Genomic DNA, 54,110 nt, shown 5'->3' with positions numbered 1-54,110 from the left:
TCTGGGCGACGGACAGGCGCAGCCCGTGGCCGTCGCTGCTGCCCGCCCAGCTGGCGTGGAAGTCGGCAATGCCGTGGGAACCCAGGTTGGTCTGGGCCGAGGCGCCCTGATCCTGATGGCTGTGGCGGGTGATGATGTTGATCACGCCCAGGAAGGCGTTGGCGCCATAGGCGTTGGAGTTGGTGCCCCGCACGACCTCGATGCGCTCGATCTCCTGGATCGTCAGGGGCAGGGCCGACCAGTCGACACCGCCGAAGGCGCTGGGCGCATACACCGAGCGGCCGTCGATCAGTACCTGGATTTCGGTGGGGTAGTCGCTGCCCAGGCCGTGGTAGGTGACCCACTGGGCGTGGCCGCGTTCCTGGCCGATCTGCATGCCGGGCACCAGGCGCAGCAGGCGGGCGACGTCGCGGTAGCCGGTGGCGCGGATGAAATCCCGATCGAGGATGGTCACCGCCCCCGGGGCCTCGTTGAGGGCCTGGGGGAGGCGCGAGGCCGACAGGACGGTCGGCAGTTCCTCGAAGAACGGGGATTCCCCGCCTTCACGGTCGGCCGACTGGCTGGCGAAGACGCTCAGCGCAGGCAGGGCCGCCACGATCGCGGCGAGCAGAATCCGACGTGACGGCGGCAAGGACATCGGGTGTTGTTGTTATTGATCCGGACGGGACGATGACCCGATTCCGGAAATTCCACGGTGCCCGGATTATAAACAGCCCTCCCGGGGCGGGCTGCTGAATCTTGTCACGTGGCGGAGGCGGTGCCGTCCGCCCGCCGCCCGCCCCGCGACGTCGCTCAGTCCATCCGCAGCGGCACGAAGATCCGGCTGTTGCCCCGCTGGACGAGCAGGGCAAAACGGCTGCCGGCGGATTCGATGAGTCTCCGGAACTGATCGATGCTGGTGATCGCCTGGTTGTTCACCCCGACGATGGCGTCGCCGGGCTGCAGGCCGGCCTTGGCCGACGGGCCGCTCACCGATTCGACCACCACCCCGCCGGGCACGCCGAGGCGCGCGGCTTCCTGCGCGGTCAGGGCGCGGCCGGTGACGCCCAGCTTGCCGCTGGCGGAAGGGTTCTTCTTGTCCGGCGAGCCCATCGCGGCAACCTTCTCGCCGGCCTGTTCGCCGAGGGTCACGTTCACCTCGCGGGCCTTGCGGTCGCGCCACACCGACAGGCGGACGACGGTGCCCGGCTTCTGCTCGCCGATGATGCGCGGCAGGTCGGCCGAGTTATCCACCTTCTGGCCATTCACCCCGAGCACCACGTCGCCGGGCTGCAGGCCGGCCTTCTCGGCCGGCGAGCTCGGCTCCACACTGGAGACCAGCGCGCCGCCTGGCTTGTCGAGGCCGAAGTTCTGGGCGAGATCGGCGTCGAGGCCCTGGATCGCCACGCCCAGCCGGCCGCGGGATACCTTGCCGTATTTCTGGAGCTGATCCTTCACCTTCATGGCCACGTCGATGGGGATCGCGAAGGAGATGCCCATGAAGCCGCCGGAGCGCGAGTAGATCTGCGAGTTGATGCCGATCACCTCGCCCGCCAGGTTGAACAGCGGGCCGCCGGAGTTGCCCGGGTTGATCGCCACGTCGGTCTGCAGGAAGGGCACGTAGTTCTCGTCGGGCAGGCGGCGCGCCTTGGCGCTGATGATGCCGGCCGTCACGGTGTTCTCGAAGCCGAAGGGCGAGCCCATCGCCACCACCCATTCGCCCACCTTGGCACGCTCGGCGTCGCCGGTGCGCACTGCCGGCAGGCCGGTGGCGTCGATCTTGAGGAGCGCCACGTCGGTGCGCTTGTCCACGCCCACCACCTTGGCCTTGAACTCGCGCTTGTCGGTGAGGCGCACCGTGACCTCGGTGGCGCCATCGACCACGTGGGCGTTGGTCAGCACGAAGCCGTCGGAGCTCACGATGAAGCCCGAGCCCACACCCTGCTGGATCTGCTCCGGCGCCCGGCCGCCGCCACCACCCGGCATGCCCGGCACGGGCACGCCGAAGCGGCGCAGGAAGTCATAGAACGGATCGCCGGCGAAGGGGTCTTCGCCGCTGGCGCCACCGTTGCCGCGGGTCAGGCGCTGGGTGGTGCTGATGTTCACCACCGCCGGCCCGACCTGCTCGACCAGCGCCGAGAAATCCGGCAGGCCATAGCGCCCTGCCGGCACCTGGGCCGGCTGGACGGCCGGCGCGGTGGCCGGGGCGGCACCGTTGGCGGCGTGGGAGGGGGAGATCGCGCCGCCCTCCTGCAGGCAGCCGGCGAGCGCCAGCGCGATGGCGGAGGTGACGAGGGCGGATCGGACGACGGCAGGTTTCATGCAGGGCTCCTGTTTTTTCACGGGACGGTGGACGTTGGCCGTGGTGTGCTGTTCCCGATACAAACAAACGCTTACAAACCGGGGGCGACGCTGGGCGTCGGGATGCTCGAAGGTGGGGGCGGAGTGGGGTGATTGCAATCCCTTCCAACCCATTTTCCATTACCCGCTTCCCATGGCCGACTTCCGATGTATAGTTAATCACTATCGTGATTGCCGGGAGTGCTTCATGACGCTGACTGATCTTCGCTACCTCGTCGCGCTCGCCCGCGAGCGGCATTTCGGCCACGCGGCCGAACGCTGCAACGTCAGCCAGCCCACGCTCTCGGTGGCCATCAAGAAGCTCGAGGACGAGCTGGCCGTCACGCTCTTCGAGCGCAGCGCCGCCGACGTGAAGATCACCGACATCGGCGCCCGGATCGTCGCCCAGGCCGAAAAGGTGCTCCTCGAAGCCGGCCAGATCAAGGAGCTCGCCACCGCCGGCCGCGATCCGCTCTCCGGCCCGCTCAAGCTCGGCGTGATCTACACCATCGGGCCCTACCTGCTGCCGCACCTCATCCCGCGCGTGCATCAGGCCGCGCCGTCGATGCCGCTGCTGATCCAGGAAAACTACACCGCCCGGCTGGCCGAATCCCTCAAGCGGGGCGACCTCGATGTGATCGTCATCGCGCTGCCCTTCGAAGAGCCCGGCATCGTCACCCAGGCGGTGTACGACGAGCCCTTCCGGGTGCTGATGCCCACCGGCCACCCGTGGGAGAACGACACCGCGATCCCCGCCAAGCGCCTCGCCGAAGAGCAACTGCTGCTGCTCGGCGCCGGCAACTGCTTCCGCGATCAGGTGCTCGAAGTCTGCCCCCTGTGCCGCCCCGGCGAGGGCCTGCAGCGCACGCTGGAGGGCAGCTCGCTGGAGACCATCCGTCACATGGTGGCCACCGGCGCCGGCGTGACCGTGCTGCCCAGCGCCGCCGCGGCGCCGATCCCCGGCGGCAACCCGCTCCTCACCGTGCGGCCCTTCGAGGCGCCGGAGCCCTTCCGCCGCATCGCGCTGGCGTGGCGCGTCACCTACCCGCGCAGCGGCGCCATCGACGTGATCCGCCAGGCGATCCTCGCCAGCCCCCTCGACGGCGTACGTCCGATCAATCCCCGCTAGGTTTCGCCCGGACATCCCACCAGCCGGCCTCGGTGACCAGCCAGTCCATCGGCTGGTCGTGGGGCTGGGGCCAGCAGGTGTCGGCCCGGGCCAGCTCGAAGGCGATCCCGGCAGTGGCCGGCGCCGGGTCGAGGGCCGCCAGGGTGCGGTCGAAATAACCGCCGCCATAGCCCAGCCGGAACCCCGCTCCGTCGAACACATTGAGCGGCACCAGGATCAGGTCCGGCTCGATCCGCTCGTCCCACGCCGGCACCGGAATCCCGTGGTGGTCGGTGGCCATCGGCGCCTCGGGGTGCCAGCGCAGGAAGATCATCGGCTGGCCCGCCGCGCGCACCACCGGCAGGGCCGCCTGACGGGCCGGATCGGCGGCCAGCCAGCGGGTCATCCACGGCACCAGATCCACCTCGCCCCGCCACGGCCAGCAGAAGGCCAGGCAGCGGGGACGCAGGCGGTCGACGAGGGCGTCCAGATGGGATTCGACGTGCGCCGTGCGCGCGACCCGCTCTGCGTCGGGCAGGGTTTCTCGGGCGGCGATCCGGGCATTCCGGAGGTTTTTACGCAGCGCGGAAATTTCGGCTTCGGAAAGGCCCCCGGAAGGGGGGAGGGGCGGGGTCACTGTGCTATTCTCCGACGGCATTTTGGCGAGACGTAGAGCAATGAAGAATAGCGCGTGGGCCGTCCTGGCGGCAGTTTTGTGGATGGCCATGCCGGCCGGCGGTGATCCGGGGGACGAGCGCATCCTGCTGGCCCGGGACGCAGCCCGCAACGGCGACCGCAGCCGGCTCAACCTCTACGCCCCGCCCACCGGCCACGTGCTCGATCCCTATCCCGAGTTCTGGGCCCTGTCCAACATGCTGGCCCGTCCCAACGACGTGGATTTCAGCCGCATCCGCGATTTCCTGCAGCGCTACCCGGGCAGCTGGCCCGCCGAAAAATTGCGCGCCGACTGGCTGCGCTACCTCGGCAAGCGGGGCGATTTCGGCCCCCTGCTGGCCGAGTTCGGCAACCTCGAACAGCCCGACCAGGACATCAAGTGCTACCACCATCAGGCCCGCCTGAGCAGCGGCGACCCCGCCCTGCTCGAAGAAGTGCGCCCGATGTGGTTCACGCTGGTGGATACCCCCGAAAGCTGCGTGCCCATCCTCCAGGCCCTGGCCCGGGAGGCGCTCGTCAGCCCGGACGAGATCTGGGGCCGCGTGCGCCGCCTGATGGAAGCCAAACGCACCACCGGCGCCAAGGCCGCGGCCAGCTGGCTGCCCTTCGACCAGCAGCCCGGCTCCATCGACCTGGAGCGGGCCGGCGCCAACCCGTCCACCTGGCTCGACCGTCTGCCGGTCAATTTTGCCGCCAGCCGTCCCGGGCGCGAGCTCGCCCTGATCGCCCTGGCCCGCCTCGCCCGCGACGATCCCCAGGGCGCCTACGCGCGCTACGTTGGCCTCAACGAGCGCTTCTCGGCCGCGGAGCGCAGCTACGCCCTCGGCCAGATTGCCTGGCAGGCCGCCGCCAAACTGATGCCCGACGCCAACGCCTGGTTCAAGGCTGCGGGTGACACCCCGATGTCGGAAGAGCAGGCCGCCTGGCGGGTGCGTGCAGCCCTGCGCGCCGGTGACTGGAAGGCCGTCCGCACCGCCGTCGAGGCCATGTCGGCCGACCAGCGCGCCCAGCCCGACTGGACCTACTGGCTCGGCCGCGCCCACCAGGCCCAGGGCAACCGCGAGGCCGCCCGCAAGGAGTTCGAGCGCATCGCCGGCCACCCCACCTTCTACAGCATCCTCGCCGACGAGGAGCTTGGCCGCACCTTCACCCTGCCCAAGAAGGCCCGCGCCCCCAGCGGCGACGAATTCGAGCAGACCCGCCAAACCCCGGGCATCCAGCGCGCCATCGCCCTGTTCCGCCTGGATCTGCGCACCGAAGGCACGCGCGAATGGAACTGGACCCTGCGCAACCGGGACGACCGCTTCCTTCTCTCCGCCGCCCAGCTCGCCCAGCAGCTCGGCATCTACGACCGGGCCATCAACGCCGCCGACAAGACCCGCAACGAGCACGACTACAGCCTGCGCTACCTCGCTCCCTACCGCGAGCGGGTCGAGCCCAACGCGCGCAGCCGCGATCTCGACCCGGGCTGGGTGTATGGCCTGATGCGCCAGGAAAGCCGCTTCGTCACCGCCGCCCGCTCCGGCGTCGGCGCCCAGGGGCTGATGCAGATCATGCCCGCCACCGGCAAGTGGGTCGCCGGCAAGCTCGGCATGAGCGGCTACAATGTGGGCTGGCTGCAGGACCCGGACACCAACGTGATGCTCGGCACCACCTACATGCGGATGGTCCTCGAAGGGCTCGACAACCATCCGGTGCTCGCCTCGGCGGCCTACAACGCCGGCCCCGGCCGCGCCAAGCGATGGAAGGACGTGAAGCCCCTCGAAGGCGCGATCTACGCCGAATGCATCCCCTTCAACGAAACCCGCGACTACGTGAAGAAGGTGATGGCCAACGCCGTCATCTATGCCGCCCTGTTTGAAGGCCGTGCGCCCTCCCTCAAGGCCAAGCTCGGCACCATCGCGGCGAGCGACGGCAGCACCCGCGGGCTGGGCAGCGCGGCCCCGGGCGCCGGCCTCGACGAGCCTACGCCGGGCGCCGGCAGCAACGAATAAGGGCGGGAAGGGAATTAGCTGCCCGCTAAGCACTCCAACAGGCTGATTCCCCACCCTTTCTTACCCCGGAGACCGGCCATGCCCCTTCCCCGCAAGATCCTCCTCGTTGGCGGCAGTGGTTTTGTCGGTACCGCGATCGCAGAGCGCCTCACCCGTGACGGCGTCAGCCTGATCGTGCCAACCCGCCGGCTCGCCAATGCCAGCCACCTGCGGGTCCTGCCCAGCACCGAGGTGGTCGAGGCCGACGTCTTCGATCCCGCCGCGCTGGCCAGCCTGATGGAGGGCGTCGATGGGGTGGTGAGTCTCGTCGGGGTGCTCCACTCAAGCCCCGGCACGCCGTGGGGGCCGGCCTTCGCCCGGGCCCACGTGGAGCTGCCGACCAAGCTGGTCGCCGCAGCGCGGGCGGCTGGCGTCGGGCGCATCGTGCATGTGAGCGCCCTCGGTGCCGATCCGGCCGGGCCGTCGGAATACCAGCGCTCCAAGGCCGCCGGAGAAGCGGCGATCCGCGCCGGCAGCCCCGATGTGGCGTGGACCATCCTGCGTCCGTCGGTGATCTTCGGGCCCGGCGACAGCTTCCTCAATCTCTTCGCCAGCCTCGTGCGGCGCTTTCCGCTGATGCCCCTGGGCGGCGCCAGCGCCCGCTTCCAGCCGGTTTATGTGGGCGACGTGGCCAACGTGGTCGCCGAATGCCTCGAGCGCCAGGATGCCGTCGGCCAGACTTTCGAGCTCGCCGGCCCGCAGGTCTACACCCTGCGCCAGCTGGTCGAGTACGTGGGGCTGCTCACCGGCTTCCGCCGTCCGGTGATCCCCCTGCCCGAAGGGCTGGCGATGCTCCAGGCGGCCGTCCTCGAATGCCTGCCCGGCACGTTGATGAGCCGCGACAATGTGCGCTCGATGCGCGCCGACAACGTGGCCAGCGGCGCACCCCAGCCCTGGGGGCGGAGGCCCACGTCGCTGGAAGCCATCGCGCCGTGCTACCTGGGCACCGTCAACAAGCGCGGCCGCCTCGATGCGGCGCAGTTGCGGCGCGATTAAGCCCGCCCCGATCCTGCAACCCCCCGTCTGATCCATGGAAATCTACTGCGTCGGTGGCGCCATCCGCGACGAACTGCTCGGTCTGCCGGTCAAGGACCGGGACTGGGTGGTCGTCGGCGCCACCCCTGAAACCCTCGTCGCCGAGGGCTACAAGCCGGTCGGCAAGGATTTTCCGGTCTTCCTCCATCCGCGCACCCACGAGGAATACGCGCTGGCCCGCACCGAGCGCAAGACCGCGCCGGGCTACGCCGGCTTCGTCTTCCACACCGACCCGTCGGTGACGCTCGAAGAAGACCTCGCCCGCCGCGACCTCACCATCAACGCCATCGCCCGCGGCGCCGACGGCCTGCTGGTGGACCCCTTCCACGGCCGTCGCGATCTGGCCGACGGCATCTTTCGCCACGTGAGCCCGGCCTTTGCCGAAGACCCGGTGCGCATCCTGCGCCTTGCGCGCTTCGCGGCCCGCTTTGCGGAGTTCCGCGTGGCGCCCGAAACCCTTGATCTGATGCGCGGCATGGTCGCCAATGGTGAGGTGGATGCGCTGGTGCCCGAGCGCGTGTGGCAGGAGATCGCCCGTGGCCTGATGGAAGCCCGCCCGTCTCGGATGATCCAGGTGCTGCGTGATTGCGGCGCCCTGGCCCGGCTGCTGCCCGAGGTGGACCGGATGTTCGGTGTGCCCCAGCCGGCCCAGCATCACCCCGAGGTGGACTGCGGTGCGCACCTGCTCCTGGTGCTCGACGAAGCCGCCGCCACCGGCCAGCCCCTGGCGGTGCGCTTCGCCTGCCTGCTCCACGACCTGGGCAAGGGCCTCACCCGGCCCGATCTGCTGCCCCACCACTACGGCCACGAGGCGATCAGCGAGCGGCTCGCCAAGGACGTCTGCGAGCGCCTCAAGTGCCCCGCCGACTGCCGCGACCTGGCGCTGATGACCGCCCGGGAGCACGGCATCGTCCATCAGGCGATGGTGCTGCGCGCCGCCACCGCGGTGAAGCTCGTCGAACGCTGCGACGGCCTGCGCCGGCCGGAGCGCTTCACCGCGCTGCTCGACGCCTGCGCCTGCGACCACCGCGGGCGCGCCGGGCTCGCCAGCCGGCCCTATCCGCAGCGGGATCGTCTGCTGGCGGTGCTGGCGGCAGTCCGCGGGGTGGATGCCGGTGCCATCGCCCGCAGCCTTGCCGACAAGTTGCAGATCCCGGCCGAGGTCCATGCGGCCCGGGTGGCGGCGGTGCGCAAGCTCGGTCTGGATGACGAAACGAATGTTGACAGATTGTCGCCGGAGGCCCGGCAGTAATCCCGCGGCAACCCTGGCGACGGGGGGCATACAATGCCGCCCAGACATGTCCTCGAACCTGGTTTTTTCCGTGCTTCCGGCCCCATTCCGGCGATTTGCGCTGATCCTGCTGATTGCCGGTTCGGCGACCGCCGCCCGGGCGACCCAGCCGATCCCGGCCTTTGCCGAAGTGAAGGCCGGCGCCACGCCGTCGGTGGGGGTGCTGCTCGCCCGCGACGGCACGCCGCTGGCCGAGCGACGGCTCGACCCACGGGTGCGGCGGCTGGAGTGGATCGGCCTGGCCAACCTGTCGCCAGCCCTCAAGGAAGCCCTGCTGGCCGCCGAGGACAAGCGCTTCTTCGAGCATTCGGGTGTCGACTGGCGGGCCTTTGCCGGCTCGCTCTGGCACAACCTGTGGTACGACCGCAAACGCGGGGCGTCCACCTTGTCGATGCAGCTCGCCGGCCTCCTCGACCCGGAGCTGGCCCTCGGCCGTGACGGCGCGCCGCGCCGCTCCATCGGCCAGAAGTGGGATCAGGCCCTCGCCGCCCAGGCCCTGGAGAACCGCTGGACCAAGGAGCAGATCCTCGAAGCCTACCTCAACCTGGCGCCCTTCCGGGGCGACCTGCAGGGTGTGCATGCGGCGTCCCGCGCGCTGTTCGGCAAGACCCCGGGCGAGCTCGGCCGGCCCGAGGCGCTTGTGCTGGCGGTGCTGCTGCGCGGCCCCAACGCCAAGGCGGATGTGGTTGCACGCCGGGCCTGCGTGCTGGCCGAGCGCATCGGCAACCCGTCGGCCTGCGGTCCCGCTCAGCGCATCGCCGATACCACCCTCGACCGCCAGCATATCGGCCCGCGCTGGGAGCTGGCGCCACACCTTGCCCGCCAGCTCCTTCAGCAGCCCGGCGAGCGCCTCGTCACCACCCTCGACGCCGACGCCCAGCGCCTGACCCTGGCGGCCCTGCGCCGGCTCGGCCCGACCGACGCCGCCGCGGTGGTCATCGACAACGCCACCGCCGACGTGCTCGCCTACGTGGGGGCGCCGGATGCGGCCCAGGCGGATCAAGCGGCGATCCTGCGCAGCAGCGGCAACCTGCTGCTGCCCTTCGTTTACGGCATCGCGATCGAGCGCCGTCAGCTCACCGCCGCAACCCTGCTGGACGATTCCCTCTCCAACCACGCGCCCACCAACCCCGACGAACGGCTGTGGGTGAGCGCCCGCCGGGCCCTCGGCGAAAGCCTGTCCGAACCCTCCCAGACGGTGCTGCGGATGGTGGGCGAACAACTGCCCGAGCGCTTCCGGGTGGCCGATCTGGATGTGGGGCGTAGCGGCCAGGCCGATCTCGGCCTGCTGGCCATCGCCGGGCTCTACCGCAGCCTGGGCAATGGCGGGCTATGGCTGGCGCCGCGCAGCACGCCTGGTGGCGAGCGGGTCGCCCGGCGCATGCTGCGGCCCGAGGCGGGCTTCATCGTGGGCGACATCCTCACCGAGGTGGACCCGGAGGGCATGCCCCAGCCCTTCGTGATCCGCCAGTACGTGCCCGACGGGCGCGAGACGCTGGTGGCGGGTTTTTCAGACCGCTACACCGTGGCCCTGTGGTCGGCGGGTGCCCGTGGCACGCCGGCGCAGGCCAATGCCGCCTGGCACGAGATCCTGCGCGGCCTGCACCGCAATCAGCCGGCCATCCGGCCGGTGCCGCCGGCGGGTGTGGTGTCGACGCTGGTGGTGTTCGAGCCGCCGGTGGAAAGCCCGCGCCGGGAGTGGTTCATCCGCGGCACGGAAGTGGAACGGGTGGCGCTGCCCCGCAGCCTGCCGCGGATCGCCTGGCCCGCCAACGGCATGCTGGTGGATGCGATGGCGCTGGTGGGCGATCCGGGTTTTCGCATCCATTTCGAGGGCAGCCGCCTGCCGCCTGGCGCCTGGTGGCGTCTGAACGGCGAGCGGGTGGGCAACGGAAACGGCAGCACGAACGGCAATGGCGGGCGGGCCAGCTGGCGGCCGGTGGCAGGCCGTCATGTGCTGGATCTGATGGCTGCCGACGGGCAGATCCTCGACAGCGTCACCTTTGCGGTGCGCGCGCCTCTCGACGACGAGCCGTCAAAGCCAGCGGACCAGCAGCCAGACCGCCAGTGACATCAGCAGCGTGCTGGTGAACGGGATGTGGATGTGACGTCCGAAGACGTCGAAATGCAGATCACCGGGCAGATGCCCGATGCGCCAGCGCCGCCGCGGCAGGCCGGAGCCGAGCCCCGACACCACCGCCAGCACCACGATTGCCAGCAACCACTTGAGCATCGGCCCTCTACCTGCCGTCGAAAATGAAGCGTCGGGCAGGCGCAACGGGCACCGGCCGACAACGCGGGAGCCCGGACCTTACCGCGTTTCCGGCCGCCCGTGTTGCCAGCGCAGGCGGCGACGGCGGTTGAGCAGCGCGCCGCCGATGGCCATCCCGGCCAGCCCGACGACCGCCGGTTCGTCGATCGCCGACGGTGCGGGCGCAGAGGCCGGGGACGACACCGAGCCGGTGCTCACCGCCGCCCAGCGCAGGGTGCCGCCGGCGTAAAGCGCCTCGCCCAGCCCGTCGCCATAGAAGGTGACGGTGGAGAAGGTGCGGCTGTCGTCGATGGCCGCCACGAAGTTGGTGAACGCGTAATCGGTGGCGCCGTCGCCGTCGTAATCCTTGTTGCCGGGGTTGGAATCGGCGTTGATGGCGTTGGCGACGATGCGGGTGGCGCCGCCGTCGAAGGAAATGAACAGGTTGGAGCCCACCGGCGCACCGGTGTCCGGGTGGAGCACGCTGGTGCAGCAGGTGGCCCAGTCGGCTATCTCCAGGCCGAAGGCGTTGACCGGCGTGGCAAAGGTGAAGGTCAGCCCGGAGCCCGACGCCGGCACTGCCGGGGCGATCGCGATGGTCGCGCCGCCGACCGCGTACGACCGGCCCGCCGCGCGATAGCCGTTGTAGTCGCCATAGACGAAGCGGTCGGTGTTGTCGGTGGCGCGGATCGTCAATCCGGGCAGCGTCCAGCTCGATGCGTTGGACGTCAGGCCGGAGAGCGCCAGCGTCTGCACCGTGCCGCCGACGCCGGTGATCGTGCTGTCGAAGGCCGCCCGGCCACTGACCACGTCATTGTTGTAGATGACCGGCGCCGCGATGGCGCCCAGGGACAATAAACTGCCAACGGCACTGCATGCCAGCTTCCTGCGCATTTTCGCCTCCGTGAATAATTTCACGAATTTCAAGCAAAATTTACGCCCAAAATGGTTTGTTTATGTAAAACAATGGCTTGGATTTGGTGCTGAAATAATTCGCCACAAAGTGTAAAGGCGCCCGACAGTGCCGTTGCGGTGTTCGGGCGTGTCTTTTGCTTTTCTCTACTCCCCGGCTGGGGTAAGTTCTCCGCCTGAACACTTCCAACGCCCGAGCCGATGACCTTTTCCCCCGTCCGCAGTCCCCTCCGCCTGACCGCAGGATTCCGTCCATGAACCGTTCCCGCTTCGGCGATCTGGAAGTGCTGTGTCACACCCCCTCCGGCCCGGTCCGCGAGACGCCTCTCCTGTTCGTGCACGGCGCCTACACCGCCGCGTGGTGCTGGGAAGAGCAGTTCCTGCCGTGGTTCGCCGCCCAGGGGTATGCGTCGTATGCGGTGTCCCTGTCGGGCCACGGGCGCAGTCGTGGCCGGACCTACCTCGACAGCTTCTCGATCTCGGATTACGTGGATGACGTGGCGGAGGTGGCCGGCAAGCTGCCCGCGACGCCGGTGCTCATCGGCCACTCGATGGGCGGGATGGTGGTCCAGAAGTACCTGGAGCGTCACACGGCGCCGGCGGTGGTGCTGATGTCGTCGGTGCCGCCCCAGGGCCTGCTGGGCTCGGCTTTCGGGCTGGCGTTCTCCAAGCCGCACCTGCTGGGCGACCTCAACCGCATCATGGGCGGCGGGCAGCCGCAGATGGAAACCCTGCGCGACGCGATGTTCCACGAGGCCATCGAGCTCGAGCGCCTGCAGCGCTACTACCACCTCTGCCAGCCCGAATCCCACCGGGCGATCTGGGACATGTCGCTGTTCGACCTGCCGTCCCTAGCGCGCATCGAGTTGCCGCCGATGCTGGTGCTGGGCGCCGAGCATGACGTGCTGATCCCACCCGATCAGACGCGTCTCACCGCCCGTCGCTACGACGTCGAACCGCAGATCCTGCCGGGCCTCGGCCACGGCATGATGCTGGAGAGCGACTGGCGGGTGGCGGCCGATCCGATCCTGGCGTGGTTGAAGTCGCTCGATCTGTAGCGGGGCGTTCCAATCGCGCCGGGCCGTGAACTTCGTCATTGCGGACGCCCATTTTGTGTTCCATCCTGAAATCGTGCGACTGGCGGTGATTTCGGAGCGTTGAAGCGGGCTTCCGGTGTCGTCTGCCGGATTTCCTTCAACCTTTGGAAGCCACAGCCGTTAAGAAAAACAGGGGGACACGTCTCTCACCCCGGAACGGAGGCCGAAATGGTGATCTTCATGGATATGGAAAGCGGTGAACGGAGCTACCTCGAGCCCGAGATGTCCGACGGGCCGGCCTATGATGACGAAGTGCTGAACGCCAACCTGCTGCCGCCCGAGCTCGCGCTTGGCCTGCAGGAGATCCCGGCCGCCAGCCACGAGCGTCACGCGGTGCCGACCGACGTGGATGCCTTCCTGAGCGCGGTGTATCGCTTCCAGGAATAATCAGCCCCAGCGTCTCGATCAAAAAAACAGCCCGCCGGCGTGATGCGCCGGCGGGCTGTTTGCATGTGGACCGGCCAACTTACAGGCTGTGCAGGCGGTCGCCGCGCAGGAAGCCGATCAGCGGCTGGCCGATGTTGCGCGACAGGGCGATCACCTTGAACAGCTCGCCCATCTCGTGGGGGCCGGTGAGGCGCTGCACGGCCTTCGAGGCGCGGATGTAGTCGGCGCTGTCTTCGGGCGCCCGGCGCGCCAGGCAGGCCAGCACGCCGCAGTTGAACAGGAAGTTCGCCTGGTCGGCGTAGCCCATCACATCCAGCCCGGCCTCGAAGCCGGCCTCGGCGATGGCGGTGAAATCCACGAAGGCGGTGATGTCGTTGAGCCCCGGCCACAGGAAGGGATCACCGTGGGCATGGTGGCGGTAGTAGCACAGCAGCGTGCCGGTGCTGCGGCTGGGCAGGTAGTACTCGGCGCGGGGGTAGCCGTAGTCGATCAGGATCATCGCGCCCTGTTCGAGGCGTGCGGCCCATTCGGCCACCCAGGCGCGGCCAGCGAGGTTGATCTCGCTGACGTATTCGCCTTCGGACGGCAGGGGCAGCGCGAGGGCCTCGGCCGCCTCGGCAACCCGGCCGGCGACAGGGCGGTCGGCCCACACGAAGCGGCCTTCGTCGTCGACGCTGACGCCCCGCTCGAAGATGCCTTCCGGGCGCCACGCCACCAGATGCACCGGCATCACGTCGAGCACCTCGTTGGCCACCAGGGCGCCGGAGAAACGCTCCGGCAGGGTGTCGAGCCAATGCACGCGGCCGGCCAGGTGCGGCACCTTGGCCGCAAGGGTGTCGAACTGGCGTTCGCGCAGCTCGCCCGAGACCTCGAGGATGCCGTAGCTTTCGGGCAGCGCGCCCTGGAGCTCGAGTTCGAGGAGCAGATCCGCGGCGAGCAGCCCGGTGCCGGCGCCAGCTTCGATGATGTGGGGCGCCGACAGGCGCATCACCTGCTGGAGCTGGCTGGCCAGCGCCTGGCCGAAGAGGGGCGTGAGCTCCGGCGCGGTGATGAAGTCCCCGCCCGGCCCGAACTTGCGCGAGCCGCCGCTGTAATAGCCCAGCCCGGGCGCGTAGAGGGTTTCGGCCATGTAGCTGGAGAACGGGATCCAGCCCCCTTCGGCAGCGATCAGGGCCTGCAGGCGGGCGACGAGGGCGGCGCTTTGTTCGAGGGCTTCGGCTGACGGCTGGGGCAGGTTCATGGCGGCGCGGAGGTGTAAAATCGCGCATTTTACCCTGCCGCGCTACCGTGCCGCGGCGCGGGGATGCCGCGCGTCGCAAGACAGCGCCATTTCGGCCGTTGCCGCCGTATGATAACGCTCCCCGAAGATCCCCTTTTCAGGTCGTCATGAATCAACCGGCAGCTGCGCCTGTCGCCCTCGTGACCGGCGCAGCCCGGCGCGTCGGCGCTGAAATCGCCCGCCACCTGCATGCCGCAGGCGCGCGGGTCGTGCTCCATTGCCGCCAGTCGCGGGATGAGGCCGATGCCCTCGCCGCGGCCTTCAATGCGTCCAGGCCCGATTCGGCCTTGGTCGTGCAGGCCGATCTGCTGGATACCGGGGCGCTGACGGATCTGGTGGATGCCGTCATTGCCCATTATGGGCGCCTGGATGCGCTGGTCAATAACGCGTCGAGCTTCTTTCCCACCGCGATGGGCGAGATCGACGAGGCGGCCTGGTTCGATCTGATCGGTTCCAACCTCAAGGCGCCGCTGTTCCTGGCCCAGGCGGCCAACCCCTGGCTGCAGGCCACCGGGGGCGCGATCGTGAACATCGTCGATATCCACGCCGAGCGCCCGCTGAAAGGCTACCCGCTTTACTGCGCCGCGAAGGCCGGTCTGCTGGGTCTGACCCGCGCGCTGGCCCTTGAACTGGCGCCGCGGGTCCGGGTCAATGGTGTTGCTCCTGGCGCGATCGAGTGGCCCGAGGACGGTCAGTTTCCGCCCGCCGAGCGCGACGCCGTGGTAGCCCACACGCTGCTGCAGCGGGTCGGCGCGCCGTCGGATATCGCCCGGACAGTCCGTTTTTTGCTCTTCGATGCGCCCTACGTCACAGGTCAGATCATTCCGGTCGATGGTGGGCGCAGTGCGCATTTATAACGTATTTAACATTTATCACCGTCGGATCGTCTTTTCGCCCGACTTATAATCATCGAACATCTGGAAAACAATGGAACACGCAGTGGCAGTCCCCGCGCCGGTGGCAGACGACTCTTCCGAAACGGAATCCCGTTTCTCCAATTCCTTCCTGCGCCTCAAGAAATTCCTGATGCGCAAGACGGGGGAGGCCATCGTCGACTACGGCATGATCGAGGAAGGCGACGTGGTGATGGTCTGCGTGTCCGGTGGGAAGGATTCCTTCACGCTGCTCTCGCTGCTGCTTGAACTGCGCGAGCGGGCGCCGATCAACTTCCGCGTCGTGGCCATGAACCTCGACCAGAAGCAGCCCGGCTTCCCCGACCACGTGCTGCCGGCCTACTTCGAATCCATCGGCGTCGAATACAAGATCGTCACCGAGAACACCTACAAGATCGTCAAGGACAAGATCCCCGAGGGCAAGACCACCTGCTCCCTGTGCTCCCGTCTGCGTCGCGGCATCATCTACCGTACCGCCAAGGAAGTCGGCGCCACCAAGATCGCCCTGGGTCACCACCGGGACGACATGATCGAGACCATGTTCCTCAACATGTTCTTCGGCGGCAAGATGAAGTCCATGCCGCCCAAGCTGGTGAGCGACGACCGTCAGAACGTGGTGATCCGCCCGCTGGCCTACTGCTCGGAAAAGGACATCGAGCGGTTTGCCCGGGGCATGGAATATCCGATCATCCCGTGCAACCTGTGCGGCAGCCAGGAGAATGCCCAGCGCAAGCAGATCAAGGCTATGCTGCGCGACTGGGACAGCCGTTTTCCCGGCCGTATCGTGTCCATCGCCACCGCGATGAAGAACGTCGTTCCGTCCCATCTGGCGGACGGCAAGCTGTTCGATTTCCTGAACGTCACGCGCGGCACGGAAGTGGAGCAGGGCGACATCGTGTTCGATACTCCCGAACTTCCGCCAGTCGCGCAAGAAGATGCCTCAGCGATCCCCATCGGGATCTGGAGAAGTTAGAGCTTATGGATCGCCCACCCAGCCTCCCGTGCACGTCTGAGGGATTCACCGTGACTGTTTCCCCCTGTCGGACGGGGATCACCGGAGCATGCCGCGATGAATGAGCGTGCCGCCACCCGGTGCCTGCTGTATGCAGACGTGGCAGGTCGTGTCCGTCTGTCCGTCAAGCTGGGTGAGGCGGAGGCTGGCTATGCCGTCGAGCGTTGCCTTAACCGCATGTCCCGCTGCGCGGAGGCCTATTCGGCCGAAGGGCTGGAGCTGCGTCCGGAAGTGATTGTTGCCCGTTTCGGCGATGCAGATTCTGCCCTGCTGGCGGCCCGCGAGATGCGCGAACGAGTACGGGCGCTGCCGCCGATGAGCGGCATCAAGCTGGTGCTGCGGGCCGGGGTGGTGCTGGAGTCCGAAGGGGGTGACGAAGAAGGCGCTGCCGAGAAGATGGCCGCCCGCCTGGTGGATGGCTGCAATCCTGACACCATCACCGTCTCCGAGAGCCTTTCCGAGCTGCTGTCGCCGTCGATGCGGCGCCTGCTCGGCAAGCTCGATGACGCGGCCAGCAACGCACCCTTTCCGGCCCTTGAACTGGGCAACGCGCCGCCGCCCACGCCGGCCGAGCTCCGCCAGGAGGCCCTGCAGTCGGTCAGACAGATGCGGGTCAGCTTTCGTGGCCAGAAGTGGGTCATCGACGCGGCGCACCCGACGCTGCTGTTCGGTCGCGAAACCGGCAACGACATCGTCGTGTCCGATCCGCGGGTTTCCCGCCAGCACGCCCGCATCGAGCTGCGCAACGGCCTGTTCTATCTGGCCGATTCCAGCACCAACGGCACTTACCTGCTGGAGGAGGGGGCGGCGGAGCACTGCATCAAGCGCGGGGAGTTCGCGCTGTCCGAGAAAGGCCACATCGGGTGTGGCTTCTCGGTGGGTGACAACATGTCCGACGCGGTGGCATTCGCCCTCGACTGATCCACGGCGGCAGGCGCAACCCAATGAAAAGGGCCCTCAGCGGGCCCTTTTCCGTCATGGCGCCGGGGCGTTTCAGCCCTTCAGACAGGTGCTCATGAACTTCTTGCGTTCGTCGCCCTTGAGGGCCTTTTCGCCGGCTTCCTTGTTGCAGGCCTTCATCTTTTCCTGCTGCGGGGTGCCTTTGGCTTCGGCGGCGGCGGGTTTCGCGGAGAGGCATTCCTTCATGAAGGCCTTGCGCTCGTCGCCCTTCTTGTCGGCGGCGGATGCGTTGCATTCCTTCATCTTGTTCTGCTGGGTGGAGGCCGCGAAGGCGGCGGGTGCCAGACCGGCGGCAAACATCGAAACAGCGACACTCAGGATCAATTTTTTCATCTGGCCACTCCTCGTATGGGCGGGTTGTCGGAACTGCAACATCATCATAAACGGTGCTTGGGTGAATCCGTTGACGGCCAGGCCCGCCCAGGCTGCCGGATGTCGTGTCTTTTGGTTAAAAGCCGCTGTCTTCCATCGCCCGGCGCTGGCGATCGACGAACTCCTGGGTTGAATCGATGCCGCGCAGCAGGAGGATCGTCGATCGCACCGCGGCCTCGAGGAGTACGGCCAGGTTGCGGCCGGCTGCAACCGGAAGCACGACGCGGCGCAGCGGTACGCCGAGGATCAGCTGCTGCTCGCCCTCAAGGGACAGGCGCAGCGGATCCTGGTCGCCGGGCTGGCGGCGCTGCAGATGAACCACCAGCTTGAGCTTCATCTTCCGCCGGCAGGCGGTCTCGCCGAAGATCGTGCGGATGTTGAGGATGCCGAGGCCGCGCACCTCGATCACGTCCTGCAGAAGGGCCGGGCAGCGGCCTTCGAGGACGGTCGGGGCGATGCGCGAGAACTCGACGATGTCGTCGGCCACCAGGCCGTGGCCGCGGGAGATGAGTTCGAGGGCGAGCTCGGACTTGCCGGCGCCCGAATCCCCGGTGATGAACACGCCGAGGCCCAGCACGTCCATCATCACCCCGTGCAGGGCGACGCGTTCGGCCAGCTTGCGCGACAGGTAGCTGCGCAGCAGGTCGATGACGTTGGCCGCCGGCAGCGGGCTGGCGAACAGGGCTACGTCTTCGTTGGCGCAGACGGTGCGGATCAGGCTGGGGATGTCTTCGTCGTCGGCGACGATGATCGCCGGCGGGCCGTAGGAGAGGATCTCGCGGACATGGTGGATCACCTTGTCGCGGGTCTGGCGGCGGGCCCAGGCGAGCTCGGACGAGCCGAGGATCTGCAGGCGGTCGGGGTGGATCAGGTTGAGGTGGCCGACCATGTCGGCGGGCCAGATGCGGTCTTCGGAGACCGAGATGCGGGTGTCGAGGCTGCCGCAGATGTGGCGCAGCCTCAGGCGGTCGAGGTTGTCGTCAAACAGCCGCGCTACTGTTGTCTGGCGCATCGCTGCCCCACTGGGCGAAGAGGGAGTGCGCCGCGAGGGCGTCCGGGGCGGCCAGGAGCTGATCGCGGAAGCTGCGATCGCTGAACATCTGGGCGAGTTCGGAGAGGAGCTGCAGGTGGTGTTCGTTGGCCTGTTCGGGCACCAGCAGCACGAACAGCATCGACACCGGACGACCGTCGGGGGCGTCGAAGGGGACCGGCTCGGCGAGGCGCATGAACGCACCCAGTGCGTCCTTCAGGCCCTTGATGCGTCCGTGGGGGATCGCGATGCCCTGCCCGAGACCGGTCGAACCGAGCTTCTCGCGGGCAAACAGGCTGTCGAAGACGGTGCTCCGGGCGATGCCGTGATTGTTCTCGAACAGCAGGCCGGCTTGCTCGAAAGCGCGCTTCTTGCTGCTCGCCTCGAGGCCGACGACCACATTGGCCGGAGGCAGAAGTTTGGCGATGAGGTTCATGGGCGGGATGTTCCTGTACGCGGCTGGACCGGGACAGGTTTCCGGGAACGAATCTGGAAAATCCGGGGGCGGAGGCCGCCGGGGCCGTTGTGTCAGTTGGGGCGCATTATAGCCACAACGGTCCCGGGGAGAAGGGGATTACTTGGGGCCGAAGATCAGGATTCGGCGAGGTGCTGCTTCAGGGAGTCATGGCCGTGGTCGGAGGCCTTGTCCTTGTACTTCAGAACCTGGCGGTCGAGCTTGTCGGTCAGGGCGTCGATGGCGGCATACATGTCGGCATCCTCGCTCTCGACGTGGATGTCCTTGCCACGCACGTGAACGGTGACTTCGGCCTTCTGACGCAGCTTTTCCACCGAGAGGATCACGCCGACGCTGGTGACGTTGTCGAAATGACGGATCACGCGATCGAGCTTGGAGGAAACGTATTCGCGGATGGCCGGCGTAACTTCGACGTGATGCCCCGTGATGTTGAGGTTCATGGTTCTTACCTTTCTGTCAGATGGTTTTGCGCAGACTGACCGGCGGGATATCGAGGGACTCGCGGTACTTTGCGATGGTCCTGCGTGCCACGACGATACCCTGCTGGCCCAACAACTCGGCAATCTTGGCGTCGGACAAGGGTTTCTTCTTGTCTTCCGCGGCTACCAGCTGGCGAATCAGCGCCCGAATCGCCGTCGAGGAAGCCGCCCCACCGGTGTCGGTGGCGACGTGACTGCCGAAAAAATGTTTGAACTCGAAAATGCCTCTTGGTGTGGCCATGTACTTCTGGGTGGTCACCCGCGAGACGGTGGACTCGTGCAATTCCAACTGTTCGGCGATTTCACGCAGTGTCAGAGGGCGCATCGCCACATCGCCATAATCGAAGAACTGACGCTGCCGGTCAACGATCGCTTGCGACACACGCTGGATGGTGTCGAAGCGCTGTTGAACGTTCTTGATGAGCCAGCGGGCTTCCTGCAGGTGATTGGACAGGGAGCCACTGGCGCCGCGGTTGTCCCGCAGGATCTGGGCATAAAGCTGGTTGATGCGCAGCTTGGGCATCGCGTCCGGGTTGAGGTTCACAACCCAGGTGTTGCGCACCTTGCGGACGATGACATCCGGCACCACGTAGCGGATGTCGGACTGGGCGAAGCGGGCGCCGGGCCGGGGGTTGAGGTCGAGGATCAGGGCGTGGGCTTCGCGCAGCTCGTCGTCGGTGCAGCGCAGCGCGCGCTTGAGCTTGAGGTAGTCGCGGGCGGCGAGGAGCTCGAGGTGTTCGGCGACGATGGCCAGCGCCAGCTCGCGTTCGCGGCTGGGCGGCAGGGCGCGCAGCTGCAGGCCGAGGCATTCGCCGATGTCGGCGGCGCCGATCCCGCAGGGGTCGAGGCTCTGGATGTGGCGCAGGGCGATCGTGAGGTCGTCCAGATCCACTTCGAGTTCGGGCGGCAGCAGCGGCAGGAGGTCTTCCAGGGCCTGGCTGAGGTAGCCGTCGTCGTCGAGGGCCTCGATCATGAAGCGGGTGAGGGCCCGGTCGCGGTCGGACAGCTGGGTGAGGGCGATCTGGGCGTCCAGGTGGTCGCGCAGGGTGGTGACCGTGGCCTGGAGATCCTGGAAATCGTTGTCGTCGTCATCGTCCCGCGAGCCGCTGCCGGAGCCCTGCCAGTCGCCGCCTTCGGCGAAGTCGAACTCCCGGTCGGTGTCGCGTTCGCGCTGGTCGGATTCGCGGGCCTGCTCCTGCTCGCGCTCCTGGGCGGCCTCGCTGCCGGCGGGGGCGGCCGGGCCAGGGGCTTCGAGACGGCTGGAGCCGAGGTTCGACTCCGGCTCGTCCCGCTCGATCATCGGGTTCTCGAGGAGGATCTTCTCGATCTCCTGGTTGAGCTCGAGGGTCGATAGCTGTAGCAGCTTGATGGACTGCTGCAGCTGCGGGGTGAGCGCGAGATGCTGGGAGAGTTTGAGCTGGAGGCTGGGCTTCATGACAACAATGATGCCTTAAAGCCGGAAGTGCTCGCCGAGGTAAACCTGACGGACCTGTTCATTCCGGACGATCTCTTCAGGGCGGCCGCTGGCCAGCACTTCGCCGGCATTGATGATGAAGGCGCGGTCGCAGATGCCAAGGGTTTCGCGGACGTTGTGGTCGGTGATGAGCACGCCGATCCCTTTTTCCTTGAGGAAGCGGATGATCTTCTGGATGTCGATCACGGCGATCGGGTCGACGCCGGCGAAGGGCTCGTCGAGGAGGATCAGCCGCGGGTCGGAGGCGAGGGCGCGGGCGATCTCGCAGCGCCGGCGTTCGCCGCCGGAGAGGGAGATCGCGGTGTTGTCGCGCAGGTGTTCGATGCCCAGTTCGCCGAGGAGCTGCTCGAGGCGCTCGGCCATCTCGGTCTTGGTGAGCTTCTGCAGTTCGAGCACGGCCTGGATGTTCTCGGCCACGGTGAGCTTGCGGAAGACGCTCATCTCCTGGGGCAGGTAGGACAGGCCGAGGCGGGCGCGCTGGTGGATCGGGCGATGGGTCAGGACCTGGTCGTCGAGGGTGATCTCGCCGCCGTCGGCGACCACGAGGCCGACGATCATGTAGAAGCAGGTGGTCTTGCCGGCGCCGTTGGGGCCGAGCAGGCCGACCACCTCGCCACTGCCGACGTCGAAGGAGACGTCGTGGACGACGGTGCGGGCCTTGTACTTCTTGCGCAGGTTGCTGACTTTAAGCAGGCTCATCGCCGGGGTGTTCTTTCAGGACTCTACGAATGATTTCGGTCGAGAAACCGCGACCTTGAAGAAAACGCGCCTGGCGCGCCCATTCTCGCGCGTCTGCCGGTGCTGCGGCGAATTTTCGGCGATGGATGTCGCAGGCGCGTTCGAATTCACTTTCCGGACAGTTGTCGGCAATGGCCAGGCCGATCTGCTCGGCGCCGACGCCGCGCCGGGCGAGCTCGCTCTTGAGCCGCGAGGCGCCGAAGCGGGCCGCCTTGGCGCGCACGTAGGCATCGGCGAAGCGGGCGTCGGAGAGGAGGCCAAGCTCGACCAGACGGTCGAGTTCGGCGCTCACCTCTTCCACGCTGCCAAGGGTGCCCAGCTTGCGGGCCAGCTCGGCGCGGGAGTGTTCCCGCTGGGCCAGGCAGCGCAGGGCCCGCTCATGCAGACTGGTGGCCATGGACGACGGTGCTTCCTGCCCGGGACGCTCAGGCTGCCGCGGCGGGGGCGGCGGGCGCGATCACGGCCATCTCGGGCAGCCCGACGGCGACGCGGATCTTGTTTTCGATCTCGCGGGCGATGTGCGGGTTGCTCTTGAGAAACTCGCGGGCGTTGTCCTTGCCCTGGCCGATCTTCTCGCCGTTGTAGGCGTACCAGGCGCCGGACTTGTCCACGAACTTGTGCTGGACGCCCAGGTCGATGATCTCGCCCTCGCGGGAGGTGCCTTCGCCGTACAGGATGTCGAACAGGGTTTCGCGGAACGGGGGCGCGACCTTGTTCTTGACGACCTTGACCTTGGTCTCGGAGCCGATCACCTCGTCGTTCTTCTTGATGGTGCCGATACGGCGGATGTCCATCCGCACCGAGGCGTAGAACTTGAGGGCGTTGCCGCCGGTGGTGGTCTCGGGGCTGCCGAACATCACGCCGATCTTCATCCGGATCTGGTTGATGAAGATGACCAGGGTGTTGGTGCGCTTGATGTTGGCGGTGAGCTTGCGCAGGGCCTGGGACATCAGGCGGGCCTGCAGGCCGGGGAGCTGGTCGCCCATCTCGCCTTCGATTTCGGCCTTCGGGGTGAGCGCCGCGACGGAGTCGATGACGACCACGTCGACGCCGCCGGAGCGCACCAGCATGTCGGCGATCTCGAGGGCCTGTTCGCCGGTGTCGGGCTGGGAGATGAGCAGCTCGCCGATGTTGACCCCGAGCTTCTGGGCGTAGGTGACGTCCAGCGCGTGTTCGGCGTCGATGAAGGCGGCGGTGCCGCCGAGCTTCTGCATCTCGGCGACGACCTGGAGGGTGAGGGTCGTCTTGCCGGACGATTCGGGACCGTAGATTTCCACGACCCGGCCGCGGGGCAGGCCGCCGATGCCGAGGGCGATGTCGAGGCCCAGGGAGCCGGTGGAGACGGTCTGGATGTCGCTTTCAACTTCGCCGTCGCCCAGGCGCATGATCGAGCCCTTGCCGAACTGCTTTTCGATCTGGGAAAGCGCGGCGGCGAGGGCCTTGGCCTTGTTGTCATCCATCTGTCGTGATCCTTGTAAAAAGGGTTTTGGAGATTATGGCACAGAGTTTGCGTGCGGGTGATCGCGCGTCGTCACGAGAGGTATCGGAGCGAAGAAAGTCGCGCAGACTGGTATTTTATACAGTTGCGGCGGAACGTCTACCGGATTTGCCAAGGCCTTGATGTCAGACGGATTTCAGGCGTAGCGGCGGATCAGTTCGGTGAGCGCGAAGACCACTGCCTGGCGGCGGACGGACTCCCGGTCGCCGTCGAAGCGGCAGGTGGCCGTCTGGGGGGATTCGCCGGTCCGCCCCCAGCCGAAGCACACGGTGCCGACGGGTTTGTCGGCCGAGCCGCCGCCCGGGCCGGCGATACCGGAGATCGACAGGGCGAGGTCGGCCTCGGCCCGTTCGAGGGTGCCGCGGACCATCGCCGCGGTGGTCGGCTCGCTGACCGCGCCGTGGCGGGCGAGGGTCATCGGCGAGACGCCGAGGAGCGCGCACTTGGCGTCGTTGGAGTAGGTGATGAAGCCGCAGTCGAACCAGCCGGAGCTGCCGGCGGTGGCGGTGACGACCTCGGCGACCCAGCCACCGGTGCACGATTCGGCGGTGGCGAGGCGCCAACCGCGGGCGGCGAGGTGGTCGCCGACGAGGCGGGAAAGGGTTTCGAGCTGGGCGTCCATTAACCGAGGAACCTCACGAGCAGGGCCAGCGCGAGCAGGGTGTAGCCGGCGGCGATGAGATCGTCGAGCATCACGCCGAAGCCGCCGCGGGTGCGGTCATCCACCCAGCGGATGGGCTGCGGCTTGACGATGTCGAAGAAGCGGAACAGCACGAAGGCGGTGAGCTGCCAGCCGAAGCCTTCGGGGGTGAGCCACAGGACCAGCCAGATGGCGACGATCTCGTCCCACACGACGCTGCCGTGATCGGCCACGCCGAGAGCGCGGCCGGTGCGTTCGCAGGCAAGGACGCCGAACAGGAAGCAGGCCACCAGCAGCCCGGCGAACAGGCCGTCGGTGAGCGGTGCGCGCACGAGGGGGAAGAGCAGCCAGCCGGCCAGGGTGCCCGCGGTGCCGGGGCCCTTGGGCCACAGGCCGGAGCCGAAGCCGAGGGCGACGAAGTGGGCCGGATCGGACAGCAGGAAGCGGAGGTTGGGCTTCATGCGCCGTTGCCGAAGTGGTCGTAGCCTCGGGCGGCGAGCTCGCGCAGGGTGCCGCTGGTGTCGCGCAGGTGCAGGCCGCGGGTGGCCGGGGTGATGCTGCCGATGCGGTGCAGGGGCAGGGCCAGTCGGGCGGAAAGATCGGCCAGGGCAGCGCGCTGGGTGGGCGGAGCGGTGAACAGCAGCTCGTAGTCGTCGCCGCCGCCGGTGCACGCGGCGAAGGCCCGGGCGGGATCGCCGCAGGCGGCCACGAGGGGCGCGAGGGGCAGGTTGGCTTCGTCGATCACCGCGCCAACCCCTGAACATTCGAGGATGTGGTCGAGATCGCCCAGCAGGCCGTCGGAGACGTCGAGCATGGCGCTGGCGATGCCGCGCAGGCCGAGGCCCAGGGCGACCCGCGGCTGGGGCCGGTGCAGGGCGGCGAGGCAGTCGTCGCGGTAGGTGTCGGCGAGGTGGGTCTCGCCGCGCAGGTGGGCGAGGCCCAGGGCGGCGCGCCCCGGGGCGCCGGACACCCACAGGTCGTCACCGGGCTTTGCGCCGCTGCGGGTGATGGCGGCGCCGGTGGGTACTTCGCCGAAGATCGTCGGGCACAGGTTGAGCGGGCCACGGGTGGTGTCGCCGCCGATGGCGTCGATGTCGAAGGCCTCGCAGCAGGCGAAGAAGCCGCCCGCGAAGGCTTCGATCCAGGCTTCGTCGGCGCCGGGCAGGCTGGCCGCCAGCACCACCCAGCGAGGCTGGGCGCCCATGGCGGCGAGGTCGGAGACGTTGACCGCGAGGGTCTTCCAGCCCAGATCGGTGGGGTTGGTGTCGGCGAAGAAATGCGTGCCGGCCACCAGCATGTCGGTGGAGATGGCCAGCTGCATGCCGGGGGCCGGGCGGATCAGCGCCGCGTCGTCGCCCACCGCTAGATCGGTGTGGCGGGCGGGACGGGTGAAGTGCCGGCGGATCAGGGCGAACTCGGACGGCATCGCGCGGGATGGTTCCGGCAGCTGGCGGGTCAGGCCGGCTTGTTGCCGCGGGCGGCCTGACGCTCGCGGGCGTTGGCTTCGACCTCGTCGGCACGCAGGCGGGCGGCGAGCTTGTCGAGCACGCCGTTCACGAACTTGTGGCCGTCGGTGCCGCCGAAGCCCTTGGCCAGCTCGATGGCCTCGTTGATGATGACCCGGTAGGGGGTTTCGGGGCGGTGGGCGAGCTCGAAGGTGGACATCAGCAGGATGCCGCGCTCGACCGGCGACAGCTCATTGAGCGGGCGCTCGATGTAGTTTGCGAAGCCGACCTGGAGTTCGGGTGCGTTGGTGATGGTGCCGCGCAGAAGGCCGACGAAGAGCTCGCGGTCACATTTGTCGAAACCGGCGACTTCGGCCAGCTGGGATTCGATGGAGGTGACGGGCGACTGATTGAGCAGCCACTGGTAAACGCCCTGCAGGGCGAACTCGCGGGCGCGGCGGCGGGGAGATTTGTTGGCGGGGCTCATGCCAGGGCCTTCAGGAGTCGGGCCATCTCGACGGCGGCCTGGGCGCAGTCGGCGCCCTTGATCTGCATCCGGGCGAGGGCCTGGTCGTCGTCTTCGGTGGTGAGGATGCCGTTGGCGATGGGCACGCCGGTGTCGAGGGTGACGCGGGTGATGCCGGCGCCCTGCTCGTTGGAGACGAGCTCGAAGTGGTAGGTCTCGCCGCGGATCACCGCGCCGAGGGCCACCAGGGCGTCGAAGCGGCCGCTCCGGGCCATCGTCTGCAGCGTGAGGGGGGCTTCGAGGGCACCGGGCACGGTGGCGATGGTGATGTCGTTCGCCGCGACGCCGAGGCGCTGCAGTTCGGTGGTGCAGGAGGACAGCAGGCCTTCGCACACGTCGAGGTTGAAGCGGCACATGACGACGCCCACCCGAAGGCCGCGGCCGTCGAGGTTGGGTTCGATTTCGGGGATGTTGTCGTAACGGGGCATGGTGTTACCTGAAAATGGAGTGGAGGCCGGGTCAGGCGTCGAGGGCGGCGTGGCCGACGACGGTGAGGCCGAAGCCGGTCATGCTGGGGATCTTCCGCGGGCTGGCCATCAGACGCATCTTGCCCACCTGCAGTTCGCGCAGGATCTGGGCGCCGACGCCGAACAGGCGCGGATCCCACTTCAGGGCGGCGCGCGGGGCGGTGGGGTCGGTGGCGAGCTGGGCGAGGAGTTCCTGGCCGCTCTGGGGGCGGTAGAGCAGGACGATCACGCCGTTGCCGTGCTGGGCGATGCGCTTGAGCGCGGCGTCGATCGGGAAGGTGTGGCGGCCGCTGGTGGGGTCGAGGAAGTCGAGCACCGAGACGGGTTCGTGGACGCGCACCAGGGTTTCGACGTCGGGCGAGATGGCGCCGTAGGTCATGGCGAGGTGAACATCGCCGGAGGTGCGGTCTTCGAAGGCCGACAGGCGGAAGTCGCCGTGGGGGGTGCTGACGGTCTTCTCGCTGACCTTCTCGATGAGCTTCTCGGTGCGGGCGCGGTATTCGATGAGGTCGCGGATCGCGCCGATCTTGAGGCCGTGGTGCTGGGCGAACTCGATGAGTTCGGGCATGCGCGACATGGTGCCGTCGTCGTTCATGATCTCGCAGATCACCGACGCGGGCTCGAGCCCGGCGATGCCGGCGAGGTCGCAGCCGGCTTCGGTGTGGCCGGCACGGATCAGCACGCCGCCGGGCTTGGCCATGATCGGGAAGATGTGGCCGGGCTGGACGATGTCGGCGGGCCGGGCGTGACGGGCCACGGCGGCCTGCACGGTGCGGGCGCGGTCGGCGGCGGAGATGCCGGTGGTCACGCCTTCGGCGGCTTCGATGGACACCGTGAAGGCGGTGGAGAACTGGCTGCGGTTGTCGCGGGCCATCTGGTTGATGCCCAGCTGGCGGCAGCGTTCTTCGGTGAGGGTGAGGCAGATCAGGCCGCGGGCGTGCTTGGCCATGAAGTTGATGGCTTCAGGCGTGATGTGCTCGGCGGCGATGACGATGTCGCCTTCGTTCTCGCGGTCTTCCTCGTCCACGAGGATGACCATCCGGCCGGCCTTGATGTCGGCGATGATTTCGTTGATGGGGGCCAGCGCGCTCATGCGGGGCTTCCTTCCTGCTCGTTGCGCCAGGCCTGCATGCGCTCGACGTAGCGGGCGATGAGGTCGATCTCGAGGTTGACCGTGCTGCCGGCGGCGAGGCGCTTGAGCGTGGTGACCTGGACGGTGTGGGGGATGAGATTGATCGAGAAGTCGCGGCCCTTCACCCAGTTGACGGTGAGGCTCACGCCGTCGACGGTGATCGAACCCTTGCGGGCGATGTAGCCGGCGAGGCTTTCGGGGGCGCGGATGACGAGCTCGTGGCTCTCGCCGACCGGCTCGAACTTCTGCACGCTGCCGATGCCGTCCACGTGGCCGGTGACCAGGTGGCCGCCGAGGCGGTCGGCCAGGCGCAGGGCCTTTTCGAGGTTCACCTCGCCCGGGGCGTCGAGGCCGACGGTGCAGTTGAGGGTTTCGCGGGAGACGTCGAAGCTGACGACCTTGCCGTCCTGGGCGATGACGGTGAGGCACACGCCGTTGTTGGCGATGCTGTCGCCGAGCTGGACGTCGTCGAGATCAAGGGTGCCCACATCGACGGCCAGGCGCACGCCGTCTTCAAGGGGCGTGACGCTCAGGATGCGGCCGGTGGCGGCAACGATTCCGGAGAACATGGGATTGGGCTGACCAGAGGGGAAACCGCAATTTTAGCGCGATTTGCGCTGATTTCCGCGCCGGCTTGACGGCTGGGGGCACCTCCCGGCGGGACGCGCCCCCCGGCTGCGGGGGATCAGAGAATCTCGGCGATGTGGTCGCGCTCGACGAGTTCCTGCTCGAACTGGTGGATTTCGAGGCCGAGGGCGTTGCGTGCCGACACCATGCCCACCGGCTTGCCGTCGTCGACCACCGGCACGTGCCGGAAGCCGCCTTCAAACATCATGTGCAGGGCGTGGGCGAGGGGCTTGTCGGGGCTGGCGGTCTGGAGCTTGGTGGTCATCACCGCCGCGAGGGGGGTGGAATCGGGGTCAAGCCCGCGGGCGACGACGCGGTTGAGCACGTCGCGCTCGGTGAACAGGCCGGCGAGCTTTCCGGCGGCGTCGACCACGAGGATCGCGCCCACGTTGTTGCTGGCCATCGAGATGGCGGCGGCGCGGACGGTGGTGTCGGCCAGGGCGGATACGACGGTCTGGCCTTCAACGACCTGGCGCAGGGTTCTGTGGGGCATGGGTTGTCTCCTGATGGGCTTGGAATGGGCAGAGGCGATCATCGCGAGGGGCGCTGTCGCGCCCTCACTGTTATGTGGTGTCCGGGATCAGGTGCTCGGCTTCGGGGTGGCCGGCTTGCTCATGTCGGGTTTGCCGCTCTTGGCGCCGTTTTCGCCGCACGCCTGGGCGCCAGCGGCAAAGCCCAGGGCCAGGGCGAGAAGAAGTGCAATCTTGCGGATCATCATGTCATCTCCTGCAGGGCGGTGATTTCATCATGGAACGTCCGGGCTGCTTTCGCAAGGACCGCACGTGCTTTCTGGCCGGCCGCGCCGGTTGTGCCGAATTGCGTCAACCACCGCACAAAACGCAGTCGACCGGCGCGGCTTCGGCTTAACATGGCTGTCTGAGCGTGGTGGCTCATGGTCCGGTGAACAGATGACCGACGAAACGAAGAAAAGCTCCCCAGAGTTCGATCAACAATCCGCTGCCCAGGCGGGCGAGCCGGCCGAACCGGATACCACTGGCGCCACGGGCCACGACGCCCAGGCCTTCCAGGCCATCCTGAGCCTGGTGTCCCGAGAGAGCGGCGTGGACATGCGCTGCTACAAGGAGAGCACGCTGCTTCGCCAGACCCTGCGTCGCTGCCGGGCCCTCGACATGGCCGGGCTCGACGCCTATCTGGCGCACCTGTGCGTGAGCGCCGACGAGCTGGACCGGCTGCAGCAGAGCTTCATGATCTCGGTGTCGTCGTTCTTCCGCGACCCGGAAGTCTTCACCGAACTGGCCCGGGCCCTGCAGACCGTGGTGGATGGCAAGCAGGCGGGCGAGACGCTGCGGGTGTGGGTGCCGGCCTGCGCCACCGGTGAGGAGGTCTACTCCATCACCATCGTGCTCGCCGAGATCCTCGGTGCGCGGCTGGACAGCCTCGACATCCGGGTCTTTGCCACCGACATCGACGAGGACGCCCTCGATGTCGCCCGGGCGGGCCTGTATTCGGCGGCGGAGGTCGCCGGGCTGTCGCCGGAGCGGCTGGAACGCTGGTTCTCCGCCGAGGGCGACGGCTGGCGGGTGGCCAAGCAGCTGCGCGAGATGTGCGTCTTCTCGGTGCACGATCTGGTCGGGCATCCGCCGCTGGTGCGGATGGATCTGGTGAGCTGCCGCAACATCCTGATCTACTTCAAGCCCGGCCGGCAGGCCGAGCTCTTGCGCAGTTTCCACTTTGCCCTCAAACCCGGCGGCCTGCTGCTGCTGGGCAAGTCCGAATCGGTGGGCCTCGACGGCGACGGTTTCGAGTCGGTGGACGCCAGCGGCAAGCTCTACCGCAGCTGCGCGCTGCCGGTGGCGCGGTCCCACGTCACCCATCTGGCGGCGCCGGCCCGGCCGGTGGTTCCGCGGCCGCCCAGTGCGGTGCGGCGCGAATCGCTGGTGGATGTCAGCCGCAGGGTGCTGCTCGATGCCTACGGGCCGCCGGCGGTGCTGATCGACGCGAGCTTCGAGCCACTGCATTTCTTCGGTGCGTCGCGGCGCTACTTCACCCTGCCGGCGGGCAGCGCCGATTTCTCGGTGTTCGGCCTGTGCCTGCCCGAGCTGCGCAGCGAGCTGCGCGCCCTGTGTTTCCGGATGCGCCAGGAGCAGCTCCAGGAGCTGCAGGGCCTGGGCACCCTGGTGCGCTTTGGCGACGAGACCCTGAAGGTGCGTCCGGTGGTGCGGCGCGTCGAGAGCGGCGGGACCGATCCCCAGTGGGCGTTCCTGATCGGCTTCGAGGAAACCCGGACCACGCCCACCGTGCGCGCCACGGGCGTCGTCGAGGTGCTGCCGCCGGGCGAGGCGGCCGACGAGATCGGCCGGCTGCGCCAGGAACTCGCCGACACCCGCGAGCACCTGCAGGCGGTCATCGAGCAGCTCGAAGCCTCCAACGAAGAACTCCAGTGCCTCAACGAGGAGCTGCAATCCGCCGGCGAGGAGCTCCAGGCCTCGAATGAAGAGCTCCAGGCCACCAACGAGGAGCTCACCAGCCTCAACGACGAGCTGCAGGTGAAGTCGGTCGAGTACGCCCGCCTCAACGCCACCCTCGGCAACATCCAGAACTCCATCCGCACCAGCCTGATCGTGGTCGACCGGGACGGCCGGGTGACCCGCTTCAACCCGCTCGCGTCGCGCATCTTCGGCCTGCTGCCCAACGACATCGGGCAGTTTCTGTACGGCGTGCCGTGTTATCTCGACCTGCCGCGCCTGCGGGAGTGGGTCGACGGGGTGGTGGCGCGTAACGAGTCCACCGTCGAGCACGTTCATCAGCGTGGCTTCCACTACCTGATGCAGATCGACGCCTACCGGGACGAGAACGGCCGCAACGCCGGCGCGGTGCTCACCTTCACCGACATCTCCGACCTGCACCGGGCCGAGGAAGCCAAGGCCCACAGCGAGGCGCGCTTCCGCCAGGTGTGGGACACCAGCGTCGACGGCCTGGCCGTGGTGTCGGGCGACGGCCATATGGTGCTGGTCAATCCGGCCCTCGAGCGGATGTTCGGCTACCTGCCGGGCGAGCTCACCGGGGCGCTGGTGGAGCAGCTGGTGCCCGATCCGGTGCGCGCCAATCACGCCATCCAGCGCGACATGTTCCGCGCCCTGCCGGGCCAGGCCCAGACGCTGATGAACCGGCGCAACCTCTTCGGCCGCTGCAAGGATGGTTCCGAGCTGGCGGTCGAGATCAGCCTCGCCGGCCTGTCGCTCGATGGGGTCGAGCACATCCTCGTCACCGTCACCGACGTCACCGAGCGCAGCCTCTCCGAAGCGCTGCTCCGGGCCAGCGAGCGGCGCCTGCGGCTGGCCCTCGACGCCGCCCGGGCCGGCTCGTGGGAATGGTTCATCGACAGCAACAACCATTTCTGGTCCGACGAACTGTGGGCGCTCTACGGCCTGCCGCCCGACGGGGTGATCCCGTCGTCCGAAACCTGGTGGCAGACCATCGACCCGGACGACCTGGACCGGGTCATCTCCGTCGTCACCGAGGCCCGCCAGACCGCCGCGGCCTTCGAGACCGAATGGCGGGTGATGCTGCCGCCCGACACCCCGCCCCGCTGGCTGCTGTGCCGTGGCCAGCCGGTGTTCGACGATCAGGCGCGGCTGATCAGCTACATCGGCATCGTGCTCGACGTGACCGAGCGCCGCCTCGGCGAGGAGCGCCGCCGCCAGAGCGAGGAGATGCTCGCCACCATCCTCGACAACGTGGGCGCCTACATCTACATCAAGGACGTGGACTATCGCTACACCTACGCCAACCGCGAGGTGTGCGCGCTGTTTGGCGCCGACCGCGAGGAGGTCGTTGGCAGGTCGGACGACGTGTTCTTCGACAGCCCCACCGCCGCCCGGCTGCGCGAGAACGACCGCCGGGTGATTGCCGGTGGCGAGCGGATCGAACTCGAGGAGACCAATCGCGACGTCAACAGCGGCCAGACCCGCAGCTTCCTGTCGGTCAAGCTGCCGCTGCGCCGCGAGGATGGGACCATCTACGCCCTGTGCGGCATCTCCACCGACATCACCGAGCGCAAGCTCGCCGAGGAGCAGCTGCGCATGCTGTCCACGGCCGTCGAGCAGAACCCGGGCAGCATCGTCCTCACCGATCTCGACGCGTGCATCCTGTACGTCAATGCCGCCTTCGAGCAGGTCTCCGGCTACACCCTCGACGAAGTGCGCGGCAAGAACCCGCGCCTGATGCAGTCAGGCCAGACGCCGCCCGAGGTCTTCCGCCAGATGTGGCAGTCCCTCACGCGGGGCGATTCGTGGCGCGGCGAGCTCATCAACCGCCGCCGCAACGGCGACGTATACGTCGAGTGGGCGGTGATCTCGCCGGTGCGCCGGGCCGACGGCAGCATCTCCCACTACCTGTGCATCAACCGGGAGATCACCGAGGAGAAGCGCATCGAGCAGGAGCTCGAACGCTACCGCCTGCACCTGGAGAGCCTGGTCGAGGAGCGCACCCGCGAGCTGGCCCTGGCCAAAGATGCCGCCGAGAGCGCCAGCCGCGCCAAGAGCGCCTTCCTGGCCAACATGAGCCACGAGATCCGCACGCCCCTCAACGCCGTGCTGGGCATGGCCCACATCATGCGGCGCGAGGGCGTCAGCGCCCAGCAGGCCGACCAGCTCGACAAGATCGACAGCGCCGCCCAGCATCTCCTGGGCGTCATCAACGACATCCTCGACCTCTCCAAGATCGAGGCCGAGAAGTTCCTGCTCGAAGACAGCGAGTTCGCCCTCGACAGCATCGTCTCGGGGGTTGCCTCGATGCTCAACGAGCGGGTCAGCGCCAAGGGCCTGCGGATGGAGCTCAACATCGAGAGCCTGCCCAGCCTGGTGCGCGGCGACGCGACCCGCTTCACCCAGGCGATCCTCAACCTCGCCAGCAACGCGGTCAAATTCACCGAGAAAGGCACGGTGTCCCTGGGCGCCCGGGTGCTCGAACGGCGCGACGGGCGCATCAAACTGCGGATCGAGGTGCGCGACAGCGGCGTGGGCGTGCCCCCCGAGGTGCTGCCCAAGCTGTTCGGCGCCTTCGAGCAGGGCGACGCCTCCAATACCCGCAAGTACGGCGGCACCGGCCTCGGGCTGGCGATCACCCGGCGCCTGGCCGAACTGATGGGCGGCGAGGCTGGCGCCGAGAGCACCCAGGGGGTCGGCAGCGTCTTCTGGTTCACCGCCTGGGTGGGGGTTGGCCGGGCGGTCAATGCCCAGGCGGCGCTGCCCTCCGAGGCGGGTCAGGCCGACGTGATCCTGCGTCGCGATTTTGCTGGCGCCCATGTGCTGCTGGTGGAGGACGAGCCGGTCAATCAGGAGGTCGCGCGCCTGTTCCTGCTCGACGCGGGGCTGGACGTGGCGATCGCCGGCAATGGCGCGGTGGCGGTGGACATGCTCGGCAACGCGCCCTTCGACCTGGTCCTGATGGACATGCAGATGCCCGAGATGGACGGCCTCGAAGCCACCCGCCGGATCCGGCTGCTGCCCGGCCGCGAGAGCGTTCCCATCGTCGCGATGACCGCCAACGCCTTCGCCGAGGACCGCGCCCAGTGCATGGCCGCGGGGATGGACGACTTCCTCTCCAAGCCCGTCGAGCCCGACCGGCTATTCACCACCATCCTGCGCTGGCTGCGGCGGGGCGCCAGCAAGCCGTCAGACTGAACGCGGCGGGCGGGTCGGGTTTTGTCCCGGCCCGCCGGGCTGCGGCTTACGCAAACCCTTCCAGCACGATCTTGCCCACCGCCGTGCCGCTCTCCAGCAGCGCGTGGGCCTGGCGCAGGTTGGCGGCGCAGATCGGGCCGAGCTTCGCCTGCACCGTGCTGCGGATCGCGCCCTGATCCACCAGATCGGCGATGGCGTTCAGCAGGCGGTGCTGGGCGTCCATGTCGTCGGTGTGGAACAGCGACCGGGTGAACATCAGCTCCCAGTGCAGGCTCAGGCTCTTGCGCTTCATCAGGCGCACGTCGATGGGCTCCGGGTCGTCGATCAGGGCCAGCTTGCCCTGGGGCGCGAGGGCTTCCACCAGCTGCGCGAAGTGCTGGTCGGTGTGGGTCAGGCTGATGGCGTAATCCACCGGCGGCACGCCCAGCGCGTCGATCTGCGCTGCAAAAGGCTGGCGGTGGTCGATCACGTGGTGGGCGCCCAGCGCCAGCGCCCAGGCCCGGCTCTCCTGGCGCGACGCGGTGCCGACCACCGTGAGGCCGGTGCGCTGGCGGGCCAGCTGGATCAGGATCGAGCCCACCCCGCCGGCGGCGCCGACGATGAGCAGCGTGCCCGGCCGGCCTTCGCCAGCCAGCGGCACCTTCAGGCGGTCGAACAGCAGCTCCCACGCGGTGATGCCGGTGAGCGGCAGCGCCGCGGCGTCGGCCGGGGCGAGGCTGGCCGGCTTGCGGCCGACGAGGCGCTCATCCACCAACTGGAACTCCGCATTGCTGCCGGGGCGGTCGATGGCGCCGGCGTACCACACCGCGTCGCCGGGGCGGAACAGGGTCGCGTCTGGCCCCGTCTCGCGGACGATGCCCACCGCGTCGTAGCCCAGCACCTTGTATTCGCCCTCGGGCGGGGCGGCGCTCCGGCGCACCTTGGTATCGACGGGGTTCACCGCGATCGCCTGCACCTCCACCAGCAGGTCGCGGCCGGTGGGCGCCGGGCGGGCGATCTCGATGTCGATCAGGGCGTCGGCGCGGTCGATGGCGCCGGGTTGCTGGTAGCCGACGGCTTTCATGCGGGCTGCTCCTCGGTGGCGGTGTGGGTGGGGTAGTCGATGTAGCCGCGGGCGTCGCCGCCGAAGAAGGTGGCGGGCTCCGGCGTGTTGAGGGGCCAGCCGTGCTGGAGTCGGGCGGGGAGATCCGGGTTGGCGATGAAGAGCTTGCCGAAGGCCACCAGATCCACGTCGCCGCTGGCCAGCACCGCGTCGGCGCGCTCCCGGGTGTAGCCGCCGGCCACGATGATCGGGCCGGGGAAGGCCGCGCGCAGCTGCTGGCGCACCTGGGTGGCTTCCGGGCTGTCGTCGCCGGGCTCGTTGGTGTGCAGGTAGGCCACGCCGCGCTCGGCCAGTCGGGCGGCGGCCTCGACGGCGGTGGGGATGCTGTCCGGGCAGTCCATGCCATTGGCCCGGTTGCACGGCGACAGGCGCACGCCGGTGCGGGCTGCGCCGATGGCGCTGGTCACCGCGTCGGTCACTTCGAGCAGGAAGCGCAGGCGGTTCTCGCGGCTGCCGCCGTATTGGTCGCCGCGCTGGTTGGACGTGCTGCGCAGGAACTGGTCGATCAGGTAGCCGTTGGCGGCGTGGATCTCCACCCCGTCAAAGCCGGCCTCGATGGCGTTGAGGGCGGCCTGACGGAAATCCGCCACGATGCCGGCGATCTCGGCGGTTTCCAGTGCGCGGGGCGTCGGGCACGCCACCATGCCGCCCTGGCCGCGATGATCGTCCGCCCCGGCCTTCCAGATCTGCCCCGCGAAGGCCACCGCCGACGGCGCCACCGGCAGCGCGCCGTCGTGGAAATCCGCGTGGGACATCCGCCCGCAATGCCAGATCTGCAGGAAGATGCGCCCGCCGCGGCGATGCACCGCTTCGGTGACGAGCCGCCAGCCGGCGATCTGCGCCGCGCTGTGCACGCCCGGGGTGAGCGAATAGCCCTTGGCGTCCGCCGAGATGTCGGTGGCCTCGGCGATGATCAGCCCGGCGCTCGCCCGCTGGGCGTAGTAGGCGGCGTTCATCGCGGTGGGCACGTTGCCCGGCTGGGCCGCCCGGGCGCGGGTGAGGGGCGGCATCACGATGCGGTTGGGGAGGGTCAGGTCGCCGATGCGGGTCGGCTGGAAAAGCGGAGAGGTCATGGCGGCAACACTCAGTTGGGGAAGATGGCCGAAAGTCTAGGGTGGGCGATCTGCTTTGATAATTGGTCTATCCTTTGACGCAATATCAAACGAGGTTTGAAGATGCTCCACCTGCCCGACGTGCAACTCTTCATCCGTGTGGCCGAACTCGGCAACATCAGCGCCGCCGGCCGCGCCGTGGGCATGAGCCCCGCCGCTGCCAGCGCCGCCATCAAACGGCTCGAACAGCGGGTCGACAGCCAGCTCATCGAGCGCTCCACCCGCTCCCTGCGCCTCACCCAGGCTGGCGAGACCTTCCTCGTCTACTGCCAGCAATCCCAGCTGGCGCTCGAAGAGGGTCTCTCCGCGCTGCGCCAGGGCCGCGAGCAGCTCTCCGGAGACATCCACCTGGGCGCGCCTTCCGACCTGGGCCGCGACCGGCTCGATACGCTCCTCGAACCCTTCCGCCAGCGCCACCCCCAGGTGCGGCTGGTGATGCACCTCTCCGACGGGCTCATCGACCTCTACCGCAACCCCATCGATCTGGTGCTGCGCTACGGTCTCAGCGAGGATTCCGGCCTCGTCGGCCGCAAGCTGTGCGACAACGGCCGCGTGCTGGTCGCCTCGCCGGACTACCTCGCCCGCCACGGCCACCCCGAGAGCTTTGAGGCGCTGGCCCGGCGCAACTGCATCTGCTTCTACCGCAATGGCGAACTCTTCAACCGCTGGCGCCTGTTTCACCAGGGCCAGCACCGGGAGATCGTGGTGACCGGCGACCGCGCCGCCGACGACGGCGCCCTCGTCCGCAAATGGGCGGCAGACGGCCACGGCATCGCCTACAAATCCCGCATCGACGTGCAGGCCGACCTGGACGCCGGCCGCCTCATCGACCTCTTCCCCGACGCCCTCTACGACCGCACCCCGCTGTACGTGGCCTATCCGAGCCGACGCTACCAGCCGGCCCGGATCAAGGCGTTGCTGGAGTGGCTGGGGGAGCGGTTCGGGGGGCGGGGGGACTGAGGTGGTCGATTGTATTAATCAGGCGATATTGACTCGGTAGTGCTTGTGATCAATCGCGGCTTCGGCGAACTGAATATGGTTCAACTTGGGGCTCTGCGCTATCAAATCCCGAATTTTCGCCTTTTGGGCTGCCGGCATCCTGCATCCAAAGATGATTCTGACGATGCTGTTCGCTGGAAAACGGAACAGGTGAATTTGCTCTGAACCGACTTCAAGGGTTCGCGATGCAGAGGTCAGCGGAAGCATGATTCGCCATTCGGCTTCGTATGACCATGCGTTCCCCTTAGTGAGGAAAGGCGCAAAGTTATCAACTTGAGAGAGCGTCAAGGACGGGCGTTCGTCGCTGTAAAGCACCTTGCGAAGATGCCGCAGTTCATCATCAGGTGACAGCTGTTGATTGAAGAATGGGGATCGTTCGTCGAACTCGATGACAAATCCCCTATGGGCATCGCCGTAATGCGCCCACATGAGCAGGTTGTCCGGATGTTCGGAAAGGCAGAGCACGCCGATGCTGTCAAGAAATCCGCTCTCAAAGTGTTTCTTGAAAATAGGCGTAGCGAGGGCGCTAATGATCTCGGTCTGGAGCTTGACGTAAGGCATCCGGCTATTGACATACGCGATTACCGTTTCTCTGATTTCCGGAGCGTTGCCGAGTTTCTCAATGATCTCCTCAACGGTCTCAGGCACGAGTTGATCCGCTAGCTGGGCAATCTCCTGTGGGGTGCTCAGCCCAGAAATATGAGGTGCGAGCTCGAAAGGATCATTGAGTGCGGATCGCGGTGAGAAGCGGATCGTCTGATCGCGCAGGATGTCTGTTCGATCCGGGTGGACGTACTTGTAGAGCGGCATGGCGACTAACGTATTTTGAGAAGCGAGCAGCAGTGCGGGGTCGTGTCGGCAGCATACATCATTAGCGTAGTTGCCAATTTTCCGGGGCGGTCATCGTTCTGTCTTTGTAGCTGAAATGTATATACCAATAGAATTTTTGTGTAATATCTACCCTCGCTTACAAATTGCACTGATGAACACCTGAACCTGCTGAGCAGTTCTTTAAATCATTTGTACGAAGGATTCCAGACCATGACCCAGAACCTCATTTCCCTCGACCTTTCCGCTGACGACGTCGCCGAGTTCGATGCTGCGCTGGCGGTGATCGAGACGTTCGTGAAGCCGCTGCTGTCGCTCACGGCGGAGGAGGCGAAGGGTTTGTCGAAGATGGGGGACAAGTCGGAGCAGTTCTGTCGTCAGGCGGCGATGCTGCTGGGGCAGAACCGCGACATGCTGCCCGCCACCTTCCCGCTCGACGAGATGGTGTCCGATCTGGCGTCTTTCGACGTGCTGCGCCCCCGTGCGGTGCGCCTGCACGATGCGGTCGCCAGGCTGGACGACACGCTGATGGCGCTGGGCAGTGATGTGATGGTGGCTGCCTCGAAGGGCTACGGGCTGATGCAGATGTTCGGCAAGGACGAGAGCCTGACGATGCTGCAGGACGCGATGCTGGTGCGGCGCCCGGGCAAGCGCAAGTCCAAGGACAGCCCGGCCGCCTGATGGCGGTGCCGGCGGGGATGACGGGCGGGGGCCTCCCCGCCCGTTTTGTTTGGTGGGCCGGTCATGGAGGGGCTCAGGCGGGTTGGGAGCTCGGCCGCTCCGGTTGGGACCTTTTTGCTCCCGGGTTGGACGATTGAGCTCCCAGTTCGGAGCAAAAAGCTCCCAACCGGGAGAAAAAAGGTCTCAACCGGGAGCAGATTGCTCCCACCCCGGAGCAAAAAGCGCCCAGTCGGGAGCAAATTCGTCCGACCCGGGAGCGCACTGCTCCCGACCGGGAGCAAAAAGGTCTGAACCGGGAGCGCAAGGCTCCCGCGCAGGCTTCACCGCCCCCGCCGCGTCCCGTCCCCCTCAAACAACCCGCTGCGGATCGCCATCAGGTCGGATTCGTTCAGCCCCATGTCGGCGAGCGCCGCGGGGGTGAGGGGGTAGTCGTCGGTGGGCCGGCGGTGGAGGCAGGCGCGCAGGGTGTTGAGCCAGTGGGTGAGGAAGCCCGCGGCCGGCAGGCTGACAGCGGCGTGGGTGGGGTGCAGGGCTTTCATGGCGATTCCTCCGGTTGGGCGCTGCCTACTGGCAGAAGGCCAGCCCGGCGACGAGGTTCAGCACGTGGGCCGGGTTGGTCCAGCCCGACCAGGCCGCGGCGATCACCGCGGCGAGGAGCAGGGCGGTGACGATGGGCAGCAGCTTCATGGCGTGGCCACCGCGGGGCGGACGATCTCGCGGTCGTCGATGGGCCAGTGGAGCAGGGCGGCGACGACCCCCAGCCCGATGCTGACCAGCCAGATCAGGCTGTAGGAGCCGGTGGCGTCGAACACGTAGCCGCCCAGCCACACGCCAAAGAAGGCGCCCAGTTGGTGGCCGAAGAACACGAAGCCGAACAGGGTGGTGATGTACTGCACCCCAAAGACTTGCGACACGATGCCGCTGGTCAGCGGTACGGTGCCGAGCCAGATGAAGCCCATCACCGCGCAGAACACGTACAGGCTGGCCGGGCTGATGGGCAGCAGTACGAAGGCGGCCATCGCGGCGGCGCGCAGCAGGTAGATGCCGGCGAGGAGCTGCTTGCGCCGGGCCATGCCGCCCAGCCAGCCGCACACATAGGTGCCGGCCACGTTGGCCAGCGCGATGATCGCCAGCCCGGCCACCGCATGGTTGCCGGTGAGGCCCTTGTCGATGAGGTAGGCCGGCAGGTGCGAGGCGATGAAGGCGAGCTGGAAGCCGCAGGCGAAGAAGCCCGCCACCAGCAGCAGGAAACCCCGGTGGGCGAAGGCCTCGCGCAGGGCGGCGGAGAGGCTCTGGCGGGCGGCGTGGGCGGCGGGCCGATCATGGAGCGGAACGGCGCAGGGGAGCAGCACCGCGCAGGCGATCCCCAGCGCCACCAGCGCGCCGGCCCAGCCGAGCCCTTCGATCAGCCCTTGCGAGGCCGGCACCAGCACGAACTGCCCCAGCCCGCCGATGGCGCCGGTCACGCCCAGCGCCCAGCTGCGCCGCTCGGCCGGCATCAGGCGGCTGATCGCCCCGTACACCACCCCGAAGGCGGTGCCCGACAGGGCCACGCCCACCACCAGCCCGGCCGACAGGGTGAAGGCGGCGGGGCTTCCGGCCTGGGACATCGCCAACAGGCCCGCCGCGTAGCACAGCAGCCCGCCGGCCAGCACCCGGCGCGAGCCGAAGCGGTCGGCGATCATCCCGGTGAAGGGCTGGGCGATGCCCCAGATGAGGTTCTGCAGGGCGATGGCGAAGCCGAAGGCCTCCCGCGACCAGCCTTGGTCGAGGATGATCGGCAGCTGGAAGATGCCCTGGGCGTGCCGCACGCCGAGGCCCATCCCCATGATGAGGCCGCCGGCGACGACGATGAGCCAGGGGTTGGCGAGCCACGCGGGCCCGGGCTTGGGGTGATCGGTCATGGTGCTTGCTCGCATTCCGTTGATGAATCCACAATGGCGCGTGCTTCGCGCCGTGCCTTGATTAAAGCGGGGCGCTGCCTGCGGCTCAAACGAGTTTTTTGATCAACTGGGATGAGGAATCGGAATGTCAGCGCCCCTTGTTCGGCTCCCCTCACTGGATCTCGTCCGCGGTTTTGTGGCGGTGGGGCGGCGGATGAGCATCACCCTCGCGGCCCAGGATCTGTGCCTCACCCAGTCGGCGGTGAGCCGGCAGATCCACGGGCTGGAGGAGGCCCTGGGCATCAAGCTGCTGGTGCGCGGGCACCGTTCCATCGCCTTCACGCCCGAGGGCGAGCGCCTGTTCCGCAGCGCCGATAGCGCGGTGCAGCAGCTGCAGGACGTGGTGGGCGAGCTGAAAGGCCCCACCGGCCGGCGCATGGTGACGATCACCTCGACCATGGGCCTCACCGGGCTGTGGCTGATGCCGCGGCTGGGCAACTTTCTGGCGCGCCACCCGGAGATCGAAGTGCGGGTGTCGGCCAACAGCCGGGCGGTGGACCTGAAGGCCGAGGGCATCGACCTGGCGATCCGCTACGGCGCGCCGGGCGCCATGCCGGAAGGCGCCGAGCTGCTGCTGGAGGAATCCATCGTGCCGGTGGCGCACCCGTCGCTGGGCCTCACCGCGCTGGATTCGCCCGAGGTGCTGGCGGGACAGGTACTGCTGGAGTTCGACGGCCCCTTCCGGCCGTGGCTGCAGTGGAGCGAATGGCTGGCGCGCTTCGGCTGGGAGGGTGTCAAGCCCCGGGGCGTGCTGCGCTTCAACGTGTATGACCAGCTGGTCCACGCGGCGGTGGCCGGCCAGGGCATCGCGCTGGGCCGGCTGCCGCTGGTGTCACCGATGCTGGCCGACGGCCGGCTGGTTCGGCTGGCCATTCCCCGCCCCGGTCCGCACCCCGAGCACGCCTTCTGGCTGCTGCGCGCCGAGGAGGCGATGCGGCCCGAGGTGGCGGCGGTGGTTGAGTGGATTCGGGAAGAAGCGGCGGCGGGGGCGCTGGAGGAGACCCTGTAGGTCGGACTTCAGTCCGACAATCCCTGCCCGATCAACCCGCGATGTCGGACTGAAGTCCGACCTACAGGAGCGTTGATCAGGCGGGTTTGGGGATGGGCTCGCCTGGCGCTTCGGCTCTGAGCGCGACCACCTCGCCCTTCGGCGCAGGCGGCAGGCGGCCGTGGCGGAGCCATTCGAGGGGGATCTTCCACAGGTCGTGCTCGAAGCGGCTGTGGAAGAACGCGAAGTGGCCGATGGCCGTCTGCCCGATGGCGTCCGGGCGCAGGTGCAGGTGGGTGCGCGGGCTGCTGCGGTAGTAGCCGAGCAGGCGCTGGATGGCCGAAGTGGTGCCGAACTCGTCGTCGGACACGCTCACGGCGAGGGTGTCGGCGCGCACGGCGGCGAAGCGGCGGACGAGCTCGTCGCGCTCGGCGTCGGGCAGCACGCGGGCGCCGCCGCTGCGCCAGATGTCCTCGAAGCGGGGATGGCGGGCGGTCCAGTCGTGCACCACGCCCTTGGGCGTGTCCTCCAGCCAGCCCAGCCTGCCGCCGGGAAAGTAGCCGAAGACGGCGGTGAGGGCCGGCATCACCACGTGCCACTTGAAGAGCAGCCCGGCCCGGCGGGCGGGGGCGTAGTCGCGCCAGTAGGCGTACTGGGCGCCCATGCTGAACACCCGCGACACCCGGTGGCTGGATTCGGCCAGCCCGATCAGAAAGCCGCCCACGCTGTGGGCCACCACCTGCACCGGCTGGCCGGGAAACTGCGCGAAGGCGTACTGCAGCGCGGCCTCAAAATCGAGCCGGCCCCAGTCGATCCAGCCGGCCTCGAAGTGGCGCATCCGCGCCGGGCGGGATTCGCCGATGCCCCGGTAGTCGTAGCTCAGCACGTCAAAGCCGTGGCGGTGCAGGAAGGCCGCGAAGCGCGCGTAATAGCGGCAGCGCACCGAGGTGGCGGGGTTGATGATGACCACCGGCCGGCGGGCGTCGGCATCCGGGTGGCGCCAACAGAAGCCGCGCAGCAGGTAGCCGTCGCTGGCGGTGAAGGAGATCGGCTGGGCCGATGGCGTGTTCGGGTCCATGGGGCTGCCCGGGGGCGTTGATTCGATGGAAGAAATGGTAGGGGTTGGCCCCGGTGGCTTCAAACGATTCGTCTGCATGGCTTGCATGCGGCCAAAGAATGCGGCCGGCGGCCTTTGCAAGCCCGGGGCGCGCTTGTAAATTGCGCCCCGTCGATGTGTTCCTGAAGGAGGATGAACATGCATTCCCTGATTGCCGAACTGCAGCGCCTGTTTGGCCGCCCGGGGCAGGATCTGCCCGACCCGCTGCCCGAGACGGGCTTCGCCCTCGATCTGGTGAGCCCGGACGCGCGGGTGTGGACGATGGTGATCGGCATCGCCCCGGCAGCCGGCTGGGCCCCGGTGGCGGCCCTGTGCGAAGGCGTGGTGAATGAACTGGAACTGCCCGCGCCGGCGGTGTCGGTGGCGGGCAGCGCGGGCTTCCGGGTGTGGTTCTCGCTGGCCGACCCGGTGCCGCTGGAGCGGGCCGAGGCCTTCCTCGCCGGCCTGCAGTCGCGTTTCCTGGCCGTCGTGCCGGCGGCGCTGGTGAGCCTGCTGCCGTCGTCGTCGGCGCGGCTGGTGCCCCTCGCCCCGGCCCAGGCGGCGGGCGACGGCCGCTGGACGGCCTTCATCGACCCGGCGATGGGCGGCATGTTCGCCGACGAGACCTGGCTCGACATGGCCCCGAGCCCCGAACGTCAGGCCGATCTGCTGGCCGGCTTCAAGTCGATCGGTGCGGCGGATTTTGGGCGGGCGATGACGGTGCTCGAACCCGGCGGCCCCGTGGTGCCTGCCCCGATCGGCCCGGTGGCTGGGCTGGTGATGGAACCGCCCGCCGTGCCCGGTTCGGCGCCGCACATCGGGTTGGCGGTGGGGAGTGGATTTGTCGATCCGAAGAGTTTTCTGATGGCGGTGATGAATGATCCGGGAGCGAGCGCGGATCATCGGATCGAGGCGGCGAAGGCGTTGCTGCCGTATTTTGAGGGGTGAGGTTTTGTGTGCTGTAGGTCGGACTTCAGTCCGACAAACCGAGGTTTGTGCGGCCGTGATGTCGGACTGAAGTCCGACCTACAGGGTGGCTTCGGTTGGCAGGGGTTGGCCGGGACTCGCCCCCGCCAATCCCTGCCAATCGAAGCCGAAAAAACAAACCCCGGCGCAAGGCCGGGGTCGAGGGGAGCCAAGGCCTCGGCAGGTAGCTGACGGGCCGAAAGGGAATTACCCCAGCTTCTTCTTCAACAACTCATTCACCTGCGCCGGGTTGGCCTTGCCCTTGCTGGCCTTCATGCATTGGCCGACCAGCGCGTTGAAGGCTTTTTCCTTGCCGGCGCGGAATTCCTCGACCGACTTCTGGTTGGCGGCCAGTACTTCGTCGATGATCGCCTCGATGGCGCCGGTGTCGGTGACCTGCTTGAGGCCTTGCGCTTCGATGATCGCGTCGGCGGATTCGCCTTCCTTGTTCCACAGCGCCTCAAACACCTTTTTCGCGATGGCGTTGGAGATGGTGTTGTCGGCGATGCGGGCGACGAGGCCGGCGAGTTGCGTGGCGCTCACCGGGCTGGCGGTGATGTCGAGCTCGGCCTTGTTGAGGCGCGCGGCGAGGTCGCCCATCACCCAGTTGGCGCAGGTCTTGGCGTTGGCGGCGCCGGCGGCGGCGACGGCATCCACGTAGAACTGGGCGGTCTCGCGGCTGGCGGTGAGCGTGGTGGCGTCGTAGGCGGAGAGACCGTATTCGCCCTGGAAGCGGGCCGACAGGGCGGCGGGCAGCTCGGGCATCTCGCCCTTCACGCGGTCGATCCAGTCGGCGCCGATGACCAGCGGCAGCAGGTCGGGATCGGGGAAGTAGCGGTAGTCGTGGGCGTCTTCCTTGCTGCGCATGGCGCGGGTTTCGCCGGTGTCCGGGTCGAACAGCACGGTGGCCTGCTGGACCTTGCCGCCGTCCTCGATGAGGTCGATCTGCCACTGGATCTCGTAGTCGATGGCCTGCTGCAGGAAGCGGAAGCTGTTGAGGTTCTTGATCTCGCGGCGGGTGCCGAACTCGGCCTGGCCGCGGGGGCGCACCGAGACGTTGGCGTCGCAGCGGAAGGAGCCTTCCTGCATGTTGCCGTCACAGATGTCGATCCAGCGCACCAGGGCGTGCAGCGCCTTGGCGTAGGCCACGGCCTCGGCCGACGAGCGCATGTCGGGCTCGGAGACGATCTCGAGGAGCGGCGTGCCGGCGCGGTTGAGGTCGATGCCGGTCATGCCGTGGAAGTCTTCGTGGAGGCTCTTGCCGGCGTCTTCTTCAAGGTGGGCGCGGGTGAGATTGACGCGCTTCTCGTAGTGGCCGCCCTTGCCGTCCGGCACCAGCAGGTCGAGGTGGCCGCCCTGGACGACGGGGAGCTCGAACTGGCTGATCTGGTAGCCCTTGGGGAGATCCGGGTAGAAGTAGTTCTTGCGGGCGAAGATGCTCTTGGGCGACACGGTGGCGCCCACCGCGAGGCCGAAGCGGATCGCCCGCTCGACGGCGCCCTTGTTGAGCACCGGCAGCACGCCGGGCAGGGCGATATCCACCGCGCAGGCCTGCACGTTGGGTTCGGCGCCAAACGCGATGCTGGCGCCGGAGAAGATCTTGGATTGGGTGTTGAGCTGGGAGTGAACTTCCAGCCCGATGACGACTTCCCAGTCGGTTCTGCTCATGGTGGCTCTCTAGATTTGGTGTCGTTCGTTCAGTCGCAGTGGCCGGTGCTCTTGTCGATCAGGAGCGGCCACACGTAGTCGTTGGCGCTGGCCGGGCTGCACAGGTTATGGCAGTTGGCAAAGGCGACGGTGATCTGCTCGCCCTGTTCCCACATGTGGATTCGGCAGTCCCGTGCGCCGGCGAGTTCGACGGAGGGCAGGGCCTGGGTCTGGCGGAACTGGGCGAGGTCGTAGCGGCAGGTGCCGCGCTTGGGCATCGTCACTTCGGCCTTGAAGGCATTGACCTTGGAGTTGACGACGTCGACGGTGGCGCTGCCGAAGTTGCCGGCTTCGTCCTTGAACTTGCATTGGGTGCTCACCGAGAAGGTGCGCAGGGGCATCGGCTTGAGCTTGCCGCTGGCGCCCATGGCGGGTCGCTCGACGATGCCGCCCCCCGCGCCGCCGCTGTCGGCGGGGCGGCCGATGGACGGCAGGTCGAGGGTGCCGCAGCCGGCGAGGGCGGCGAGCACCACGGCGAGAAGCGTGCGCTGGATCAGCTTCATCGCGGGTTTCAGGCCTGCGGTGCCCGGGCGTGCCAGTCGGTGGCTTGCTGGAACTGGTGGGCGACGCCCAGCAGGCGGGCTTCGCCGAAGTAGTTGCCGATCAGCTGCAGGCCTACCGGCAGGCCGCTCTTGCCGAAGCCGGCGGGGTGCGACAGGCCGGGCAGACCGGCGAGGTTGACGGCCACGGTGTAGATGTCGCCGAGGTACATCTGCACCGGATCGTCGGTCTTGGCGCCCAGCGCGTAGGCGGTGGTTGGCGCGGTGGGACCGGCGATCACGTCGCACTGCTGGAAGGCGGCGGCGAAGTCGTTGGCGATCAGGCGGCGCAGCTTTTGCGCCTTGATGTAGTAGGCGTCGTAGTAGCCGTGGGAGAGCACGTAGGTGCCCACCAGGATGCGTCGCTTGACCTCGGCGCCGAAGCCCTGGGCGCGGCTCTTGCAGTACATGTCGTTGAGGTCGGTGTACTCGGCGGCGCGGTGGCCGTAGCGCACGCCGTCGAAGCGGCTGAGGTTGGAGCTGGCTTCGGCCGGGGCGATCACGTAGTAGGCGGGGATCGCCAGGCGGGCGTTGGGCAGGCTCACCTCGACGGTGGTGGCGCCGAGCTTGCGGTATTCGGCGAGGGCGGCATCCACCGCGGCGCGCACGTCGTCGTCCATGCCGTCGGCGAAGAACTCTTTCGGCAGGCCGATGCGCAGGCCGGCGAGGGGCTTGTCCAGGTCACGGCTGTAGTCATCGGCGTCGCGCTCGAGGCTGGTGGAATCCCGCGGATCGTGGCCGGTCATCGCGGAGAGCAGCAGCGCGCAGTCTTCGGCCGTGCGGGCGAAGGCGCCGCCCTGATCCAGCGACGAGGCGTAGGCGATCATGCCGTAGCGCGACACGGTGCCGTAGGTGGGCTTGATGCCGGTGACGCCGCAGAACGAGGCGGGCTGGCGCACCGAGCCGCCGGTGTCGGTGCCGGTGGCGATGGGCACCATGCGGGCCGCGATCGCTGCCGCCGAGCCGCCGGACGAGCCGCCGGGCACGCAGTCGAGGTTCCACGGGTTGCGGGTGGGGCCGGAGTGGGAGTTCTCGTTGGAGGAGCCCATTGCGAACTCGTCCATGTTGGTCTTGCCGACCATCACCGCGCCGGCCTGCTTGAGCAGGGTGACCACGTGGGCGTCGTAGGGCGAGACGAAGTTGGCGAGCATCTTCGAGCCGCAGGTGGTGAGCACGCCTTCGGTGCAGAACACATCCTTGTGGGCCAGCGGAATGCCGGTGAGCGGGCCTGCGCTGCCGGCGGCGATGCGCGCGTCGGCCTCGGCAGCGGCTTGCAGGGCGCTGTCGCGGCAGGTGGTGACGAAGGCGTTGATGCGCCCGTTGCCGGCCTCGATGCGGGCGAGGCTTTCGGTGGCGAGTTCGACGGCGGAGACGCGCTTCGCGCGAAGGGCGGCGGCGATGTCCTTGAGGCTGGAGTCGATCATGGTGCGGGGTGCGAAGTGAGGCGGCAGCCGGGGCTGGTCGCGGGAATCGGGATGGGTGGCGGCTTACTCGATGACCTTGGGCACCAGGTACAGCCCGGCTTCGGTCTGGGGCGCGATGGCCTGGTAGGCGTCGCGGCGGTCGGTCTCGCTGACGGCGTCAGCGCGCAGGCGCTGGGCGAGCTCCTGGGGATGGCTCATGGGCTCGACCCCGTCGGTGTTCACCGCCTGCATTTCCTCGATCAGGCCGAAGATACCGTTGAGTTTGGCCTGGGTGGCGGCAAGATCGCCATCGGCGAGTTCAATGCGGGCGAGCTTGGCGATGTGGCGGACTTCGTCGGCGGAAAGTGTCATGGCAATTTACAAAGTTGCTTAAACGACAAAGGTTTGTAGGTTATCATAAGCGATTCTGTTGCCCCAATTCCCAACCCCTCCAACGGCTTTTTCCGGGATTTTTCTCCGATGTTTGGTTCTCTGCGCTCTTACTTTTCGAACGATCTCGCCATCGACCTTGGCACCGCCAACACCCTGATCTACGTGCGCGGCAAGGGCATCGTTCTCGATGAACCGTCCGTGGTGGCGATTCGCACCGAAGGCGGCCCGAACGCCAAGAAAACCATCCTCGCCGTGGGGATGTCCGCCAAGCAGATGCTGGGCAAGACGCCGGGCAACATCACTGCCATCCGTCCGATGAAGGACGGCGTGATCGCCGACTTCACCGTGACCGAGCAGATGCTCAAGCAGTTCATCAAGAAGGTTCACGACACCCGCCTGTTCTCGCCCAGCCCGCGCATCATCATCTGCGTGCCCTGTGGTTCGACCCAGGTCGAGCGCCGCGCGATCCGCGAATCCGCCCTCGGCGCCGGTGCCAGCAACGTTTACCTGATCGAAGAGCCGATGGCCGCGGCGATCGGTGCCGGCATGCCGGTGGCCGACGCGACCGGCTCGATGGTCGTCGATATCGGCGGCGGCACCACCGAAGTGGGCGTGATCTCCCTGGGCGGCATGGTGTATGCCGGCTCGATCCGCGTCGGCGGCGACAAGTTCGACGAAGCCATCGTCAATTACATCCGCCGCAACTACGGCATGCTGATCGGCGAAACCACCGCCGAATCCATCAAGAAGGAAATCGGCTCGGCCTTCCCGGGTTCCGAGGTCAAGGAGATGGAAGTCAAGGGCCGCAACTTGGCCGAGGGCATCCCGCGCGCCTTCACCATCTCGTCCAACGAGATCCTCGAAGCGCTGACCGAGCCGCTCAACCAGATCGTCTCCGCGGTCAAGATCGCGCTCGAGCAGACCCCGCCCGAGCTGGGCGCCGACATCGCCGAGCGTGGCATGGTGCTCACCGGCGGCGGCGCGCTGCTGCGCGACCTCGATCGTCTGCTGATGGAAGAAACCGGCCTGCCGGTGATCGTTGCCGACGACCCGCTGACCTGCGTGGTGCGCGGCTCGGGCATGGCCCTCGAAAAGATGGACCAGCTCGGCTCCATCTTCACCAGCGAGTAAGACGCGTCGGCTGCGACAGGGCGCCCGCGGTGAACCTCTCGTTCCTCCGCGTGCGTCGCCTGCCCGGGCTTGTCCCGGGCGCAGTCGTTTACCGCGCCACCTGAACATCCCTCGATGGTCGGCCATTCGCCTCCTCCCTTCTTCAAACGCGGGCCTGCGCCGCTGGCCAAGCTCGTGTTCTTCGTGACCGTCTCGCTGGCGCTGCTGGTCTCCGACCTCAACCTGCGCTACCTCGACGCCTTCCGCCAGGGCCTGTCGGTGCTCGCCTATCCCTTGCAGATGGCGGCCGCCACGCCGGCGGATTTCGTGCGCAACGCCTCCAACTACTTCGCCTCCCTGGTGCGCCTGCAGATCGAGAACAAGGAGTTGAAGAGCAAGCAGCTCCAGGGTGCCGAGCGCCTGCTGCGCCTCGACCAGATCGAGCAGGAGAACCGCCACCTGCGCGCCCTGCTGGATGCCCGCGAGCGCCAGCCGGTGAAATCCGTGGTGGCCGAGATCATGTACACGGCCAAGGATCCGTTCTCCCGCAAGGTGATCCTCGACAAGGGCGCCCAGGCGGGCGTCGAGCCGGGTCAGGCGGTGGTGGACGACGTGGGCGTGATCGGCCAGATCACCCGGGTCTTCCCGATGCAGTCCGAACTCACGCTGCTCACCGACAAGGATCAGGCGATCCCGGTGACCATCGTGCGCAGCGGCCTGCGGGCCGTGCTGTTCGGCTCCGGCAATGGCCTGATGGAGCTGCGCTACCTGGCCGCCAATGCCGACGTGCAGCCGGGTGACAAGGTGGTCACCTCGGGGCTCGATGGCGTCTTCCTGGCGGGTCTGCCGGTGGCGACAGTGGCGCGGGTCGAGCGCGATCAGGCCCAGACCTTCGCCCGCATCCCCTGTTTGCCCGCCGCCGGCGTCGAGCAGTTCAGCCACGTGCTGGTGCTGGGTCACCGCGAAAGCCTGCCGCCCCGCCCGCCGGAGCCCGAAGTCATCAACAAGGGCAAGGGCGGCAAGGGTCGCAAGGCCAAGGCCGCGAAGGAGTAAGCCATGCAACCGACCAACCGTTCGAGCCGCATCCTGCTCCCGGTGAAGATGTGGTTTGTGTATCTGACCCTCTTCATCGCGCTGTTCCTCAACTACATCCCCACCGGCCATCTGCCGGCGGTGCCCGACTTTGTGGCCCTGGTGCTGGCCTTCTGGTGCGTGCGCGAGCCGCTCAAGATCGGCATCGGTGCCGGCTTCGTGTTTGGCCTGCTCACCGACATCGGCGTCGGCGCGGCGATGGGGCAGCACGCGTTTTCCTACGTGCTGCTGGCCTATGCGGCCAACGAGCTGTCGCGGCGGGTGCTGTGGTTCACGCCGGTCGAGCAGGCGCTCCACGTGCTGCCGCTGCTGTTCATGTCGCAGGTGGTGATGGTGGTCGTGCGCCTGCTGGCCGGGGCCGAGTTTCCCGGCTGGTGGATGTTCTTCGGCTGCTTCGTGGCCGCCCTGCTGTGGATTCCCCTGCACTACGTCCTGCTGCTGCCCCAGTACCAGCCGGTGGAGCGGGATGAGAATCGGCCGATCTAGTGAGGGCCGGGGCGTGAAGGGCAAGGATTCGCTGATGCCTGCCGCTGGGCGCGCCTGCGTCGTGGTCGTGGGGGCTGCCCGATGACCTCGATCCGCACGCCCGAGCAGGAACTCGGCCGTTTCCGCGCCCGCCTGGCGGTGGCCGGCGCGGTGGCGCTGGTGTGCTTCGGGCTGCTGGCCGCGCGCTTCTTCTACCTGCAGGTGGTGCGCTACGACTACTACTCCACCCGCGCCGAAGACAACCGGATCTCGCTGGTGCCCATCGTGCCCAACCGCGGCCTCATCGTCGACCGCAACGGCACCGTGCTGGCCCGCAACTACTCGGCCTACACGCTCGAAATCACCCCGTCGCGGGTGGCGGATCTGGAGCAGACCATCGAGGCGCTCTCCAAACTCGTCGACATCCAGCCCAAGGACCGCAAGCGCCTCAAGAAGCTGATGGACGAATCCAAGAGCTTCGAGTCGCTGCCGATCCGCAACCGCCTCACCGACGAGGAAGTCGCCCGCTTCATCGCCCAGCGCTACCGCTTCCCGGGCGTCGAGCTCAAGGCGCGGCTGTTCCGCGACTACCCGATGGGCGCCTTCGGCTCGCACATCATCGGCTACATCGGGCGGATCAACGACCGCGATCTCGAACGCATCGAAGAGAACGACGACTCCGCCAACTACCGCGGCACCGACCACATCGGCAAGGCCGGGCTCGAGAAGAGCTACGAGCGCGAGCTCCACGGCCAGACCGGCTACGAGGAGGTCGAGGTGGATTCCGGCGGCCGCGCGGTGCGGGCCCTGCGGCGCACACCGGCCACGCCGGGCAACAATCTGGTGCTCACCGTTGACCTAAAACTGCAGGAAGTCGTCGAGAAGGCCTTTGGCAACCGCCGCGGCGCGCTGGTGGCCATCGAGCCGGGCACCGGCGGCGTGCTGGCGCTGGTGTCGGTGCCGACCTTCGACCCCAACCTGTTCGTGGACGGCATCGCCCCGCAGGACTGGGACGAGCTCAACAACTCGCCCGACCACCCGATGGTGAACCGCGCCCTCAACGGCGCCTACCCGCCGGGCTCCACCTTCAAGCCCTTCATGGCGCTGGCGGCGCTGATGAGCGGCAAGCGCACCCCTGGTCAGGCGATCTCCGATCCGGGCTACTTCGACTTCGGCGGCCACCACTTCCGCGACGACAAGGCGGGCGGCCACGGGGTGGTGGACATGTACAAGTCCATCGTGCATTCCTGCGACACCTACTACTACAAGCTGGCCAACGACATGGGGATCGACCTGATCGCCGCGCAGATGGCCCAGTTTGGCTTTGGCAGCCGCACCGGCATCGACATCGAGGGCGAAAGCTCCGGCGTGCTGCCTTCGCCCGAGTGGAAGAAGCGCCGCTTCAAGAAGCCCGAGCAGCAGAAGTGGTTCGGCGGCGAGACGATCTCCATCGGCATCGGCCAGGGCTACAACGCCTACACCATGCTGCAGCTGGCCCACGCCACGGCCACGGTGGCGGCGGGCGGGGTGATGTTCAAGCCCCACCTGGTCAAGTACATCGAGAGCGCCAAGGACGGCTCGCGCCGGATGATCGAGCCCCAGCCGATCAAGACCATCCCGATCCGCCAGGACCACCTGGACACCATCCGCCGGGCGATGGTCGGGGTGAACCGCGAGGGCACCGGCACCCGCGCCTTCGCCGGTGCGCCCTATCAGGCGGCCGGCAAGACCGGCACGGCCCAGGTGTTCTCCCTGAAGGGCGCAAAGTACAACGCGCGGATCGCCGAGCGTCTGCGCGACCACGCCCTCTTCATCGCCTTCGCCCCGGCCGACAAGCCCACCATCGCCCTGGCGGTGCTGGTGGAAAACGGCGGCTTCGGTGCCGAATCTGCCGCCCCGATCGCCCGTCAGGTGCTCGATTACTACCTCCTCGGCAAGCTGCCGGCCGGCATCGCGCCGGAATACCCGGGCGCCGAGGGAACGACGGGAGACAACGCCGGTGATTGATTCCCGCTTCGACCCCCGCAAGTGGCCGGGCTATCTGATGGCACCCCTCGATGGTGCGCTCCTCACCATCGTGGTGCTCATTCTGGGTTTTGCAACGGTGGTGATGGTCAGCGCCTCACCGGAGCGCCTTGACACCCTGGCGCTCAACGTCGGTGTGGCCTTCGTGGTGATGTGGATCGCCGCCAGCATCCCGCCCCAGCGGATGATGAGCATCGCGCTGCCGCTCTACGTGCTGGGGGTGCTGCTGCTCATCGGGGTGGCGTTGTTCGGCGATGTCTCGAAGGGCGCCCGGCGCTGGCTCAACATCGGTGTGGCGCGCATCCAGCCGTCCGAGCTGATGAAGATCTCCATGCCGCTGATGCTCGCCTGGTATTTCCAGCTGCGGGAGGGTGCGCTGCGGGTACGCGATTTTTTCATCGCCGCCGCCCTGCTGCTGGTGCCAGTGGGGCTGATCGCCAAGCAGCCCGACCTGGGCACCGCGGTGCTGGTGGCGGCTGCGGGCTTCTACGTGCTGTTCTTTGCGGGGCTCACCTGGCGGCTGATCCTGCCGGTGGCTGTCGTGGGCATCGCCGCCATCGCCGCCATCGTGGTGATGGGCGACACCATCTGCCAGCCGGATGTCGAGTGGCCCGGGATGCGCGAATACCAGAAGCACCGGGTGTGCACCCTGCTTGATCCCACCTCCGATCCCCTCGGCAAGGGCTTCCACATCATCCAGTCCACCATCGCCATCGGCTCCGGCGGGGTGCTCGGCAAGGGCTGGGGCCACGGCACCCAGACCCACCTGGACTTCCTGCCCGAGCGACATACCGATTTCATCTTCGCGGTGCTCACCGAGGAATTCGGGCTTGCCGGCGCCGTGATTCTGGTGTTACTCTATATCTGTCTGATTTTTCGCGGTTTGTTTATAGCCGCTGGTGCCCCGACCCTGTTCTCGCGCCTTCTCGCTGGCGCGCTCACGCTGATCTTCTTCACCTACGCGTTTGTGAACATGGGGATGGTGAGCGGAATCCTCCCCGTGGTGGGCGTTCCGTTGCCCTTTGTCAGTTACGGTGGCACTGCACTCGTTACCCTTTGTCTTGGTGTCGGGATGCTCATGAGCATCCAGCGTCACCGGCGTCGGGTAGGTGCCTGAACCCGCGTGCGCCCTGGCGCACGCCCGAACAGGAATACGTGTCATGCCCCCTGTAGCGATCTCCCGTCGCGCCGGCCTGCTGCCGGTGCTTCTTTGTAGCGCCCTCGTGTTGTCCGCTCCCGCCATGGGTGCGCCTGCCGTTGCGTCTGCAAGCTCCACCAGCGATGCCGCGGCCCTCACCGGCCTCAAGCCCGGTGCCCGCTTCCATTTTGCCGACGGCGTGTTCAAGAATGATCGCCTGCCCGTCGACGCCCAGGCCGCCGAGTCCGAAGAAGCCGCTGCGGCGCCTGTCGTCGAGAAAAGCGATTACTCCCTCAAGGGCTCGATCGCGCCGGGCGCCGGCCTGACCCTCGAAAAGGGCGTCGCCAGCTGGTACGGCAAGATGTTCCACGGCCGCAAGACGTCCAGCGGCGACACCTACGACATGTACGCGATGACCGCTGCTCACCCGAGCCTGCCGATCCCCAGCTACGTGCGGGTGACCAACCTGGCCAACGGCCGCTCGGCGGTGGTGCGGGTGAACGATCGCGGCCCCTTCCATCCGGGCCGGATCATCGATCTCTCCTACGCCGCGGCCTACAAGCTGGGCTACGCCGACCAGGGCCATGCCCAGGTCGAGATCGCCCTGGTGCTGCCCGAGGACGTGGCTTTTGTGCAGCCGGGCCGCCCGGTGCCGCCGATCCGCCGCGCGAAGGCGCCGGCCCCCCAGGCGCCGGTGGCGGTCGCCGAGCGTCCGTCCCCCGC

The 54,110-nt window shown here is 67.8% G+C and carries 55 protein-coding genes (1 of these 55 running past the window's edge); 21 read left to right on the top strand and 34 right to left on the bottom strand.

Annotation, left to right across the window (positions count from 1 at the left end; genetic code table 11):
* Both QQK25_RS09815 and QQK25_RS09810 read right to left on the bottom strand, forming a co-directional pair.
* Positions 1–637, bottom strand: partial view of a TonB-dependent receptor plug domain-containing protein gene (locus tag QQK25_RS09815; protein ID WP_284187761.1) — the 5' end (the start) only. Its footprint begins 1,394 nt before the window's first position; the window shows 637 of its 2,031 coding nt (coding positions 1–637); the start codon lies at positions 635–637; its stop codon lies off the left edge, out of view.
* A gap of 155 nt (positions 638–792) precedes the next feature.
* Positions 793–2,301 carry a DegQ family serine endoprotease gene (locus QQK25_RS09810; protein ID WP_284187760.1) on the bottom strand — a complete coding sequence of 503 codons (1,509 nt, stop codon included), beginning with the start codon at positions 2,299–2,301 and terminating at the stop codon, positions 793–795.
* Positions 2,302–2,527: 226 nt separating this feature from the next.
* Between QQK25_RS09810 and QQK25_RS09805 the strand changes: the two genes are divergently transcribed.
* On the top strand, positions 2,528–3,448 hold the full coding sequence (locus tag QQK25_RS09805; RefSeq protein WP_284187759.1) for a hydrogen peroxide-inducible genes activator: 921 nt from the start codon (positions 2,528–2,530) through the stop codon (positions 3,446–3,448).
* Here QQK25_RS09805 and QQK25_RS09800 read toward each other — a convergent pair.
* The gene (locus QQK25_RS09800; protein ID WP_284187758.1) at positions 3,435–4,064 is read right to left on the bottom strand and encodes a 5-formyltetrahydrofolate cyclo-ligase; all 630 of its coding nucleotides are present in this window, start codon (positions 4,062–4,064) and stop codon (positions 3,435–3,437) included. The two genes, QQK25_RS09805 and QQK25_RS09800, sit on opposite strands and share 14 nt — an antisense overlap.
* Positions 4,065–4,146: 82 nt before the next feature.
* On the opposite strand from QQK25_RS09800, the gene QQK25_RS09795 reads away from it, so the two are divergent.
* The 4 genes from QQK25_RS09795 to QQK25_RS09780 all read left to right on the top strand — a co-directional run bounded on the left by QQK25_RS09795 (position 4,147) and on the right by QQK25_RS09780 (position 10,532).
* Entirely contained in the window at positions 4,147–6,096 is a 1,950-nt protein-coding gene (locus QQK25_RS09795; RefSeq protein WP_284187757.1) for a lytic transglycosylase domain-containing protein, read from the top strand.
* A 78-nt stretch (positions 6,097–6,174) separates the two neighbouring features.
* Positions 6,175–7,131 carry a complex I NDUFA9 subunit family protein gene (locus QQK25_RS09790; protein WP_284187756.1) on the top strand — a complete coding sequence of 319 codons (957 nt, stop codon included), beginning with the start codon at positions 6,175–6,177 and terminating at the stop codon, positions 7,129–7,131.
* Between the two features lie 34 nt (positions 7,132–7,165).
* Entirely contained in the window at positions 7,166–8,422 is a 1,257-nt protein-coding gene (locus QQK25_RS09785; protein WP_284187755.1) for a multifunctional CCA addition/repair protein, read from the top strand.
* Positions 8,423–8,492: 70 nt separating this feature from the next.
* Complete coding sequence (locus tag QQK25_RS09780; RefSeq protein ID WP_284187754.1) at positions 8,493–10,532, top strand: transglycosylase domain-containing protein; 2,040 nt, start codon at positions 8,493–8,495, stop codon at positions 10,530–10,532.
* Here QQK25_RS09780 and QQK25_RS09775 read toward each other — a convergent pair.
* Both QQK25_RS09775 and QQK25_RS09770 read right to left on the bottom strand, forming a co-directional pair.
* Positions 10,497–10,694, bottom strand: a complete 198-nt coding sequence (locus tag QQK25_RS09775) for a DUF2905 domain-containing protein (RefSeq protein ID WP_284187753.1) — start codon at positions 10,692–10,694, stop codon at positions 10,497–10,499. The two genes, QQK25_RS09780 and QQK25_RS09775, sit on opposite strands and share 36 nt — an antisense overlap.
* 78 nt (positions 10,695–10,772) lie before the next feature.
* Positions 10,773–11,606, bottom strand: a complete 834-nt coding sequence (locus QQK25_RS09770) for a hypothetical protein (protein WP_284187752.1) — start codon at positions 11,604–11,606, stop codon at positions 10,773–10,775.
* Between the two features lie 272 nt (positions 11,607–11,878).
* Between QQK25_RS09770 and QQK25_RS09765 the strand changes: the two genes are divergently transcribed.
* Both QQK25_RS09765 and QQK25_RS09760 read left to right on the top strand, forming a co-directional pair.
* Positions 11,879–12,682 (top strand): alpha/beta hydrolase, encoded by an 804-nt coding sequence (locus tag QQK25_RS09765; RefSeq protein WP_284187751.1) that lies wholly within the window; start codon positions 11,879–11,881, stop codon positions 12,680–12,682.
* Between the two features lie 207 nt (positions 12,683–12,889).
* Positions 12,890–13,108, top strand: a complete 219-nt coding sequence (locus QQK25_RS09760) for a hypothetical protein (protein ID WP_284187750.1) — start codon at positions 12,890–12,892, stop codon at positions 13,106–13,108.
* 79 nt (positions 13,109–13,187) lie between these two features.
* Here the strand turns inward: QQK25_RS09760 and QQK25_RS09755 are convergent, their stop codons facing one another.
* The gene (locus tag QQK25_RS09755; RefSeq protein ID WP_284187749.1) at positions 13,188–14,348 is read right to left on the bottom strand and encodes a class I SAM-dependent methyltransferase; all 1,161 of its coding nucleotides are present in this window, start codon (positions 14,346–14,348) and stop codon (positions 13,188–13,190) included.
* Positions 14,349–14,494: 146 nt separating this feature from the next.
* On the opposite strand from QQK25_RS09755, the gene QQK25_RS09750 reads away from it, so the two are divergent.
* The 3 genes from QQK25_RS09750 (at position 14,495) to QQK25_RS09740 (ending at position 17,213) form a co-directional block, all read left to right on the top strand.
* Complete coding sequence (locus QQK25_RS09750) at positions 14,495–15,244, top strand: pteridine reductase (RefSeq protein WP_284187748.1); 750 nt, start codon at positions 14,495–14,497, stop codon at positions 15,242–15,244.
* A gap of 70 nt (positions 15,245–15,314) precedes the next feature.
* The gene (gene ttcA / locus QQK25_RS09745; protein WP_284187747.1) at positions 15,315–16,253 is read left to right on the top strand and encodes a tRNA 2-thiocytidine(32) synthetase TtcA; all 939 of its coding nucleotides are present in this window, start codon (positions 15,315–15,317) and stop codon (positions 16,251–16,253) included.
* Between the two features lie 96 nt (positions 16,254–16,349).
* Positions 16,350–17,213 (top strand): FHA domain-containing protein, encoded by an 864-nt coding sequence (locus QQK25_RS09740; protein ID WP_284187746.1) that lies wholly within the window; start codon positions 16,350–16,352, stop codon positions 17,211–17,213.
* A 72-nt stretch (positions 17,214–17,285) separates the two neighbouring features.
* Here the strand turns inward: QQK25_RS09740 and QQK25_RS09735 are convergent, their stop codons facing one another.
* From QQK25_RS09735 to QQK25_RS09655, 17 genes are all read right to left on the bottom strand, one after another.
* Complete coding sequence (locus tag QQK25_RS09735) at positions 17,286–17,585, bottom strand: PsiF family protein (RefSeq protein WP_284187745.1); 300 nt, start codon at positions 17,583–17,585, stop codon at positions 17,286–17,288.
* Positions 17,586–17,700: 115 nt separating this feature from the next.
* Positions 17,701–18,636, bottom strand: a complete 936-nt coding sequence (gene hprK / locus QQK25_RS09730) for an HPr(Ser) kinase/phosphatase (RefSeq protein ID WP_284187744.1) — start codon at positions 18,634–18,636, stop codon at positions 17,701–17,703.
* Positions 18,605–19,090 carry a PTS IIA-like nitrogen regulatory protein PtsN gene (gene ptsN / locus QQK25_RS09725; protein WP_284187743.1) on the bottom strand — a complete coding sequence of 162 codons (486 nt, stop codon included), beginning with the start codon at positions 19,088–19,090 and terminating at the stop codon, positions 18,605–18,607. Before ptsN ends, hprK begins: the two co-directional genes overlap by 32 nt.
* 155 nt (positions 19,091–19,245) lie before the next feature.
* The gene (gene hpf, locus QQK25_RS09720; protein WP_284187742.1) at positions 19,246–19,569 is read right to left on the bottom strand and encodes a ribosome hibernation-promoting factor, HPF/YfiA family; all 324 of its coding nucleotides are present in this window, start codon (positions 19,567–19,569) and stop codon (positions 19,246–19,248) included.
* A 16-nt stretch (positions 19,570–19,585) separates the two neighbouring features.
* Positions 19,586–21,043, bottom strand: a complete 1,458-nt coding sequence (locus QQK25_RS09715; RefSeq protein WP_284187741.1) for an RNA polymerase factor sigma-54 — start codon at positions 21,041–21,043, stop codon at positions 19,586–19,588.
* A gap of 15 nt (positions 21,044–21,058) precedes the next feature.
* Complete coding sequence (gene lptB / locus QQK25_RS09710) at positions 21,059–21,781, bottom strand: LPS export ABC transporter ATP-binding protein (RefSeq protein ID WP_284187740.1); 723 nt, start codon at positions 21,779–21,781, stop codon at positions 21,059–21,061.
* Positions 21,768–22,217, bottom strand: a complete 450-nt coding sequence (gene recX, locus QQK25_RS09705; RefSeq protein ID WP_284187739.1) for a recombination regulator RecX — start codon at positions 22,215–22,217, stop codon at positions 21,768–21,770. Before recX ends, lptB begins: the two co-directional genes overlap by 14 nt.
* A gap of 28 nt (positions 22,218–22,245) precedes the next feature.
* Positions 22,246–23,280 (bottom strand): recombinase RecA, encoded by a 1,035-nt coding sequence (recA, locus tag QQK25_RS09700; protein WP_284187738.1) that lies wholly within the window; start codon positions 23,278–23,280, stop codon positions 22,246–22,248.
* Positions 23,281–23,454: 174 nt separating this feature from the next.
* Positions 23,455–23,940, bottom strand: a complete 486-nt coding sequence (locus QQK25_RS09695; protein WP_284187737.1) for a CinA family protein — start codon at positions 23,938–23,940, stop codon at positions 23,455–23,457.
* Positions 23,940–24,419 (bottom strand): phosphatidylglycerophosphatase A family protein, encoded by a 480-nt coding sequence (locus tag QQK25_RS09690; RefSeq protein WP_284187736.1) that lies wholly within the window; start codon positions 24,417–24,419, stop codon positions 23,940–23,942. Before QQK25_RS09690 ends, QQK25_RS09695 begins: the two co-directional genes overlap by 1 nt.
* Complete coding sequence (gene thiL / locus QQK25_RS09685; protein WP_284187735.1) at positions 24,416–25,384, bottom strand: thiamine-phosphate kinase; 969 nt, start codon at positions 25,382–25,384, stop codon at positions 24,416–24,418. The genes QQK25_RS09690 and thiL overlap by 4 nt, the downstream gene beginning before the upstream one ends.
* Positions 25,385–25,413: 29 nt before the next feature.
* Positions 25,414–25,890 carry a transcription antitermination factor NusB gene (gene nusB / locus QQK25_RS09680; RefSeq protein WP_284187734.1) on the bottom strand — a complete coding sequence of 159 codons (477 nt, stop codon included), beginning with the start codon at positions 25,888–25,890 and terminating at the stop codon, positions 25,414–25,416.
* Positions 25,887–26,357, bottom strand: a complete 471-nt coding sequence (gene ribH / locus QQK25_RS09675) for a 6,7-dimethyl-8-ribityllumazine synthase (RefSeq protein ID WP_284187733.1) — start codon at positions 26,355–26,357, stop codon at positions 25,887–25,889. Before ribH ends, nusB begins: the two co-directional genes overlap by 4 nt.
* Before the next feature lie 31 nt (positions 26,358–26,388).
* Positions 26,389–27,489 (bottom strand): bifunctional 3,4-dihydroxy-2-butanone-4-phosphate synthase/GTP cyclohydrolase II, encoded by a 1,101-nt coding sequence (gene ribBA, locus QQK25_RS09670; protein ID WP_284187732.1) that lies wholly within the window; start codon positions 27,487–27,489, stop codon positions 26,389–26,391.
* Complete coding sequence (locus tag QQK25_RS09665; RefSeq protein WP_284187731.1) at positions 27,486–28,097, bottom strand: riboflavin synthase; 612 nt, start codon at positions 28,095–28,097, stop codon at positions 27,486–27,488. Before QQK25_RS09665 ends, ribBA begins: the two co-directional genes overlap by 4 nt.
* Positions 28,098–28,213: 116 nt before the next feature.
* Positions 28,214–28,648, bottom strand: coding sequence for a CBS domain-containing protein (locus QQK25_RS09660; RefSeq protein WP_284187730.1), 435 nt, complete (start codon positions 28,646–28,648; stop codon positions 28,214–28,216).
* 87 nt (positions 28,649–28,735) lie between these two features.
* Entirely contained in the window at positions 28,736–28,873 is a 138-nt protein-coding gene (locus QQK25_RS09655) for a hypothetical protein (protein WP_153162791.1), read from the bottom strand.
* A gap of 190 nt (positions 28,874–29,063) precedes the next feature.
* Between QQK25_RS09655 and QQK25_RS09650 the strand changes: the two genes are divergently transcribed.
* Positions 29,064–33,800, top strand: a complete 4,737-nt coding sequence (locus QQK25_RS09650) for a PAS domain S-box protein (RefSeq protein ID WP_284187729.1) — start codon at positions 29,064–29,066, stop codon at positions 33,798–33,800.
* Between the two features lie 46 nt (positions 33,801–33,846).
* Here the strand turns inward: QQK25_RS09650 and QQK25_RS09645 are convergent, their stop codons facing one another.
* Both QQK25_RS09645 and QQK25_RS09640 read right to left on the bottom strand, forming a co-directional pair.
* On the bottom strand, positions 33,847–34,863 hold the full coding sequence (locus QQK25_RS09645; protein ID WP_284187728.1) for a zinc-binding alcohol dehydrogenase family protein: 1,017 nt from the start codon (positions 34,861–34,863) through the stop codon (positions 33,847–33,849).
* Positions 34,860–35,975, bottom strand: coding sequence for an alkene reductase (locus QQK25_RS09640; protein ID WP_284187727.1), 1,116 nt, complete (start codon positions 35,973–35,975; stop codon positions 34,860–34,862). The genes QQK25_RS09645 and QQK25_RS09640 overlap by 4 nt, the downstream gene beginning before the upstream one ends.
* Positions 35,976–36,077: 102 nt before the next feature.
* On the opposite strand from QQK25_RS09640, the gene QQK25_RS09635 reads away from it, so the two are divergent.
* Complete coding sequence (locus tag QQK25_RS09635) at positions 36,078–36,974, top strand: LysR family transcriptional regulator (protein ID WP_284187726.1); 897 nt, start codon at positions 36,078–36,080, stop codon at positions 36,972–36,974.
* Between the two features lie 18 nt (positions 36,975–36,992).
* Here QQK25_RS09635 and QQK25_RS09630 read toward each other — a convergent pair whose 3' ends face one another.
* The gene (locus QQK25_RS09630) at positions 36,993–37,823 is read right to left on the bottom strand and encodes a DUF2971 domain-containing protein (RefSeq protein ID WP_284187725.1); all 831 of its coding nucleotides are present in this window, start codon (positions 37,821–37,823) and stop codon (positions 36,993–36,995) included.
* A 231-nt stretch (positions 37,824–38,054) separates the two neighbouring features.
* On the opposite strand from QQK25_RS09630, the gene QQK25_RS09625 reads away from it, so the two are divergent.
* A complete protein-coding gene (locus QQK25_RS09625; protein ID WP_284187724.1) occupies positions 38,055–38,522 on the top strand; it encodes a hypothetical protein in 468 nt (155 codons plus the stop codon).
* 320 nt (positions 38,523–38,842) lie between these two features.
* On the opposite strand, the gene QQK25_RS09620 is transcribed toward QQK25_RS09625, so the two are convergent.
* From QQK25_RS09620 to QQK25_RS09610, 3 genes are read right to left on the bottom strand one after another with little or no spacing between them, the layout of a single operon-like run.
* Complete coding sequence (locus QQK25_RS09620) at positions 38,843–39,061, bottom strand: hypothetical protein (RefSeq protein WP_284187723.1); 219 nt, start codon at positions 39,059–39,061, stop codon at positions 38,843–38,845.
* Positions 39,062–39,086: 25 nt separating this feature from the next.
* Positions 39,087–39,209: a hypothetical protein gene (locus tag QQK25_RS09615; RefSeq protein ID WP_284187722.1), complete on the bottom strand. Its 123-nt coding sequence runs from the start codon at positions 39,207–39,209 to the stop codon at positions 39,087–39,089.
* Positions 39,206–40,426, bottom strand: coding sequence for an MFS transporter (locus tag QQK25_RS09610; RefSeq protein WP_284187721.1), 1,221 nt, complete (start codon positions 40,424–40,426; stop codon positions 39,206–39,208). Before QQK25_RS09610 ends, QQK25_RS09615 begins: the two co-directional genes overlap by 4 nt.
* Before the next feature lie 124 nt (positions 40,427–40,550).
* On the opposite strand from QQK25_RS09610, the gene QQK25_RS09605 reads away from it, so the two are divergent.
* Positions 40,551–41,474, top strand: coding sequence for a LysR substrate-binding domain-containing protein (locus QQK25_RS09605; protein ID WP_284187720.1), 924 nt, complete (start codon positions 40,551–40,553; stop codon positions 41,472–41,474).
* A 76-nt stretch (positions 41,475–41,550) separates the two neighbouring features.
* Here the strand turns inward: QQK25_RS09605 and QQK25_RS09600 are convergent, their stop codons facing one another.
* Positions 41,551–42,531, bottom strand: coding sequence for an alpha/beta hydrolase family protein (locus QQK25_RS09600; RefSeq protein WP_284187719.1), 981 nt, complete (start codon positions 42,529–42,531; stop codon positions 41,551–41,553).
* Positions 42,532–42,708: 177 nt separating this feature from the next.
* Here QQK25_RS09600 and QQK25_RS09595 point away from each other — a divergent pair, with 177 nt between their 5' ends.
* On the top strand, positions 42,709–43,497 hold the full coding sequence (locus QQK25_RS09595; RefSeq protein ID WP_284187718.1) for a hypothetical protein: 789 nt from the start codon (positions 42,709–42,711) through the stop codon (positions 43,495–43,497).
* Positions 43,498–43,722: 225 nt separating this feature from the next.
* Here the strand turns inward: QQK25_RS09595 and gatB are convergent, their stop codons facing one another.
* From gatB to gatC, 4 genes are all read right to left on the bottom strand, one after another.
* The gene (gene gatB / locus QQK25_RS09590; protein ID WP_284187717.1) at positions 43,723–45,183 is read right to left on the bottom strand and encodes an Asp-tRNA(Asn)/Glu-tRNA(Gln) amidotransferase subunit GatB; all 1,461 of its coding nucleotides are present in this window, start codon (positions 45,181–45,183) and stop codon (positions 43,723–43,725) included.
* Positions 45,184–45,212: 29 nt separating this feature from the next.
* Positions 45,213–45,725: a hypothetical protein gene (locus QQK25_RS09585; protein ID WP_284187716.1), complete on the bottom strand. Its 513-nt coding sequence runs from the start codon at positions 45,723–45,725 to the stop codon at positions 45,213–45,215.
* 8 nt (positions 45,726–45,733) lie between these two features.
* Positions 45,734–47,185, bottom strand: coding sequence for an Asp-tRNA(Asn)/Glu-tRNA(Gln) amidotransferase subunit GatA (gene gatA, locus QQK25_RS09580; protein ID WP_284187715.1), 1,452 nt, complete (start codon positions 47,183–47,185; stop codon positions 45,734–45,736).
* A 63-nt stretch (positions 47,186–47,248) separates the two neighbouring features.
* Positions 47,249–47,536, bottom strand: a complete 288-nt coding sequence (gene gatC / locus QQK25_RS09575) for an Asp-tRNA(Asn)/Glu-tRNA(Gln) amidotransferase subunit GatC (RefSeq protein ID WP_284187714.1) — start codon at positions 47,534–47,536, stop codon at positions 47,249–47,251.
* Between the two features lie 108 nt (positions 47,537–47,644).
* Here gatC and QQK25_RS09570 point away from each other — a divergent pair, with 108 nt between their 5' ends.
* The 6 genes from QQK25_RS09570 to QQK25_RS09545 all read left to right on the top strand — a co-directional run.
* Positions 47,645–48,688 (top strand): rod shape-determining protein, encoded by a 1,044-nt coding sequence (locus QQK25_RS09570; RefSeq protein WP_153163646.1) that lies wholly within the window; start codon positions 47,645–47,647, stop codon positions 48,686–48,688.
* 114 nt (positions 48,689–48,802) lie between these two features.
* A complete protein-coding gene (gene mreC, locus QQK25_RS09565; RefSeq protein WP_284187713.1) occupies positions 48,803–49,720 on the top strand; it encodes a rod shape-determining protein MreC in 918 nt (305 codons plus the stop codon).
* Positions 49,721–49,723: 3 nt separating this feature from the next.
* Positions 49,724–50,245, top strand: a complete 522-nt coding sequence (mreD, locus tag QQK25_RS09560) for a rod shape-determining protein MreD (protein WP_284187712.1) — start codon at positions 49,724–49,726, stop codon at positions 50,243–50,245.
* An 81-nt stretch (positions 50,246–50,326) separates the two neighbouring features.
* The gene (gene mrdA / locus QQK25_RS09555; RefSeq protein WP_153163649.1) at positions 50,327–52,231 is read left to right on the top strand and encodes a penicillin-binding protein 2; all 1,905 of its coding nucleotides are present in this window, start codon (positions 50,327–50,329) and stop codon (positions 52,229–52,231) included.
* Positions 52,224–53,366, top strand: coding sequence for a rod shape-determining protein RodA (gene rodA, locus QQK25_RS09550; protein WP_438696433.1), 1,143 nt, complete (start codon positions 52,224–52,226; stop codon positions 53,364–53,366). The genes mrdA and rodA overlap by 8 nt, the downstream gene beginning before the upstream one ends.
* A 43-nt stretch (positions 53,367–53,409) precedes the next feature.
* Positions 53,410–54,110: septal ring lytic transglycosylase RlpA family protein (locus QQK25_RS09545; protein ID WP_284187711.1), on the top strand; the 701-nt coding region annotated here is incomplete at its 3' end.

It is taken from the genome of Zoogloea oryzae (assembly GCF_030161255.1).
GTDB lineage: Bacteria > Pseudomonadota > Gammaproteobacteria > Burkholderiales > Rhodocyclaceae > Zoogloea > Zoogloea oryzae.
Note: the sequence above shows the minus strand (reverse complement) of the source record. Positions and strands in the feature narration are given on the sequence as shown.

What these genes read in the sequence shown, in the direction of transcription:
- QQK25_RS09805 (WP_284187759.1), top strand. Translation starts at nt 2,528, where the DNA reads ATGACGCTGACTGATCTTCGCTACCTCGTCGCGCTCGCCCGCGAGCGG.
- QQK25_RS09760 (WP_284187750.1), top strand. Translation starts at nt 12,890, where the DNA reads ATGGTGATCTTCATGGATATGGAAAGCGGTGAACGGAGCTACCTCGAG.
- gatC (WP_284187714.1), bottom strand. Translation starts at nt 47,536, where the DNA reads ATGACACTTTCCGCCGACGAAGTCCGCCACATCGCCAAGCTCGCCCGC.
- QQK25_RS09795 (WP_284187757.1), top strand. Translation starts at nt 4,147, where the DNA reads ATGGCCATGCCGGCCGGCGGTGATCCGGGGGACGAGCGCATCCTGCTG.
- QQK25_RS09605 (WP_284187720.1), top strand. Translation starts at nt 40,551, where the DNA reads ATGTCAGCGCCCCTTGTTCGGCTCCCCTCACTGGATCTCGTCCGCGGT.
- hpf (WP_284187742.1), bottom strand. Translation starts at nt 19,569, where the DNA reads ATGAACCTCAACATCACGGGGCATCACGTCGAAGTTACGCCGGCCATC.
- lptB (WP_284187740.1), bottom strand. Translation starts at nt 21,781, where the DNA reads ATGAGCCTGCTTAAAGTCAGCAACCTGCGCAAGAAGTACAAGGCCCGC.
- gatB (WP_284187717.1), bottom strand. Translation starts at nt 45,183, where the DNA reads ATGAGCAGAACCGACTGGGAAGTCGTCATCGGGCTGGAAGTTCACTCC.
- QQK25_RS09645 (WP_284187728.1), bottom strand. Translation starts at nt 34,863, where the DNA reads ATGAAAGCCGTCGGCTACCAGCAACCCGGCGCCATCGACCGCGCCGAC.
- QQK25_RS09665 (WP_284187731.1), bottom strand. Translation starts at nt 28,097, where the DNA reads ATGTTCTCCGGAATCGTTGCCGCCACCGGCCGCATCCTGAGCGTCACG.
- ribBA (WP_284187732.1), bottom strand. Translation starts at nt 27,489, where the DNA reads ATGAGCGCGCTGGCCCCCATCAACGAAATCATCGCCGACATCAAGGCC.
- thiL (WP_284187735.1), bottom strand. Translation starts at nt 25,384, where the DNA reads ATGCCGTCCGAGTTCGCCCTGATCCGCCGGCACTTCACCCGTCCCGCC.
- QQK25_RS09790 (WP_284187756.1), top strand. Translation starts at nt 6,175, where the DNA reads ATGCCCCTTCCCCGCAAGATCCTCCTCGTTGGCGGCAGTGGTTTTGTC.
- QQK25_RS09735 (WP_284187745.1), bottom strand. Translation starts at nt 17,585, where the DNA reads ATGAAAAAATTGATCCTGAGTGTCGCTGTTTCGATGTTTGCCGCCGGT.
- ribH (WP_284187733.1), bottom strand. Translation starts at nt 26,357, where the DNA reads ATGCCCCGTTACGACAACATCCCCGAAATCGAACCCAACCTCGACGGC.
- QQK25_RS09785 (WP_284187755.1), top strand. Translation starts at nt 7,166, where the DNA reads ATGGAAATCTACTGCGTCGGTGGCGCCATCCGCGACGAACTGCTCGGT.
- QQK25_RS09740 (WP_284187746.1), top strand. Translation starts at nt 16,350, where the DNA reads ATGAATGAGCGTGCCGCCACCCGGTGCCTGCTGTATGCAGACGTGGCA.
- mreC (WP_284187713.1), top strand. Translation starts at nt 48,803, where the DNA reads ATGGTCGGCCATTCGCCTCCTCCCTTCTTCAAACGCGGGCCTGCGCCG.
- mrdA (WP_153163649.1), top strand. Translation starts at nt 50,327, where the DNA reads ATGACCTCGATCCGCACGCCCGAGCAGGAACTCGGCCGTTTCCGCGCC.
- ptsN (WP_284187743.1), bottom strand. Translation starts at nt 19,090, where the DNA reads ATGAACCTCATCGCCAAACTTCTGCCTCCGGCCAATGTGGTCGTCGGC.
- QQK25_RS09765 (WP_284187751.1), top strand. Translation starts at nt 11,879, where the DNA reads ATGAACCGTTCCCGCTTCGGCGATCTGGAAGTGCTGTGTCACACCCCC.
- mreD (WP_284187712.1), top strand. Translation starts at nt 49,724, where the DNA reads ATGCAACCGACCAACCGTTCGAGCCGCATCCTGCTCCCGGTGAAGATG.
- nusB (WP_284187734.1), bottom strand. Translation starts at nt 25,890, where the DNA reads ATGAGCCCCGCCAACAAATCTCCCCGCCGCCGCGCCCGCGAGTTCGCC.
- QQK25_RS09595 (WP_284187718.1), top strand. Translation starts at nt 42,709, where the DNA reads ATGCATTCCCTGATTGCCGAACTGCAGCGCCTGTTTGGCCGCCCGGGG.
- gatA (WP_284187715.1), bottom strand. Translation starts at nt 47,185, where the DNA reads ATGATCGACTCCAGCCTCAAGGACATCGCCGCCGCCCTTCGCGCGAAG.
- QQK25_RS09640 (WP_284187727.1), bottom strand. Translation starts at nt 35,975, where the DNA reads ATGACCTCTCCGCTTTTCCAGCCGACCCGCATCGGCGACCTGACCCTC.
- recX (WP_284187739.1), bottom strand. Translation starts at nt 22,217, where the DNA reads ATGGCCACCAGTCTGCATGAGCGGGCCCTGCGCTGCCTGGCCCAGCGG.
- QQK25_RS09690 (WP_284187736.1), bottom strand. Translation starts at nt 24,419, where the DNA reads ATGAAGCCCAACCTCCGCTTCCTGCTGTCCGATCCGGCCCACTTCGTC.
- QQK25_RS09655 (WP_153162791.1), bottom strand. Translation starts at nt 28,873, where the DNA reads ATGATGATCCGCAAGATTGCACTTCTTCTCGCCCTGGCCCTGGGCTTT.
- ttcA (WP_284187747.1), top strand. Translation starts at nt 15,315, where the DNA reads ATGGAACACGCAGTGGCAGTCCCCGCGCCGGTGGCAGACGACTCTTCC.
- QQK25_RS09775 (WP_284187753.1), bottom strand. Translation starts at nt 10,694, where the DNA reads ATGCTCAAGTGGTTGCTGGCAATCGTGGTGCTGGCGGTGGTGTCGGGG.
- QQK25_RS09755 (WP_284187749.1), bottom strand. Translation starts at nt 14,348, where the DNA reads ATGAACCTGCCCCAGCCGTCAGCCGAAGCCCTCGAACAAAGCGCCGCC.
- QQK25_RS09660 (WP_284187730.1), bottom strand. Translation starts at nt 28,648, where the DNA reads ATGCCCCACAGAACCCTGCGCCAGGTCGTTGAAGGCCAGACCGTCGTA.
- QQK25_RS09570 (WP_153163646.1), top strand. Translation starts at nt 47,645, where the DNA reads ATGTTTGGTTCTCTGCGCTCTTACTTTTCGAACGATCTCGCCATCGAC.
- QQK25_RS09630 (WP_284187725.1), bottom strand. Translation starts at nt 37,823, where the DNA reads ATGCCGCTCTACAAGTACGTCCACCCGGATCGAACAGACATCCTGCGC.
- QQK25_RS09620 (WP_284187723.1), bottom strand. Translation starts at nt 39,061, where the DNA reads ATGAAAGCCCTGCACCCCACCCACGCCGCTGTCAGCCTGCCGGCCGCG.
- QQK25_RS09585 (WP_284187716.1), bottom strand. Translation starts at nt 45,725, where the DNA reads ATGAAGCTGATCCAGCGCACGCTTCTCGCCGTGGTGCTCGCCGCCCTC.
- hprK (WP_284187744.1), bottom strand. Translation starts at nt 18,636, where the DNA reads ATGCGCCAGACAACAGTAGCGCGGCTGTTTGACGACAACCTCGACCGC.
- QQK25_RS09635 (WP_284187726.1), top strand. Translation starts at nt 36,078, where the DNA reads ATGCTCCACCTGCCCGACGTGCAACTCTTCATCCGTGTGGCCGAACTC.
- QQK25_RS09695 (WP_284187737.1), bottom strand. Translation starts at nt 23,940, where the DNA reads ATGGACGCCCAGCTCGAAACCCTTTCCCGCCTCGTCGGCGACCACCTC.
- QQK25_RS09770 (WP_284187752.1), bottom strand. Translation starts at nt 11,606, where the DNA reads ATGCGCAGGAAGCTGGCATGCAGTGCCGTTGGCAGTTTATTGTCCCTG.
- QQK25_RS09610 (WP_284187721.1), bottom strand. Translation starts at nt 40,426, where the DNA reads ATGACCGATCACCCCAAGCCCGGGCCCGCGTGGCTCGCCAACCCCTGG.
- QQK25_RS09650 (WP_284187729.1), top strand. Translation starts at nt 29,064, where the DNA reads ATGACCGACGAAACGAAGAAAAGCTCCCCAGAGTTCGATCAACAATCC.
- QQK25_RS09810 (WP_284187760.1), bottom strand. Translation starts at nt 2,301, where the DNA reads ATGAAACCTGCCGTCGTCCGATCCGCCCTCGTCACCTCCGCCATCGCG.
- QQK25_RS09600 (WP_284187719.1), bottom strand. Translation starts at nt 42,531, where the DNA reads ATGGACCCGAACACGCCATCGGCCCAGCCGATCTCCTTCACCGCCAGC.
- QQK25_RS09625 (WP_284187724.1), top strand. Translation starts at nt 38,055, where the DNA reads ATGACCCAGAACCTCATTTCCCTCGACCTTTCCGCTGACGACGTCGCC.
- recA (WP_284187738.1), bottom strand. Translation starts at nt 23,280, where the DNA reads ATGGATGACAACAAGGCCAAGGCCCTCGCCGCCGCGCTTTCCCAGATC.
- QQK25_RS09750 (WP_284187748.1), top strand. Translation starts at nt 14,495, where the DNA reads ATGAATCAACCGGCAGCTGCGCCTGTCGCCCTCGTGACCGGCGCAGCC.
- QQK25_RS09715 (WP_284187741.1), bottom strand. Translation starts at nt 21,043, where the DNA reads ATGAAGCCCAGCCTCCAGCTCAAACTCTCCCAGCATCTCGCGCTCACC.
- QQK25_RS09615 (WP_284187722.1), bottom strand. Translation starts at nt 39,209, where the DNA reads ATGAAGCTGCTGCCCATCGTCACCGCCCTGCTCCTCGCCGCGGTGATC.